General features: G+C 46.9%; 45 protein-coding genes, 1 tRNA gene and 1 riboswitch (1 of these 47 running past the window's edge). Of the genes, 17 read left to right on the forward strand and 29 right to left on the reverse strand.

All coding sequences use genetic code 11. The features are described from left to right. Positions 1-510: 510 nt before the first annotated feature. The 3 genes from H6H02_RS05595 to hisF form a co-directional block, all read right to left on the reverse strand. Positions 511-583, reverse strand: a tRNA-Ala gene (locus H6H02_RS05595). 67 nt (positions 584-650) lie between these two features. Next, positions 651-863: a hypothetical protein gene (locus H6H02_RS05600; protein ID WP_190815479.1), complete on the reverse strand. Its 213-nt coding sequence runs from the start codon at positions 861-863 to the stop codon at positions 651-653. 102 nt (positions 864-965) lie between these two features. Continuing rightward, positions 966-1,736 (reverse strand): imidazole glycerol phosphate synthase subunit HisF, encoded by a 771-nt coding sequence (gene hisF / locus H6H02_RS05605; protein ID WP_190815481.1) that lies wholly within the window; start codon positions 1,734-1,736, stop codon positions 966-968. Between the two features lie 103 nt (positions 1,737-1,839). Between hisF and ruvB the strand changes: the two genes are divergently transcribed. After that, positions 1,840-2,943: a Holliday junction branch migration DNA helicase RuvB gene (gene ruvB / locus H6H02_RS05610; protein ID WP_190815483.1), complete on the forward strand. Its 1,104-nt coding sequence runs from the start codon at positions 1,840-1,842 to the stop codon at positions 2,941-2,943. A 269-nt stretch (positions 2,944-3,212) separates the two neighbouring features. Beyond that, complete coding sequence (locus H6H02_RS05615; protein ID WP_190815963.1) at positions 3,213-4,034, forward strand: tetratricopeptide repeat protein; 822 nt, start codon at positions 3,213-3,215, stop codon at positions 4,032-4,034. A gap of 357 nt (positions 4,035-4,391) precedes the next feature. Here H6H02_RS05615 and cax read toward each other — a convergent pair whose 3' ends face one another. Continuing rightward, complete coding sequence (gene cax, locus H6H02_RS05620; RefSeq protein WP_190815485.1) at positions 4,392-5,513, reverse strand: calcium/proton exchanger; 1,122 nt, start codon at positions 5,511-5,513, stop codon at positions 4,392-4,394. 492 nt (positions 5,514-6,005) lie between these two features. Here cax and H6H02_RS05625 point away from each other — a divergent pair, with 492 nt between their 5' ends. Beyond that, complete coding sequence (locus H6H02_RS05625) at positions 6,006-8,651, forward strand: DUF3536 domain-containing protein (RefSeq protein ID WP_190815487.1); 2,646 nt, start codon at positions 6,006-6,008, stop codon at positions 8,649-8,651. A 162-nt stretch (positions 8,652-8,813) separates the two neighbouring features. Here H6H02_RS05625 and H6H02_RS05630 read toward each other — a convergent pair whose 3' ends face one another. Continuing rightward, a complete protein-coding gene (locus H6H02_RS05630; protein ID WP_190815489.1) occupies positions 8,814-9,791 on the reverse strand; it encodes a DUF2382 domain-containing protein in 978 nt (325 codons plus the stop codon). 497 nt (positions 9,792-10,288) lie between these two features. On the opposite strand from H6H02_RS05630, the gene H6H02_RS05635 reads away from it, so the two are divergent. Beyond that, positions 10,289-11,419: an S-layer homology domain-containing protein gene (locus H6H02_RS05635; RefSeq protein WP_190815491.1), complete on the forward strand. Its 1,131-nt coding sequence runs from the start codon at positions 10,289-10,291 to the stop codon at positions 11,417-11,419. 176 nt (positions 11,420-11,595) lie between these two features. Here H6H02_RS05635 and H6H02_RS05640 read toward each other — a convergent pair whose 3' ends face one another. Then, complete coding sequence (locus tag H6H02_RS05640) at positions 11,596-12,225, reverse strand: fasciclin domain-containing protein (RefSeq protein WP_190815493.1); 630 nt, start codon at positions 12,223-12,225, stop codon at positions 11,596-11,598. 991 nt (positions 12,226-13,216) lie between these two features. On the opposite strand from H6H02_RS05640, the gene H6H02_RS05645 reads away from it, so the two are divergent. Further along, the gene (locus tag H6H02_RS05645) at positions 13,217-14,311 is read left to right on the forward strand and encodes a helix-turn-helix domain-containing protein (RefSeq protein WP_190815495.1); all 1,095 of its coding nucleotides are present in this window, start codon (positions 13,217-13,219) and stop codon (positions 14,309-14,311) included. A 61-nt stretch (positions 14,312-14,372) separates the two neighbouring features. On the opposite strand, the gene proB is transcribed toward H6H02_RS05645, so the two are convergent. The 5 genes from proB to H6H02_RS05670 all read right to left on the reverse strand — a co-directional run bounded on the left by proB (position 14,373) and on the right by H6H02_RS05670 (position 20,141). After that, a complete protein-coding gene (proB, locus tag H6H02_RS05650; RefSeq protein WP_190815497.1) occupies positions 14,373-15,482 on the reverse strand; it encodes a glutamate 5-kinase in 1,110 nt (369 codons plus the stop codon). Between the two features lie 324 nt (positions 15,483-15,806). Next, entirely contained in the window at positions 15,807-16,340 is a 534-nt protein-coding gene (locus tag H6H02_RS05655; RefSeq protein WP_190815498.1) for a YqeG family HAD IIIA-type phosphatase, read from the reverse strand. 167 nt (positions 16,341-16,507) lie between these two features. Beyond that, on the reverse strand, positions 16,508-17,593 hold the full coding sequence (gene mltG, locus H6H02_RS05660) for an endolytic transglycosylase MltG (protein ID WP_190815500.1): 1,086 nt from the start codon (positions 17,591-17,593) through the stop codon (positions 16,508-16,510). Between the two features lie 103 nt (positions 17,594-17,696). Further along, entirely contained in the window at positions 17,697-18,266 is a 570-nt protein-coding gene (locus H6H02_RS05665; protein ID WP_190410787.1) for a DUF3727 domain-containing protein, read from the reverse strand. Positions 18,267-18,470: 204 nt separating this feature from the next. Continuing rightward, entirely contained in the window at positions 18,471-20,141 is a 1,671-nt protein-coding gene (locus H6H02_RS05670; protein WP_190815502.1) for an alpha-amylase family glycosyl hydrolase, read from the reverse strand. 486 nt (positions 20,142-20,627) lie between these two features. Here H6H02_RS05670 and H6H02_RS05675 point away from each other — a divergent pair, with 486 nt between their 5' ends. Beyond that, positions 20,628-20,861, forward strand: coding sequence for a hypothetical protein (locus H6H02_RS05675; protein ID WP_190815504.1), 234 nt, complete (start codon positions 20,628-20,630; stop codon positions 20,859-20,861). A gap of 402 nt (positions 20,862-21,263) precedes the next feature. Here H6H02_RS05675 and H6H02_RS05680 read toward each other — a convergent pair whose 3' ends face one another. The 3 genes from H6H02_RS05680 to H6H02_RS05690 all read right to left on the reverse strand — a co-directional run bounded on the left by H6H02_RS05680 (position 21,264) and on the right by H6H02_RS05690 (position 25,405). Continuing rightward, on the reverse strand, positions 21,264-22,916 hold the full coding sequence (locus tag H6H02_RS05680) for an alpha-amylase family glycosyl hydrolase (protein WP_190815506.1): 1,653 nt from the start codon (positions 22,914-22,916) through the stop codon (positions 21,264-21,266). 315 nt (positions 22,917-23,231) lie between these two features. Continuing rightward, on the reverse strand, positions 23,232-24,275 hold the full coding sequence (locus H6H02_RS05685) for a DUF1611 domain-containing protein (RefSeq protein WP_190815508.1): 1,044 nt from the start codon (positions 24,273-24,275) through the stop codon (positions 23,232-23,234). Positions 24,276-24,313: 38 nt separating this feature from the next. Further along, positions 24,314-25,405: a dipeptide epimerase gene (locus tag H6H02_RS05690; RefSeq protein WP_190815510.1), complete on the reverse strand. Its 1,092-nt coding sequence runs from the start codon at positions 25,403-25,405 to the stop codon at positions 24,314-24,316. Positions 25,406-25,452: 47 nt separating this feature from the next. Here H6H02_RS05690 and H6H02_RS05695 point away from each other — a divergent pair, with 47 nt between their 5' ends. Then, positions 25,453-26,043 (forward strand): NUDIX hydrolase, encoded by a 591-nt coding sequence (locus H6H02_RS05695; RefSeq protein WP_190815512.1) that lies wholly within the window; start codon positions 25,453-25,455, stop codon positions 26,041-26,043. A 92-nt stretch (positions 26,044-26,135) separates the two neighbouring features. Here H6H02_RS05695 and H6H02_RS26995 read toward each other — a convergent pair whose 3' ends face one another. Then, entirely contained in the window at positions 26,136-26,438 is a 303-nt protein-coding gene (locus tag H6H02_RS26995) for a DUF6464 family protein (protein WP_347342566.1), read from the reverse strand. Positions 26,439-26,903: 465 nt separating this feature from the next. Between H6H02_RS26995 and H6H02_RS05700 the strand changes: the two genes are divergently transcribed. The 4 genes from H6H02_RS05700 (at position 26,904) to H6H02_RS05715 (ending at position 29,938) form a co-directional block, all read left to right on the forward strand. Next, positions 26,904-27,617 (forward strand): hypothetical protein, encoded by a 714-nt coding sequence (locus H6H02_RS05700; protein WP_190815515.1) that lies wholly within the window; start codon positions 26,904-26,906, stop codon positions 27,615-27,617. Positions 27,618-27,718: 101 nt separating this feature from the next. Next, the gene (locus H6H02_RS05705; RefSeq protein WP_190815517.1) at positions 27,719-28,804 is read left to right on the forward strand and encodes a CHAD domain-containing protein; all 1,086 of its coding nucleotides are present in this window, start codon (positions 27,719-27,721) and stop codon (positions 28,802-28,804) included. A 68-nt stretch (positions 28,805-28,872) separates the two neighbouring features. Next, positions 28,873-29,298 (forward strand): thioesterase family protein, encoded by a 426-nt coding sequence (locus H6H02_RS05710; protein WP_190815518.1) that lies wholly within the window; start codon positions 28,873-28,875, stop codon positions 29,296-29,298. A gap of 271 nt (positions 29,299-29,569) precedes the next feature. Next, positions 29,570-29,938, forward strand: a complete 369-nt coding sequence (locus H6H02_RS05715) for a hypothetical protein (RefSeq protein WP_190815520.1) — start codon at positions 29,570-29,572, stop codon at positions 29,936-29,938. A 213-nt stretch (positions 29,939-30,151) separates the two neighbouring features. Here H6H02_RS05715 and uvsE read toward each other — a convergent pair whose 3' ends face one another. The 3 genes from uvsE to H6H02_RS05730 form a co-directional block, all read right to left on the reverse strand. Continuing rightward, on the reverse strand, positions 30,152-31,234 hold the full coding sequence (gene uvsE / locus H6H02_RS05720) for a UV DNA damage repair endonuclease UvsE (RefSeq protein WP_242040576.1): 1,083 nt from the start codon (positions 31,232-31,234) through the stop codon (positions 30,152-30,154). Positions 31,235-31,448: 214 nt separating this feature from the next. Next, entirely contained in the window at positions 31,449-32,087 is a 639-nt protein-coding gene (locus tag H6H02_RS05725; protein WP_190815522.1) for a hypothetical protein, read from the reverse strand. A 323-nt stretch (positions 32,088-32,410) separates the two neighbouring features. Beyond that, positions 32,411-33,562 (reverse strand): hypothetical protein, encoded by a 1,152-nt coding sequence (locus tag H6H02_RS05730; protein ID WP_190815524.1) that lies wholly within the window; start codon positions 33,560-33,562, stop codon positions 32,411-32,413. Positions 33,563-33,906: 344 nt separating this feature from the next. Between H6H02_RS05730 and dacB the strand changes: the two genes are divergently transcribed. Continuing rightward, positions 33,907-35,412, forward strand: coding sequence for a D-alanyl-D-alanine carboxypeptidase/D-alanyl-D-alanine-endopeptidase (gene dacB / locus H6H02_RS05735; RefSeq protein WP_242040577.1), 1,506 nt, complete (start codon positions 33,907-33,909; stop codon positions 35,410-35,412). Positions 35,413-35,616: 204 nt separating this feature from the next. Here dacB and H6H02_RS05740 read toward each other — a convergent pair whose 3' ends face one another. The 6 genes from H6H02_RS05740 to H6H02_RS05765 all read right to left on the reverse strand — a co-directional run bounded on the left by H6H02_RS05740 (position 35,617) and on the right by H6H02_RS05765 (position 44,190). Then, a complete protein-coding gene (locus tag H6H02_RS05740) occupies positions 35,617-36,675 on the reverse strand; it encodes an ABC transporter ATP-binding protein (protein WP_190815527.1) in 1,059 nt (352 codons plus the stop codon). A 179-nt stretch (positions 36,676-36,854) separates the two neighbouring features. Continuing rightward, positions 36,855-38,435 carry an iron ABC transporter permease gene (locus H6H02_RS05745; RefSeq protein WP_190815528.1) on the reverse strand — a complete coding sequence of 527 codons (1,581 nt, stop codon included), beginning with the start codon at positions 38,433-38,435 and terminating at the stop codon, positions 36,855-36,857. Positions 38,436-38,478: 43 nt separating this feature from the next. Then, positions 38,479-39,585: an extracellular solute-binding protein gene (locus H6H02_RS05750; protein WP_190815529.1), complete on the reverse strand. Its 1,107-nt coding sequence runs from the start codon at positions 39,583-39,585 to the stop codon at positions 38,479-38,481. Between the two features lie 578 nt (positions 39,586-40,163). Then, on the reverse strand, positions 40,164-40,964 hold the full coding sequence (locus tag H6H02_RS05755; RefSeq protein ID WP_190815530.1) for a superoxide dismutase: 801 nt from the start codon (positions 40,962-40,964) through the stop codon (positions 40,164-40,166). A 180-nt stretch (positions 40,965-41,144) separates the two neighbouring features. Further along, a complete protein-coding gene (locus H6H02_RS05760; protein WP_190815531.1) occupies positions 41,145-43,502 on the reverse strand; it encodes a TonB-dependent receptor in 2,358 nt (785 codons plus the stop codon). Between the two features lie 76 nt (positions 43,503-43,578). After that, positions 43,579-44,190 (reverse strand): tetratricopeptide repeat protein, encoded by a 612-nt coding sequence (locus tag H6H02_RS05765; RefSeq protein WP_190815532.1) that lies wholly within the window; start codon positions 44,188-44,190, stop codon positions 43,579-43,581. Between the two features lie 156 nt (positions 44,191-44,346). On the opposite strand from H6H02_RS05765, the gene H6H02_RS05770 reads away from it, so the two are divergent. Continuing rightward, positions 44,347-44,769, forward strand: coding sequence for a BlaI/MecI/CopY family transcriptional regulator (locus tag H6H02_RS05770; RefSeq protein ID WP_190815533.1), 423 nt, complete (start codon positions 44,347-44,349; stop codon positions 44,767-44,769). Continuing rightward, positions 44,769-45,611: a M56 family metallopeptidase gene (locus tag H6H02_RS05775; protein WP_190815535.1), complete on the forward strand. Its 843-nt coding sequence runs from the start codon at positions 44,769-44,771 to the stop codon at positions 45,609-45,611. The genes H6H02_RS05770 and H6H02_RS05775 overlap by 1 nt, the downstream gene beginning before the upstream one ends. A 124-nt stretch (positions 45,612-45,735) precedes the next feature. Here H6H02_RS05775 and H6H02_RS05780 read toward each other — a convergent pair whose 3' ends face one another. The 5 genes from H6H02_RS05780 to H6H02_RS05800 all read right to left on the reverse strand — a co-directional run bounded on the left by H6H02_RS05780 (position 45,736) and on the right by H6H02_RS05800 (position 52,994). Next, entirely contained in the window at positions 45,736-46,398 is a 663-nt protein-coding gene (locus H6H02_RS05780) for a HupE/UreJ family protein (RefSeq protein ID WP_190815537.1), read from the reverse strand. A 20-nt stretch (positions 46,399-46,418) separates the two neighbouring features. Then, positions 46,419-46,569: riboswitch (cobalamin riboswitch) on the reverse strand. Positions 46,570-46,781: 212 nt separating this feature from the next. Next, positions 46,782-48,530: an ABC transporter ATP-binding protein gene (locus H6H02_RS05785; protein ID WP_190815540.1), complete on the reverse strand. Its 1,749-nt coding sequence runs from the start codon at positions 48,528-48,530 to the stop codon at positions 46,782-46,784. A gap of 128 nt (positions 48,531-48,658) precedes the next feature. After that, the gene (locus H6H02_RS05790; protein ID WP_190815542.1) at positions 48,659-49,705 is read right to left on the reverse strand and encodes a YdcF family protein; all 1,047 of its coding nucleotides are present in this window, start codon (positions 49,703-49,705) and stop codon (positions 48,659-48,661) included. Between the two features lie 75 nt (positions 49,706-49,780). Beyond that, positions 49,781-51,271: a polyphosphate:AMP phosphotransferase gene (pap, locus tag H6H02_RS05795; RefSeq protein WP_190815544.1), complete on the reverse strand. Its 1,491-nt coding sequence runs from the start codon at positions 51,269-51,271 to the stop codon at positions 49,781-49,783. A 232-nt stretch (positions 51,272-51,503) separates the two neighbouring features. Beyond that, positions 51,504-52,994, reverse strand: coding sequence for a choice-of-anchor Q domain-containing protein (locus tag H6H02_RS05800; RefSeq protein ID WP_190815546.1), 1,491 nt, complete (start codon positions 52,992-52,994; stop codon positions 51,504-51,506). A 654-nt stretch (positions 52,995-53,648) separates the two neighbouring features. Between H6H02_RS05800 and H6H02_RS05805 the strand changes: the two genes are divergently transcribed. From H6H02_RS05805 to H6H02_RS05815, 3 genes are all read left to right on the forward strand, one after another. Then, a complete protein-coding gene (locus tag H6H02_RS05805; protein ID WP_190815548.1) occupies positions 53,649-56,315 on the forward strand; it encodes a filamentous hemagglutinin N-terminal domain-containing protein in 2,667 nt (888 codons plus the stop codon). Between the two features lie 249 nt (positions 56,316-56,564). After that, complete coding sequence (gene galE, locus H6H02_RS05810) at positions 56,565-57,563, forward strand: UDP-glucose 4-epimerase GalE (protein WP_190815967.1); 999 nt, start codon at positions 56,565-56,567, stop codon at positions 57,561-57,563. Continuing rightward, a protein-coding gene (locus H6H02_RS05815; RefSeq protein WP_190815549.1) for a hypothetical protein crosses the window boundary here: on the forward strand, positions 57,556-57,671 show its start. It continues 286 nt past the right edge of the window; the window shows 116 of its 402 coding nt (coding positions 1-116); it begins with the start codon at positions 57,556-57,558; its stop codon lies off the right edge, out of view. Before galE ends, H6H02_RS05815 begins: the two co-directional genes overlap by 8 nt.

The raw sequence follows: 57,671 nt of genomic DNA on the forward strand, positions 1-57,671 counted from the left end.
CCACAAATCAGCGAGACAGTCATCTATGCGGCAATGACTCGCTTGATGCTACGACGCTTAACTCACCAAATGCAAACTGCTTAAGATTTGCTTTATAAACAATCTCTCACAGAAGAACAATTTACAGACATTTTCCCGATTTCTGCCGTGCTATTTCTGCCAAGTACGTTGCTTATCAAAAATATGGCTATGCCAAAGCAATTGAAGAATGTTGCGAGGAAGTACGAAGGATTGCTGTTGATTTATATAATCAGGGTAAATATCCCAACGAATCTCTTATTTCAAACCTAGTGTCTAAGCCAGGACACTTCCGAGATAAAAAAGTTAAGCAAGCTCTCAAGGAAGTGCATCGTGAGCTTGGGCTATAAACAGCTTTCTCTTGCCTGCTCCCAATCATCCCCTTGCTGGAACCATAACTTTGCCGTCCTTTATTGGAAGCATAAGTTTGCCATTGCGGCAAACTTATGGGTAAAGTCACACGGAGAAGGTTGGGCGTGAGGTTTATTCTTATGGAGCTAAGCGGATTCGAACCGCTGACCCCCTCAATGCCATTGAGGTGCTCTACCAACTGAGCTATAACCCCTTACGGTGCTTTATGATTATGCCTTAAAAATTCGCAAGTCGTCAAGTAAAATTTCAGCAATTATAAATTAATAAAACGAACAGGGGTGTTGAGCAAGATGGCTGATATAACCCATGTAGCTGTTCATCAGGAAATATACGACTAGCATGGCGGCTGCGGATAGCGCCACCAGGGTGCCAGCAAGCATTAAGGAGAACTCCTGTTGGTCGAAGGCTTCCTGCATCAAGTGCAGCGACCACGCCACCAGAGCCACATCAAAAATTAAAATACTAACTAACATAATTTACGTTTTGTAACACTTCCTTTATTCTAATATATACAACCGAACAGATTGATGCTACAAAGCCAAAGCCGCTTCTTCCAGAAGGAAGAAGTTTCGCCTTTACAAGAGCCGCACCGGCACTTGATGCTCTACAAGATAGTTTTTAATTTCTGATACAGTGAGTTCTCCGTAATGCAGGAGGGAAGCCAGCAGAGCCGCTTCCGCTTTCCCTTCCGTTAAGGCGTCATAAATGTGACCCGTGTTACCAGCCCCACCGGAGGCAATCACTGGAATTTGTACTTGTTCTGCTATGGTACGGGTAAGCTCTAAGTCATAGCCTGCTTTGGTTCCATCAGCGTCCATACTCGTGACGAGCAGTTCGCCCGCGCCGCGTTGCTCGACTTCTTGCGCCCAATTGATCGCATCGATGCCTGTGTTTTCCCGCCCACCACGCACGTAAACATCCCAACCGGGATTGCTGGGATCTTGTCGTTTCCGTGCATCAATTGCTACCACGATGCACTGGTTGCCGAAGCGATCGCTCGCCCGATCGATCAACTCTGGATCGCGTACCGCCGCCGAGTTAATGCTGACTTTGTCTGCGCCAGCCCTTAACAATTGTTTAATATTTTCTAAGGATTGAATTCCCCCGCCCACGGTAAGGGGGATAAATACCTGTTCAGCGGTGCGGTATACCACATCCAGAATGATGCCCCGGTCTTCGTGAGTGGCAGTAATATCCAGAAACACCAACTCATCTGCACCCGCCTGATTATAAGCTTGTGCCAGTTCCACCGGATCGCCAGCATCCTGGAGATTGACAAAGTTAACCCCTTTGACAACTCGCCCCGCTTTCACATCTAAGCAAGGCAGTATTCTTTTTGCAAGCATGACGATCCTCTGGTTCCCCGATGTAATGATAATGAAAGCCTACACACTTTAAACCTTCTGTGTCTTCGGATCTGGGTAGTGTTTTTAAAATAAATTTTTAATCATGGCGATAATTTCTTCTAAACAGCAGCCGCAAGAACCCAACGGGCAACCCCAGGAACGCCGAAAGCCAGGGGGACGCCGGAAATCTCAGCCAGAGGAAACGGTTGAAGAGTTATTACAGCCAACTGTCGCAATGGACGAAACCGAGAAGCAAGAAGAAGGTCTGCGACCCCAACGACTGGCTGAGTATATCGGGCAAAAAGACCTCAAGGGCGTTCTAGAAATTGCGATTCAAGCGGCAAAAGGCAGAGACGAGTCGATGGATCACTTGCTGCTGTATGGCCCGCCGGGTTTGGGCAAAACCACAATGTCGCTGATTTTGGCGACGGAGATGGGAACCACTTGTAAAATCACCTCTGCACCCGCGTTGGAGCGTCCCCGCGATATTGTGGGGATACTCATGAGCCTAAAGCCGGGAGATATTATATTTATTGACGAAATCCACCGCTTGAGCCGAATGACAGAGGAATTGCTTTATCCGGCAATGGAGGATTTTCGGTTAGATATTACGATTGGCAAGGGTCAAAGTGCGAAAACTCGCAGTTTGCCGCTACCGCCATTTACGCTAGTAGGAGCAACGACGCGGGTAGGTTCCCTGTCGTCACCCTTGCGCGATCGCTTTGGCTTAATTCAACGGTTACGCTTTTATGAGTTGGATGAACTGATTTTGATTGTGCAGCGGACTGCTGAGGTGATCCAAGCCCCGGTTACGCCGGATGGTGCTGAAGAAATTGCGCGTCGTTCTCGTGGAACTCCCCGAATTGCCAATCGCCTTTTAAAACGGGTGCGAGATTTTGCTCAGGTAAAAAAATTTGGGGAAATTACTAAACCTGTTGCGGTGGAAGCTTTGGAAGTCTTCGGTGTAGATCCGATGGGTTTGGATTGGGCAGATCGGTTGATGCTGACCGTGATGATAGAACAATTTAATGGGGGGCCTGTAGGCTTGGAAGCGATCGCCGCCGCCACAGGGGAAGATGCCCAAACAATTGAAGATGTCTACGAGCCGTATTTATTGCAGATTGGCTATTTGCACCGCACGCCTCGCGGTCGCATTGCCACTCCAGCAGCCCGAAAGCACTTAGGATATGATTCGTCATTATTCTAAGGATAATAAGCTAAAGACAAATGACGAATACAGCAGTAGTAGGATGGGCATTGCCTACGGATTATCGCAATTCTCGTTTGGATGCAGTACCGTTTAACCCCACCCCTGCCCCTCCCCGCAAGCGAGGAGGGGTTGAAAACTGCTCTTTGCTTGCAAAGAAAAGAGGGGTTGGGGTGAGGTGACGAAGTGTGTATTGCAACAAAGGGAGTACCGCGATAGCTTTCTGCTGGGCAGCGCCTATGCTACCAAAATCTAAAAGCCAAGATAATATGATTCGTTGGATTCTGACTTTACTGAGCATTCTGTTTATTACTGTTTCAACTGGGTTCGTCAATGTAACGCCAGCGATCGCGCAAGAACAACCTTCTACTTACACGGAAGCTGAGTTGCAGGAAGGAGATGAACTCGCAGCTAAAGCGTTTACCGCGACAAATGCCGGTGATTTTGTTACGGCTGAAGGGCTTTGGACACAGCTAATTGAGCGATTTCCCAGTAATCCGGCTATTTGGAGCAATCGGGGAAATTCTAAGGTAAGCCAGAATAAATTGTCAGAGGCGATCGCTGACTTCAATAAATCTATTGAACTCGCCCCAGACGCCACCGATCCCTATCTGAATCGCGGTACAGCATTAGAAGGACAGGGGAAATATTTGGAAGCGATCGCCGATTACAATCGGGTGTTGGAAATCGATCCCAAGGATGCAATGGCTTACAACAACCGGGGGAATGCCAAAGCGGGAATGGGCGAGTGGGAGGAAGCGATCGCCGACTACAAAAAAGCAGCCGATCTCGCTCCTAATTTTGCGTTTGCCAGGGCCAATTACGCGATCGCGCTGTATCAAATGGGCGAACAAAAAGAAGCGATTCGCACTATGAAGAATATTGTTCGCAAATACCCCCAGTTTCCTGATATGCGGGCTGCCCTTACTGCGGCCCTCTGGGAACAGGGAAATCGGGGTGAAGCCGAAAGTAACTGGGTTGCGGTTGTCGGAATCGATCGTCGTTATAAAGATATTGACTGGGTGAAAACTGTCCGCCGTTGGCCTCCAGTTATGGTTGCCGCCTTAGAGAAATTTCTGAGTTTACAATAAAGGCGATTGCAATTAGTCTGAAGCTTTGTGCAACCAAAATGAGAGAACCGCTTTCTTGAAGAAAGCGGTTCTCTCATTGGAGAATTTTCCGTATAGAGCTTCTGTATATAAACGATCGTGTTTAGTGAGAAAGAGCGATCGCGGTTTTGATTCACTTCTAAGGATGACCTGGAAGCGAATCAAAACTTTTCTACAGTTCTAAGGTAATCTGCCTTGCCACGGTTCCCCCTCACCCTACCAGGTAAACAGGAATCACCCATTCAGGTTAGCGATCGCCTTTTTCAACGGTCGATAAACGCCACAGGAGTCATCAAAAAACACAAAAGCTCGAAGAAAGAACTTTTACCTTTTGTGTTTCTACCCGATCCCCCCCATGACTGGGTGGAAGTAAAAAGCCAACGCCAAAATTGCATAAGCAGCCAATAGCAGCGTGCCTTCTAACCAGTTAGACTTGCCATCAGAACTAATCGAATTGGCAATGAGTACCGACACCGCTACTGCTACCAATTCAAAGGGGTTGAAGTCCAAATCCATCGGTTTGTGCAACGCCCAACCTGTCAGAACGAGAACCGGAGCTACAAATAAAGCAATCTGCAAGCTAGAACCCACCGCCACCGAGATAGAAAGATCCATCTTATTTTTCATCGCCACGGTAACAGCAGTGGCGTGTTCGGCAGCATTGCCAATAATCGGAACCAGGATCACCCCTGTAAACAGTGCCGTCAGACCTAGTTGGGAGGTGGCTTCTTCCAAAGAGGAAACCAATAGTTCCGACTCTGCTGCAACCAGGAGCGTTGCGCCTAATAGCACCCCAATCCATAGGGGCAGGTTAACTTTATGTTCGGGATCTTCTGGAGCGAGATTTGACTCAGCTAACTCAGTGAGTATCTCCTGTTCTGCCACACCCGCATCATAGAGATAGCTGTGAGTCTTCATCGAAAATAGCAGCGTCAACCCATAGACTCCGATTAATACTACGGCAACGGCGACCGAAAGTTGCTGGACAATGGCTTCATCAATCCCGGTGGAGGTATAGTCCATTGCGGTTGGTAGCAGCATCGCAATCACTGCTAGGTTCATTGCCGAGGCATTTACCCCTGCCACCATTGGCTGAAATTGCTGCTCTTTATAGCGCAAGCCCCCCAATAGCATGGAAAAGCCCATGACCAGGAGTAAGTTGCTGATAATAGAGCCGGTGATACTCGCTTTGACGACATCCACCAGTCCCGCGTTGAGGGCAACGAGGGAGATAATGAGTTCGGTGGCGTTACCAAAAGTGGCATTCAGCAGTCCTCCCAAGGATGGGCCAAGAACAACCGCGATTTCCTCGGTGGCGGTGCCCATCCAAGCAGCAAGGGGAATGATCCCCAGACAAGCGGTGATGAAGACGACTGACGATCCCCATTCCAGAAAGTGGGCCGTAATGGAAATGGGGATAAACAACAAAAGAATGGAAAAAAGCGTGTTTAGAGACAGCATCCAAATTATTCGTATTTAGCTCGTGTCTAGGATAGCCGCTTGTTGAGTGTTCTGGCTTCTTTCAGTCTTTGAGTATGTAACGGAATATTTCTTTAGATGCAGGATTCCTTAAGCAAAGTTAATTTACTATTCATTTGCATGAAGTTAGTGTTCCAAGCATGGCAGCATTACGCTTGAATCATGTAAGTAACAAGTAACTATCCTGGCTTTTCAATTTTGTTCATTGACCGCTACCGGCATGGGGCACAGGCAGTTGCTCATCGGTACGGGCAAAATAATTGGATGTTAAACCGATTGCTTTGATCCCCCCATTTAAGGAGAGAAGGCTTCGCCCCCAAGAGTCTTTGCCATGTTTGGGTGGTGAGTCTTCGCCTTCTCCAGATGGACTGATTTAACTTGCTGTTTCCCTGGCGTTCAAGTAAACGCGGGGATGCTCAGTCTATCTGGATAAGTTATTGACCCTAATTTTTTACTAATTTTGGATGCGATCCTATGACTTCTGCTGCTGAAAGACCAGCTTCACAGTATTCTGCTGAGGGAACAGCAAACACCAGTGTAGCAACTGATCCCCTGCAAACGGCTACCGGCGTTTATGTTACGGTTCACGGTCATTTTTACCAACCCCCCCGCGAAAACCCTTATCTAGATGCGATTGAACGGCAGCCGAGTGCGTCTCCGTTCCATGACTGGAATGAGCGGATTCACCATGAATGCTATCGCCCGAATGCCTTTGCCAGAGTGCTAAATGACCGGGGCGAAGTCGTGGGGATCGTGAATAACTATGAGTATTTCAGCTTTAATATTGGTCCCACATTGATGTCGTGGCTGGAACGTTACGACGTAGAGGTATATCAGCGAATTCTGGAAGCGGATCGTAAAAGTAGCGATCGCCTGAACGGACACGGCAATGCGATCGCGCAAGTTTACAATCACATCATCATGCCGCTTGCCAACGAGCGGGATAAGTACACCCAAATCCGCTGGGGTAAAGAAGACTTCCGCTCCCGATTTGGGCGCGATCCCGAAGGAATGTGGCTGGCTGAAACGGCCGTAGACTATGCAACCTTAGAAGCATTAGTTGCAGAAGGAATTAAGTTCATTGTTTTAGCACCTTCTCAAGCTGAACGTTGCCGACCAATCCCCACAGACGAACAGCCCGTGACTCAGTGGTTAGAAGTAGGCGGATCTCAGATCGATCCCACCCGTCCCTATCGCTGTTATCTGAAACCCACACTCAGCACGCAAGATTCACCCCTTAACACTGAGTATTCATTCCCCACCAACCAAACCCCAGATACTCCTTACATCGATATCTTTTTCTACGATGGCCCGATCTCGCGGGACATGGGATTTAATGATGTACTGGGCTGGGCTGGGACGCTAGCTGGACGCATCGGTTCCGCTGTACGCGGGGATCACCGGACTTCGCAGCTCATCTCGGTTGGCACAGATGGCGAAACCTTTGGACACCACAAAAGCGGTACAGAGAAAACCTTAGCTTTTGCCTTTGTGGACGAGTTTCCCCGGCGCGGCTGGACTGTCACAAACTATGCTCATTATCTAAGTCTGAATCCTCCTACCTGGGAAGTGGAACTGAAGCCAGTCACGGCTTGGAGTTGCGCTCACGGAGTCAATCGATGGCAGGATGATTGCGGTTGCGGTGGCGAAGGTGGCGTTTGGCACCAAAAGTGGCGGCGTCCCCTGCGGAATGCCCTAGATTGGTTGCGGGATCAGTTAAGCAAAGTTTATGAAGAAACGGGTCACCAGTTCTTCCGCGATCCTTGGGCTACACGGGATGAATATATCCACGTGATTCGCGATCGCTCTCCTGCTAATGTAGAGCGCTTCCTCGCCCGCCATCGCACCCGTAAACTAACAGCATCAGAACAAGTAGACGCCCTGCGCCTATTAGAGATGCAGCGCCATAGTCTGCTGATGTACACCAGTTGCGGCTGGTTCTTTGAAGAACTCTCAAGACCCGAAGGAACGCAGATTCTCCGCTACGCCGCCAGAGCCTTGGAACTTGCCGGTGATGTCTCTGGTGTGCAGTTAGAAAAAGGATTTATCAAACGCCTCTCCCAAGCTCCCAGTAATGTTGATTTATTCAAGCATGGTGCTGAGGTGTACCGGCAACTGGTAGTCAGTGCCCAGATTGGGATCGAGCAAGTGGCAGCACACTATGCCATTAGTTCCCTATTCACCACCTATCCCCAGCAACAGCGGGTCTACTGTTACGATGCCCATCAGTTGGATTATCAGATGCAACGCATGGGGTCGCTGACTCTGGCTGTGGGGCAACTGCGACTAACTTCAGAAATTACCTGGGAAAGCACTCATTTAGTCTTTGCCGTTCTCCATTTGGGCGGCTGGGATTTCCACTGCTGCATTCAACCCTTTGCTGGTCGCCGCAGTTATACCCATCTCAAGGAAAAGCTGTTTGCGGCGCTACAACAGGCGAGTGCGGCTCACGCGATCCTGGCAATGTCCCAGATGTTTGGGGGTTCTTCATTCAATTTGCAGAAATTATTTGCTGAGGAACGGCACCGGATTATGCGGTTACTCAGTCAGAAAACTTTAACCCGCCTAGACCAGCTTTATACGCAGGTTTACCGCGATAACTACGGCATCTTGATGGCGTTCCAGCGCGATGAGCTACCTGTTCCGCAAGAATTGCAAGTAGCCGCAGAAGTAGCAATTTCTAACCGCGCCCGGATGTCTCTACGGGCACTAGAGCAAGAAAACGGCGAACCTCAGCAAGGTTTGAATCAACTGGCAGAACTGGAAGCGATCGCCAAAGAAGCCAATCAGCTGCGCTGTCAGCTGAATATTCCGGATGCTAAGCGAACCTTGGAGCAGTTGATCTTGCGATCGCTCTGGAAGCTTCTGCACGACTCTAACCCAGCCACTCTAGAAGCCGATATCCAACGCTTAGAGCGGATGATTTCTGTAGGCAATCAGCTACACCTGGGCTTATCTTTGCATCGCGCTCAAGAACTCTACTTTAGCTGTCTCCACAGCCAAATCGTGCCTCTGTTGGAATCAGAAACCAACGGCAATTCGTCTCAGCTCCGTCAGTTGCTATTACTCGGTCAAAAGCTAGCTGTAGATGTCAGTCCCCGGTTGAACCAACTGTCATAGTCATAAATGTCACGGGTAATGGGAAATTGTCTGACGAATCCCCGTTACCTGAATAGATTAGTTGCTCTCAAATGTTAAGGGGTAGGTTTTGTAACCTACCCCTTAACATTTGAAGCGTTTCACCCGTTATTTCAGATTTAAAAGGGTGTACTCTTTATCCGGTTAGATGCGATCGCGATCGGTGCGGATATTTTGATCCCGAATTGGCAGATCGTTACTATTCACATCCAGCTCTTCTCGACGAAGCTGTTCTTCGGCATTAACCGTGTCATGATCTACTTCTTTTCTAATTCTGACTTCCTCGCGAACAAAGGCTTCCTTTTGAATGTTAGGAGTCTCTTCGTAGATTTCCATTCGTGCAGCTTCCCCTTCATGGAAAGCAGCCTCGCCAGGAGTAACTGCTCTTCCCGCGTCTGCTGGAGTCACACGCTCAACAATCACTCGCTCTTTGTCAACCGGAACTGAAACTCGTGCTGTTTCCGTTTCAACGTGCTTACCAACCGCTACCTCACCAGTTTTCCGACGAGTTTTGTTAGCAATCAACCGTTCTTCATACAACTTGAGGGTTTGATGATCCCGATCGTTCATGTCGTACAAAGATGGCTCTTGCTGATAATCGTAGCGATCGCGGTCATAAGCCGCATAGCTAGGCTCAGCAGGTACAGCGCCTGTCATCGGAGCCGCGTAAGTAGGTTGCACAGGAGGTGCCCCCAAAGGTGCAGATGCGTCCACAGGTGTCGATGTGTTAATAGGTGCCGATGTTTCTACAGATGGCTCTGCTGCCGAGCTGCGATACACTCCTCTCACCTGCTCTTCGTAATCGTAATCAACCTTCAGATCGTCGCCAAATTCCGGTAAATTTTCTACCTGCTCTTTGGTAAGCCCAACAGCGGATACACGCCGATTATCATAGTCGATCCGAGAACGACCCACTGGTAGCAATACTTGCTTACCGAAAACCCAGAAGCCTGTATCAACAACCAAATAGCGGAAACGCCCTGACTCGTCAACTAAGATATTTTTGACGCTACCAACCTTGTCATCACTTATATCTGAATAGACATCAAATCCCTTAACGTCATCACCCCCAAAACTGTCTTGATAGTCTGTGTCAAAATCTTCAAGCTTGAATAAAACCATACTTTTTTTATCCTCCAAATTCTTTGCATCTTTATACTACCCAGACTAAAAGTCTCTACTTTCGCTCCATCTGGCTAGCGGCTGAGTTAACTCAATCCAATACATAATCCTTAAAGGGGATGCGAAGTAATCAAGCTTTCTCAAAAGTCGTAAATCAATGGAAAGTGTGTGGTAAAAATGAATTATTTATTACTTATAGCCGATGAAATATCCCCTTGTATAGCAAAAACACTGTTTTTTTAAGCTTGAAATTATTCTTGTAGATAGGCATCAATATATACAGTTAGATAGGTGCTGAATTATTCAAAAAATCACTGAAACCTTTAACTAAATCTTAAGTTGAAGACCAAAATAATAGAATTGCTTAGGTTTACAAATTTTGACAAGCTTATCAATCTGCCTATAGATATATAGGTTTCCCTCGGTAGGAGGAGGAATAGGCAAAAATAAGAGAGATAGCCTTAAGGAGTAGGCAGAATTATCGGAGAAAATTTATAATGTCCAACTCCTATCGTCGGTCAGCAGGAAGTGCAGCATTGCTAACTTTAGGAGTGGCAGCAAGTGTAATTGCCTGTTGGGGGACTTCCGCTCCCGTGTCAGCTCAGGTTACTGCTCCATCTCCCACTACAACAGCTAGCTTTCCCGATATTCAGAATCATTGGGCGCGTCCTTTTATTGAAAGACTCGCTGAAAAAAATATTGTTACTGGATATCTTGATGGAACCTATAGACCCAATAAGGCAGTAAACCGCGACGAATTTGCCGCAATCATCCGCCAAGCTTTTAACCAAAACCAAGTTAGGAAAATAGTAACTGGAAGCGTATATAAAGATGTTCCTACGGGTTATTGGGCAGCTCCTGCCATTGAGGAAGCCTACCAAACAGGATTTATGACAGGCTATCCTGGCGGTTTCTTTCGTCCACAAGAAGAAGTTTCCAGAGTTCAGGCATTAGTTGCTTTAACGAAGGTTCTGAATAATTCTTCTAACCCGACGGCCTCATCTACCACTCCAGCAACTGCTACTCCAGCAACTTCTGCTCCAGCAACTACCGCTCCAGCAACTACTCAATCTACCGCCTATCCAGCAACCAAACGTAGAGCAACTAAGAAGCGTTTCTTGATGCCCTTGGCAATGACTTCTTTGATGTATCCCATATTCATGACAAAAGCCAATGCTCAGAGTACGCCTCCTAGCAGTACTCCCTCCTCTGTAGCAAATGACCAGGATACGCCTCCTAGCAATACTCCTTCATCTGTTGCTAAGACTCCGAGTACGCCTCTTAGCAGTGTTCCCTCATCTGTTACCAAGACTCCGATTATGTCTGCGAATCCTCCTGCATCATTTCTTGTTAGCGATTATTATGCAGACGCCAAACAGATTCCTTTGTACGCTGTTGATGATGTAGCAGCAGCCACAAGAGCAAACATTGTGGTCAACTATCCTAATCTGAACGTTCTCAATCCTAACCAAGCTGCTAGCCGTGGGGATGTTGCTGCTTTTATTTATCAAACATTAGTTAATCAGGGGAAAATAGAACCTCTGAGAAGTAATGCCCCAGCTTCTAACTATATTGTTGGTCGCACCAATACCACTAGCAACAATCAAACCACTCAAACAGCGCAATAGACTATCGCCTTAACGCACTTCTAATGAAGTTTTCGACTTCACGGAGTGCGTAAATCTTAATTGGGGCTGAGCCGAACTTTGTAGACTAAATTTGTAGATTAAACAAGAAAGGCTTTCCCCAGGCTGACTAACTATGAAGGTACCCGACTGGTTGCTTTGTATTTTCCAAACCTGACCTAGAAACCGGGCGGCAGCAGAACTTTATTAATCCCGTGAATGACTCCATTACTAGCTGGGATATCTGCCAGAATTACCTTAGCACCATTAACAGTAATTTCTTGGTTTGGACTCACTCTCATCGTTACAGGTTGACCTGCTAACGTTCTCACTCGTCCCGACTTGGCACCCATAGAGGTGATTTCCCCCGGAACTACGTGATAAGTCAAAATTTTAATCAACTTTGCTTTGTTTTCTGGTCTTAAAAGTGCTTGCAAAGTACCCCGTGGCAAAGCGGCAAATGCTTCATCCGTGGGAGCGAAAATTGTGTAAGGTTGTCTTCCAGAGAAAGTGTCATTCAGACCGCTTTTTTTCAAGGCAACACTGAGGGTAGAGAATGCATCGCTAGATGTTTCTAGCTCCAAAGCGATATTCCTGACACCGAGGATTCTTGCCAGGAGGTCGAGATTGCCTGTGGTGCTTAAAGACTGTGGCTGATTCCGGCTGCGAGAACCGAACTGAGCGTTCGACACGCGAAAACTCGTCTTGCTATGAGCTAGAGCAGGTAGCGTGATAAGAACACCCAAACCAAGCAGACTTATCAGAGCGGTAAGTTTTTTGGATACAGGGGAGGAAGAATTGATTGGCATTAGGCAACTTCCTAGTCTTGGCATCGCTGATATTTGCAGATTTGTATATTAATTGAATCTTGGTCTCCTATGCTAGTTCTCTAGGTTTGGTAGGCGTAAAAAAATTTTACTCTCCCTATTAAGGATAAATACCTAAGATTATTAAGCTGCTCCCTGAACTACCTTGAGTGAGACGCTCTCAAGAAAATCGCTTACATAACGCTTACGCTCTAGCCCCAGAGTCCCCTGATAGCGCAGTTTAACAGCGCATCCGTGAAAGTACAGAGTTTGCAAAAACACTTTCTGGAGATTCCGTAATCTAACCCAAGCAAATATGTAGTAATCTTTGGCAAGGTAATATTAACCAAGCAGATGTCACCTTAGATAGATGCACGGTGCCCCTGTTTTGTACTACTGCTATCTGGAATTTTCAAACTATGGCTCCCCAAAACGGCAAAATTCGGTTCCCTCTGTGGCAGTTCCTAAATCAGCCCCTGTTTAGTTCCAAAACTAAATTGGTACTAAATCCCCGCCGCTTCTCGTACTGTTACAGAATCCACCTTTTGGAACGATGCTGGGTTAAAGATTACCAGTCTGAAAACCGCCGTCAGCACTGAACCTCTAAATTGCATTCAGTTGTCGGGAGCCAAATTGAGACTGACCACCCTATGGTGGCTAAAGAATCTGGGAGCCGGAATCTATCCTCAGTCTGACTCCTAGATTCTCAATAAGGCGAAGATTGTTATTTTTATTTATTTAAGTCTAAACGCTGTTCAGCGACTCAGCGATGCCCTGAACAAAGAAAATTGACTTTTCCTCGATCCGGAATTTAGTTCCCGCTTGTCGAATAGGTTACACAGATAGCTCAAGCCGCCTGTGAATTCACCGTCAGTTATGGGTGCCCAAAAACCCCATAACCGACGCGGGAAGTCCTTTTAGGCTCCCAGGAAAGCACGCTCGTGAGCGATCGCCTAAGTTTGGTTTTCCTCAAGCACGCTCGACAAGAAAAGTCATGGCATTACAATCAGCGTATGGTAGCGGTATTACCGAAAGCCCAACCATTGAAATTTCTCAGGAAGTATTACGGTCTATCCTTAGCCGGATAGAATCTGAACTCCATAGCAGCGAAGTCTACAATCGCTCTTTGGCTGGGTTACAGACGATCTTGGGAGAAGCTGCTGGCAGTGCCCAGATTATGGTTAAGGCAGTGGGGAGAGAAGCTATCCGACTAGCGTTCCAACAGTTTGCAAGAACTTATAAGGTTGTCCCAGTCACATCTCCAGAAATTGGGAACAATCAACAAGAGCCGCAAGCCAGCAGTCAGCCTCAAGAGTTGTCAATCGACAACGAGCAGTCATCCGTTAATCACCCAGAATCAACAACGAATGACTTGACTTTAATCAACGATCAAGAACGCAGTATGAATGCCTCACCTGCCGAGTTAGTAGACTTTAAGCCACTGCCGCTCCCAACCAGCCCAGATCCGGTTTTTCTCAAACCATCCAAAAAGCTCTCTAAGGCTGAACTAGCCGCGCAAATGGCAGTTGAACAGCGGCAAGAAAGCCTGCGTCAGATTGGTCAGCAATTAGGGCAGGCACGTCATGCACAGTCAATGACTCTGCGCCAACTTCACAATCAAACACTCGTGCCGCTTCATCACATTCAGGCTTTGGAAGCCGGTTACTTCGAGCAATTGCCGGAGGATATCTATGTCCGAGGTTTTATTCGCCGGATGGGAGTTGCGTTGGGGTTAGATGGTGCTGCTTTAGCGGCTTCTTTACCCGCGCCCGACCCGACAAAATCTGTGATTCCATCCTGGTCCCGACCGAAACCAGGGGTAGGGTTCGGATTTCAGCTCAATACAGTTCACTTGTACGTGGGCTATGCGGCACTGGTGGCAGGGGCAGTGGGAGGACTCGCTTTGATGTCGAACCATTCGCAATCATCAGTGTCTGCTGATTCTCCACCGGATGTTCCGAACAACTCATCTACCTCTGAGTCGCATCCTCCTGTGAAACCTGCTGCGAAACCGGGCTTAAAGGCGGGTCAGAAAGGAGTGGCGGTTGGAGCTGATATTTCTCCACCCGAAGCAATTAGTCGTAATTAGCCGTAATTAGTCGGTGGTCATTCGTGGTTAGTCATTGGCAGAAAAAACAACTGACAGCTGACTAACTAATGACAAGATTATCTCGATGGACGACGGTTTCTGCACCGGCATAGCCCAAAATGGCGGGAATTTCTTCAGAACGGCGTCCGCGAATTTGCTGTAGCTCATCGCTGCTGTAGTTCACCAGCCCTCTAGCGATTTCCCGTCCTTGGGGGTCGCATAACTGCACGGCGTCTGACGCCTGAAAGTCTCCTTCGACGACGCTAATCCCAGCAGCTAAGAGGGATTTGCCAGCCTGACAAATTGCCGCGATCGCTCCGTGATCCAAATACAGCTTCCCGGCAGGGATTAACCCGTGGGCAATCCAACGCTTCCGGGCGTTGCCCATCGTGTCGCGGGGTGAAAACTGAGTGCCGAGGGGTTCCCCTTGCAAGATTTTTTGGATGTTTCGGGGAAATCGCCCTTCGGTGATGACTGTCCGGACTCCGGCACTGGTAGCAATACGGGCAGCAGTAATTTTTGTAACCATGCCACCTGTGCCCCACTGAGAGCCGCGATCGCCTGTTTGTACTTGTAATTCTTCCAACTCATCAATCCGATTCACCAAGGAGATCGGCTGAGCATCAGGCACTTGGCGCGGATCGGCGGAGTAAAGTCGGTCTACATCGGTCATTAAAAATAGCCAATCTGCCTCTATCAAGCTGGCAACCAGGGCTGAAAGCGTATCATTATCCCCGAATTTCAGTTCCTCTACGGCTACGGTGTCATTTTCATTCACCACAGGGATAACACCTAAGCGCAACAGTTCCCGGAAGGTGTTGGAGGCGTTGATATAAGCTGAGCGTTCTTTGAAGCTACTGCGGGTCAGAAGAACCTGGGCGATGGGTTGTTCCAACGTTGTAAAAAGGTCATCGTATACGCGCATCAGGCGTCCCTGACCGACTGCTGCCACTGCTTGTTTCAGCGCTAGCGTCCGAGGGCGTTGCACGAGTCCTAAGCGGGCGCAACCCACTCCAACAGCGCCCGAAGAAACTAGCACCACTCTATGACCTTGCCGCCGCAAATCCGTGAGGGCTTCTACTAAGGCAGCAATGGTGGAAAGAGCCAGATGACCTGTTTCAGGCGATGTCAGACTAGAAGTACCAATTTTGATGACAAGGGTTTGACTCACAAGAGAGAGGGGGCGCAGGGGAGCAGCGGGAGGGGGAAGAGCTTGTAGAGATGCGACTCATCGCATCTGATTTATCTTGTCTGGAGTCTGGGAGCCGGTGATTCCCATTCGCATGACCCCATTACCCATTCCAAATTGTAAAACGCCAGCTCCTCCGTTGGGGGAACTGACGCTTTACACAGGTATTCACGGGGATTAATTTTTAGGGTCTTTATATCGGCTGACCCCATTTGAACCATATGTATAATGCCAGGAAATTTTGACAATCGAGAATCTTATAATTATTTCTTTAGATTTTGTTTTCTCAGGATTTGTCTGGATTTTTTAAGTTTTATTGCTTTGCTTTGCTGTGAGCGAGACGCCTAAGGATTGAGAAACCCAGACTTCAAAGGTGCGGACTGGATAAGAACGCGCAGCAAGCGCTGGGTCAACCATCGGTTCAACGAGAATAGTAAACATACCGAGTCGGTTGCCTGCTAAAACGTCTGTAAATAAGCGATCGCCCACCATCGCCACTTGTTCAACGGGAAGGTTCATCGCGGTGACAGCCTGCCGCAGCTTACGCCGCGACGGCTTGGCAGCGCTGGTAATGTAGGGCAAATTTAATGAGTGAGCGATGCTACTAATTCGGTTTTCGCTCAAGTTGTTACTCACCAACCAAAGCGTTGCCACTTTTCTGATTTGCTTCACCCACTCCACGAGTTCTTCAGACGCCTGGGCTGCTTTCAGGGGTACTAGCGTGTCATCGACATCCAAGACAAGACCTTTGAGATGATATTGCTGGAGAAGATCGGGAGTCAGACTGACAACAGGTCTGCCCAGAATTAAGTCAGGCTGTAACTGTGTTACCCAAGACATAAGCAATTTTCAATTGTAGGGGTGAGTTGTTAGAAGAACCCAGGTAAAAGCTTTTTCAACCCGGCAAAGCAATAAATTGGGGACTGCTAGTGGTGGCAAATTCACCTGCCTCGATCTTAACTAGACTGATTGGTAGCTTGGCGACTAGATTAATCGCCAAGCTGTTTTTAGCGGCTTTGTTGCCGTTGTTGGCGAATCGCGTTTGTAGCGGCTTGATGTTCTTGTAGCGTCCGACTAAAGACGTGGGTGCCATCGTAGCGAGCCACAAAAAAGAGGTAGTCTGTTTTTTCAGGATTGAGAGTGGCTTTGAGACTTCCTAAGCCAGGGCTGGCGATGGGAGTTGGCGGCAATCCTGCGTTGAGATAAGTATTGTAGGGGGAGGCTGTCTTCACCTGAGCCAAAGTTAAGGGCTGATCCGCTGTTTGCCGAATGCCGAGTCCATACTCAACGGTTGGATCGGATTCTAGTCTCATCCCTTTCTGAAGGCGTTGTGTGAAGACGCCAGCAATCTGAGGGCGTTCGACCGGAATCACTGCCTCTTTTTCGACGATGCTAGCCAATGTCACCCATTGAAGAAGGGGCATCTGGGTTTTGTTTGGCGCTTGTTGATGGACGGGGAGTGCCACCTGCTCAAAGCGATCGAGCATCTGTTTGATGATGGCTTGGGGGGTAATGCGATCGCTATTTAGCTTGTAGGTATCCGGGTACAAAAAACCTTCCAAATAAGGCACGTCCTCAGGTAGCCAAGGATACTGGTCTTTGGGAATCTGAGTTGCAGCGGTGAGAAATTCTTCGGCTGTAAAAAATCCCTGAGATTCAAAGTAAGCCGCCATTTGCTGAAGCGACCATCCTTCAGGAATGGTAAAAGACAGCTGCACTACATCGCCTGTCCAAATTTTATCGGCGATCGCTGGTAGCGGCTGGGCGGGTGACAACTGGTAAGTCCCAGCTTTAAACCCACCCGGTCGCTTTTGCAAGTCCAACCAAAAAGCCCATAGTTTCCAAGCATCAGCGGAGCGAATCAACCCTGCTGCTTCTAAATCGCGCCCTATCTGCTGCGCCGAAGTTCCTTGCGGAATCCGGATTAGCACCGATGCATCTTTTCCAGCATTCGCTGACGGTTGAGTTTCTGCAACGGGGGGCGCACTCGCCCAGTTCCACCACGCCCAACCCTGCCATGCACAGAGTCCAAGCGTTGCAGGAATTAAGGCGAGATAAAACGTCCATTTGGAGATGCGTTGGATTGCTTTCATCTTGAATGCGGGTAATAACCGCTGTCATGGAATCAAAAAGGCAGAATTAAAAATTAAAAAAAGAAAATTATTCATTTTTAATTTCTAATTTTTAATTATTTGCCTATTCCATTTCATCAAATAGCTGATCTTCCAGCAGCGGTTGCACTTTTTTAAATTCCTCTGGGGAAAGTAGCACTGGTTCACCCGCACTATTAATCCGCGCAAATAATAACAGCGGATCAAGAGGCGTGTATATTGTGTATTCTTGTTCTTTGTGGTAAAAGCTGGCTAGAAACTGAAATTCCTCTGGTTCAAGCTGAGTATCGTCATCTTCGATTTCCAGGGTGAGAATTTCTTCCTCTTCAACCGCAGGCAGTTCACCGGCAACAGTCAAAGCAAATGCGGTTCGCTTTAGAGCCAGATTTCGCTCTGCCAGGACTGCTTGAGCCGTGGGAAAAACTTCGTCAATTTCGGCATCGTCTTCGACTAAAGTGGCTTCTTCCTCCTCCTTCTCCTCGTCCCACGCCACAATTTCTACAGGTGAATCTACCGGCAGGAGGATGACGTATTCTTCACCATCTACTTCTATTGAATGCTCAATGTAACAACTAAGCGATCGCCCGGATTCATCCGTCAGTGAGACGGTTTGGACGGAAGACCCATTCTCTTCAGGGGGTTGGGATGAGAACATTGCAGATATGCTGCTATCAACGTGAGATTGTGGACTAAGAAACTCCAACCCCAAAGTTTACACACAATGGGGAAGTAGCTTGCAAAAATCAGGATATCACGGCACAAGAGTTGTAGAGACGCCATAACTCAAGTAGGGACATATCAATTGCCCCTACTTGAGCAAGTAGGGAGATGAGAAGACTCTTCAAAGCGATGGCTTCGGTTACTGGCAGACAAACACCTTCGCTTCGTACTCTGGCAAGTCAACCATTAAGGCATCCTCTCCAGCTTCAACTGGGGAGTTATTTATCCAATCCTGCCACGTCCCAGAGGATGGGACGTTAGGAATGCCATACCCTGACAGAGACTTATCCGAGAAATTCGCCACAACGACAACATGGGAACCTTGTTCGTTCCAGCGGTAGTATGCCAACACTTTTGCCTCTGGATTTTCGTGGAAAAACTCAATGTTGTCGCTAGAAAGCGCTGGATTTTCTTTCCGTAGAGTGATTAACTTTTTGTAATACTCAAACAAATCTTGATTTAAGTCTCTTGAAAACAAAGGCCAAGCGATTTTCTTTGGCTGAGTCACGGTTTCGCTTTTGCGCTTGTGTTCTCCAAACTCTTCTCCCATCCAGAGCATTGGTACACCCATCGCCGTCATTAACAGAACAGCTGCTAACTTGGCTCTCCTAAATGCGGCTTCGTCAAAAATCCCGCGATCGCCTAATTCTCTCATCAACCGTTGACGATCGTGAGTTGCCAAATAATTCACTACATTCGTAGCAGCCGTATAACCCTGCCTTCTCGGATCTAAAACTTCCTTCAGTTTTTCTAATTCAAACATTTCGCCACAAATATGTGGAAGCACAAAGTAGCGAAAACTTTCATGCCAACAACCATCCAGTGGGCCTTCTGGATAAACGACGGTTTTGGTATCGGGAATATGTTCGGCAATGTTGTAGAACGGCTTAGGCGCAGTATTTTTCTTGGCTTGCCAAGCCAGCCAAGAAAAAAATTCATAATTTGCCAATTGGCGCACGGCATCAAAACGAATCCCATCAATGTGATATTCCTGAACCCAGAAACGCACCACATCTCCCACGTATTTCCAAGCAGGCTTAACATCTAACTTTTCGTCGTAGTTGTCGTAGTTAAATTCTGGTCCCCAGTAATTCGCCGGATCTTCTGGATAATGCATATGCTCGTAGTACCAGTAATTCCGGTCAATCAGCATTAATGGACATTCTTCATCTGTGTGGTTATAAATCCCATCCATGAAAACGCGGATACCTCGACTATGACACTCGTCAATCAACCGCTTCAAATCTTCTGTGGAGCCGTAACTGGATTCTGTAGCGAAGTAGTGACGGACTGTATAGCCCCAATTGTAATCACCGGGATACTCATTCACTGGCATCAATTCGATGGCATTAATTCCGAGTTCGCTCAAATGATCTAACTTAGCGATCGCGTCTTGGTATTTTCCTCGCTTGTGCGGATCATCCTCACCGCCAGAAAAGTCCGCAACGTGCATTTCATAAATGACTAATTCGTGATTATTTGGCAAAGGTGTGTTGTCATGCTGCCAAACGTAAGCATCAACAATTCGCTTCCCATCTTTAATCCGCACTACACCGTTGTCTCTTGCTTCATCAATGTCTGTGGCGTAAGGATCAATTACATCCACCCATTGATTGGGTTCAAAATCTGGGCTTTTCGATTGAATGCGAAATTTATATTGATAGATGCCATCCTCCAACTCAACCTGAGTTCGGAAATAGCCATCCTCACCTTTTTCCATTGGAATCTCTTTCCAGTCAGAAAAAGAACCTATCAATGACGCTCCTTGGTTGCGAGGAGCAAATAAATCGAATTTGATTGAACTTGCCATAAAACCTTTTGATGAAGTAGATTCGCTTGTGAAAGCAAGGATTGTTTGCGAAAATTCCTTAAGTTTGTGTTTCTAATTCTAAAGTTTAGTTATGGATTATACAGAGTTATCCATTTTGAGAAATAGTTAATCATAAATATTTTTGTATACTCAGGAACAAAATTGATAATTTTTATAATCTTTCTACCTCTAGGAATAGACACGAACTATTTTTTTTTGACTTTAGAGATACTTTTAAAAAGGGTGTAAATAAGGCTATGGAGAGATGGCAGTTGAGGGATGAACAGAGAGGATCGGGGCATAACGAACAGCTCAAAGGAGCTGAAAATGGGCACATTACAATGGATTCCCCTCATTTCTACTCTTAGTCTCGGTCTTGCATTTATCATGCTTGCTTATTGTTTTGCAGCAGTTATTATCTAGTTTCCTATATGGGAGCTTGTCTGATTAATCCATTATTTTCTAATTTGAATTAAGGAGTTTCAGATGTTGAAACAAATGTGTTGGTTGCCAACGATGGGAGTCAGTGGAGAAAAGTTATTGCATTTACGAACGGCACCCAATCAACCGTGGCGACCTTATACAGCTTTTCCCGAATATGCTGTACCAGACTACCCGATTCCTGGAGGTTCTAAGGGTTGGGCAACCTACCAGAAATTAAGATGTGAAGGCTGGGCTTTAGCACCCAGTACGCAGGGTCAGCAGCTGAAAAGCGCTTAAAATTATCCAGTGATTTTAAGGCAATGTCTTTAATAGAGTTGTTGCTTAATCAGCCTTCTGTGTTTTGGCTCCAGAACCTAGAAAGCGACAACTCCAATTCATGCTTATTTCTGAAAATAATTATTTCCCCTCGTTCTCTACCACTTAATACTATTTAGGTTGTGAGGCGTTACATTAACGAGACCTAATCCCTATGTTAACGAATCGCTATAGCGCGATCGCGCATCGCTGAGGGCATCCGTGCCGCTACGCGATCGCGCTAGAAAAAGGGGGATAAGAAGTCTATCTGTTGCAAAAAGAAACAGAATGGTGCAACTTCTGTGAGGCACCCATTAGATTCTCTTCGCCATCTTGTAAAAGAGGCAAAGAGAATCTAAGGTTCAAGCCTTTAGGAAATTTCGATTAATGCCAAACTAATACTTTGGCTTCGTAACCGCCTAAGTCGAGATGGATGCCATCCTCCCCAGCTTCGACATCATAATCGCCAGTCCATTCGTGCCAGGTTCCGGCTTCAGGGAAGTTAGGGACGTGATAGCCACCCAAGAAGTTGTCGGAGAAGTTCGCGACAACGACGACACGAGAACCCTCGCCATTCCAACGACTGTAAGCTAATATCTTCGCTTCTGGATCTTCGTGGATAAAGTCGATATTTTCCGTGTAGAGGGCATGATTATTTTTACGGAGATGAATCAAGCCTTTGATAAACTCAAACATACCGCGATTCAGGTCATGACCCAATAGTGTCCAATCGATTTTTGCTTGTTCAGTTGTTTTGTATTTATACTCTCCGAACTCTTCACCCATCCACAGTAGAGGTACGCCGACAGCGGTCATATTGATAACAGAACCTAACTTTCTCCGCTTAAATGCTTCTTCATCCAAAATGCCGCGATCGCCTAACTCAGCTAAAACATGATTGTGGTCGTGATTCGTTAGGTAATTCACAACATTCGTGGCACCCATGAAGCCTTGTCGCTTGCAGTCAATGGCATCCTTGAGGCGCTCTAAATCAAAGGTGTCACCACAAATATGTTCTAGAATGCAGTGATAGAAACTGTCGTGCCAGCAACCATCCATCGGACCGTCTACATTCGTAATGCTGGGGTTTTCAGGAATGTGTTCAGCAATGTTGTAAAACGGCTTTGGCCCAGCTGTATTTTTTGCTTCCTGAACAATCCAGTGCATGAAATCATAGTTGGCAATTTGCCTAGCCGCATCATAGCGAATGCCATCAATGTGAAATTCCTTAATCCAGAAGCGCACAGTATCACCAACAAACTTCCATGCAGGCTTAACATCTAGATTTTCATCATAGTGTTCGTAGTTAAACTCTGGCCCCCAGTTATTATCAGGGTCGCGGGGAGAATGATGGTACCAATAATCGTGGTCTATTTGTGTCAGAGGGCTTTCTGCTTCTGAGTGGTTAAAAATCCCGTCCATAATGACGCGGATTCCACGACCATGACACTCATCAATTAGATTTTTTAACCCTTCAGTTGTGCCATAGCTGGATTCTGTGGCAAAGAAGTGGCGAGGATTATAGCCCCAGCTATGGTCGCCTGGATACTCCTTCACTGGCATCAACTCGATGGCATTAACTCCCAGTTCGCAGAGGTAATCTAATTTTTCTACAACGTGTTCGTATTTACCGCGTGCGTAGGGATCATCCTCACCGCCGGAGAAGTCGCCAACGTGCAATTCGTAAATGACTAATTCGCGATCGCTTGGCAGTGGCTTATCGTCATTTTTCCAAACGTATGTATCGACAATCCGTTCGCCATCTTTAATCCGGACAACACCGTTTTGGGTGGGGTTATCAATATCGGTGGCGTAGGGGTCAACCACCTCTACCCATTGATCTGGTTCAAAGAACCAAGATTTGGATTGGATGCGGAATTTATACTGATAAACTCCATCTTCCAGTTCAACTTTGGTACGGAAATAACCATCCTTACCTTTTTCCATTGGGATGTCTTCCCAGTTAGAAAAATCCCCAATTAAAGCAGCTCCATTGTTATAGGGAGCAAATAAATTAAATTCAATCGGAGTTGCCATAGAAGTGTTTGGAGTTTGATGAAAAAAATGCTTAGAGCAGTATTTTCTCCTTTTCATCCGGCTAAGGTATCGTTCTTGAGAAATAAAGTTGCCTACCGTGCCCTAATTCCTAGGAGATAAGCGGTAATGAAAGATAAAGGCAATTTAGGCGGAATTTAAGCGATTAATGCAGAATTTGGGGCTATTCTGGGCAATTGCTTTTACAGAAAATCTACCTGTTTTTAGTTGACTGAAATATGGCAGAAGAATCTAACCGCTAGTCCCCTTTTATCAAGAAGGGGACTAGCGGTTAAGTTTTTAATTTAGTTAATAGTATTAAGTCATTACTGCATCTAACAGTGCGTCCACACCGAAGCGGACTGGATCGGTGCAGGGACGCTTTGTTTCTGCCTGTATCTGCTCGATTGCTCGTTGTGCTGTGTAGGCGTCGAGATGGGCGGTGTTGAGTGCGATCGCGACCACGGGCACTGGCGCAAATGCACCGGCTGCGGCTGCCACTGTCTCGTAAAGCTGAATGACCTCTGACAGAGGCGGAATCCGAACGTGGGGATGATTGCGAACGGTTGCTTGTTGCGCTCGATGTACCAGCACTAGATGCGTTGGCTGAGTCCCGCGAATCAGTGGCAGCGTTGCGGTTGAGCCGGGATGCAACAGGGAGCCTTGTCCCTCCACAAACAGAATCTCATGCTCCTCGCCAAAAAGCATCACCATTTGCTCAATAGCACCGGCAGCAAAGTCAACCCGCACAGCATCCAGCGGTATGCCATCCCCCGCTATCATTAAACCGGCTTGACCTGTAGCCAGGAACTTAGAACGCAAACCGCGCTGCAATGCGGCTTTATTGAGTTCCAAACAGGTTGACATTTTGCCAATTGCCATATCCGTGCCGACGGCGAGAACCCGTTTGCAAGCGAGCGATCGCGCCTGTCCACTTCCTATCTTTAATCCTGCGGGTTCCTGACGCACATCCCAAATCCACTGCCCATCTTTCAATAATGCTTGGATTTCCGGATGGGACGCCATTGGAGTATGCAGTCCATTGACGACGGACAACCCCCCTGCTACCCCTTGTTTCACTTCCTGCCACCATTCGTCTGGCAAGGCACCCCCTGGGGGTGCAATCCCAATCGCCAGGATATCGGGTGTATAAGCTAGCGCCTCTTCCACGGAAGCAACAATCGGAACCTCACGGGGGATACCTGTCAATTCCCGCAATGACTCTCCCGCACACTGGCGATCGATGACTGCCACCACTAGCGCTTCAGTGTAGCGTAATAGCGCCAGCCCGGTTTTGCCGTGGATACCGCGAATCCCTTCATGTAGCAGAATTGCCACTCGATGTTTAGATGTCAAATGCACAGCTTTTTAGAAAATAGGGAACAGAAATTTATTCGGCACTAAGGCGCTGCTTCGCTAATATTCTTCGCCCTGCGGGTAACTCCCAATCCGGGTAGATCGTTGGGTAGCAATCGCCCATCTTGGATGGATGCGCCGCTAAAAGGATCGTCGATTAGATTCAGATGACTATCTAAATCTAGATAATCCGCTAGGGGTGAGAGTTGTGCCGCTGCCGTATTTGAGATGGCGCTGTCAGAATAGCAACCGAACATTACCTGCAATCCGCAAGCTTTCGCTGTATGTATCATGCGAATCGCTTCCGTTAAACCGCCACACTTCATTAGTTTGATATTAACGCCATGAACGCGGTCTGCCAGTTGCGGGATATCCTTGCTAGTAAAGCAACTTTCATCTACAAAAATGGGTAGAGGCGATCGCTTGTACAATTCTTGAAACGACGATTCCCCCATTATCCCGGCTTCTGCTTCTCGTCCCAGTGGCTGTTCCACATACTTGACGCCCATCTTGGCTAGCCAACTGCACATCATCACAGCGTCTTCCAGATTCCAACCCCCATTGGCATCGACGCTTAGCTGAGCATGGGGTGCTGCCTCCTGAATCGCCATCAGCATCGCTTGATCCGCTTCAATCCCCTCAGAACTACCCAATTTCACCTTCAAAACATTTGCCCCTGTCACCGGCTGCCAGTCGCGCAATCGCTGTACAGCCCCAGAGGGGGAATTAATCCCAATCGTCACGGAGATAGGAACAATCCGATTTCGATCCAATCCCCACAGACGCCATAACGGTAATCCTAGCCGCTTTCCTTGCCAATCGTGCAACGCCATATCAATGGCTGCCCACGCCGCAGAAGGCATTTGTGCCGCTTGCAACACCTCCTCAATTTTCTGCTTCTCCCAAGGGCTAAATGCCTCCAACAGCGGCGCGATGCCTTGCAATGCCTCCAAGAGAATCTCTGTGGTTTGTCGCGGTTGTCCCACTCCAATGGAAAAAGGCGAAGCTTCCCCCCAGCCTTCAATCCCGTCTGCGATCGCGCGTACCCACACATTCATGGTTTGCGCTGTCGTCCCGCGACTAATGGTTAAAGGAAATCGCTTGTTTACTGTGAAGGTTTCTACGCTAATCTGCATTGTTGTATGCTTTATGATTTTTGGCTCTACTTTGGCGACTTAAGTTTATGAAAAACCTTAGCAAGTGGAAAATCTTAAACTCTAAAATGGTGATTAACAATCAATGGTGTAAAGTCAGGCAAGATGAAGTCGAATTACCCAACGGGCAAATTGTTGATGATTTTTTTGTAAATATTCGACCTGACATTGCTGTTATCTTACCAATCACTCAGCAAAAAGAAATTGTTTTTGTCCGCCAATATCGTCATGCCGTTGGAGAAGTTTTATTAGAACTTCCTGCGGGTGCTTTTTATCCAGCCCAAGAGGATAGTGTTGTAGCAGCCGCCAGAGAATTAGAAGAAGAAACGGGATATATTGCAGAGGAATTTATTAAGCTAACCACCTTGTATGACAATCCACCAAAATACACAAATAAGATTCATTTATTTTTGGCTGAAAATGTTCATCAAAGTAGCCAGCAAATGCTAGATATTACCGAAGAGATTGAGGTTGTATTGATTCCGATTTCTGAGGTGATGGAATCAATTGCTCAGGGTAAAATTTCCGTTTCCGGAACGATTGCTGCTATTTTCTTAAGCTTAGATTTTTTATCTCGTCGCGCTGCCAAGCAAATGGATGAAAGTCAGTTTAATTCCTAAAATTTGATAAGGGTGAATCGGTTAGATTTTTTCTGGAAATTACCCATTAACCAGCTAATGCTTAAACATATTAATGTTTTTAGGGAGCCAACTTAATTGTATTCCCTGGATTGATAATGGGAGCAGTCTTGGCAAGGCCCAAAAGGGTTAACCGCACAACGGATATAAGCAGAATGAGCATTGAACTGGCAAGTAATATCCCCAACCAAATAACCCACACCTTCAATGTAATGTTGATCTAAAGGTCTGTGCATTCTTTGCATTTGCCTAGCTTCTACCCTTCGCATCGCTGCTTGTAAACCTTCTCTGTTTCGTGCTTCTATCCTGCGAACGTGCCACACTGAAAGCAGCCCTGGTATTAGACTGACAACAAAAATGAGGAGAATTTCTAACACACGCTGATCCCTTCATCTTATCCTTATAAAATTCTACCCGATTCATATTAGTAGGTAGCGGTAAGCATTTGTAGAGTCACTTAAGCTTATGCACTACCCATTGAACCTTTGCAAATTTTAAGTTTTTCTATTGTTCAACTCAATGCTAAATTTGCTGTACCGTTTAAACATCTTGATTATGACTTTTCAGGCATTCTCTCAGACATTCTCTAGATTGAGTGACCTGAAACAACACATCCCTAATTGATGGAAGTTATTAATGTCATTCCTTCGTCTTCAGTCTGCAAGTAGCGTACCGCGACACTAACTATTCTATTTTTAAGGTTAGCGTAATTTTCATTTATCTCCAAGGAGAGCCAATAAAGCTTAAACTTATTCAACCAAAGGTATACAAATCTCTAGATCCAAGAGCCTATTCTAGGATCTAGAATGGAACACTGCATTAGGTGTAGTGAGAGAATATCCGTGTTGAACCTCGACTCCTTCTTCCCCCAAGAAATGACGACCGCGCCCGAACATCCCTTAGCAGCAAATCGAGATTTGCCGATTCCGGGACAAAGCGCATCTAAGGAAAAAATTCGTCAGATCCAACAACGCGATCGCATTCCGGGAGTCGTCAAGCGGATAGTTTCGTTAGATGCGAATACTTTCTGGGAATATTGGTGGTGTGTTCCGGGGCGCATCTTGCTACCGGAAGATATAGAACTTTTAAGAAGCGATCGCCTCCGCGTAGAATCAATTCTGTCAAAATTGGTTTGGCTGTTTGGTGGTTACTGCTTTGGAGACGATACTCCCCAACAGGGAGAGCAAAAACCCGTCTATGATTGGCAGCAAATTATAGAATTTGCCCGACAGCACGGGTTTGAATCTTATGTGCTGGATATTGATTTTCTACCCAGCGCCATTCAGCTCGATAACCGAAATTCCCAGCTAACGGAAAATACTCCCTCTACTACTCATGTTGCCGTTGAACCCGCTCATTGGCATATTGAGTTTTTTCGGCTGCAACCCGATGAAGCTGGGTTTTTTGAGCTTCAGGAAGTAAAAAACCTCTGTAGTTGCCAAATCTGGACTGGCAAGCCATTCCTCAAAAACCTACAAACCGGCGAAGCCGTTACCCGGTATGACCTCTGGGTTTCCTATCCGGGACATATCACAAATACTCCCTGGATTCAATAGACTCCAATACCAAAAGCTGGGTAGCAATGTGGTATTTTTACCATTCAACTCAACTCTGCCCTGCCATTAGTTAATCCATCGCGTTTAGAGCCAATATTGTCATGAAAAAGCATACCCAAGAAAAAGCCAAGACTCTAGGAGATTGGGCATACCTAGCGATTGAAAAACACTTTCAGAAAACAATTAAGCACGAATCTGATGTTATCAAAGACAAAGATCCAGAAGCTTTACACCAGATGCGCGTGGGAATTCGTCGCCTGCGTTCGGCGGTAAAGGGTTTTGCACCCGCGCTGGATCTTCCTAAATCAGCCCAAGAAAACAAGATTGGGAAAATTGGTCATCGTCTTGGCGGTTTGCGGGATTTAGACGTGCTTCAGGATGCTCTGAAAAACCGTTACCATCCGAATCTACCTTCCAAAGAACAGAAATCCTTAAAGGAGGCGATGAATGCTCTAGATAAGCAGCGCCGACACGCACTAGAACAAGTCCGGGAAACTTTGGATCATCAGGAATACAACAAACTCAAGCAATCATTGCAAGGGTGGCTGAAGCATCCAACTTATCAAGAAGTTGCTCAGATGCCAGTAGATCCGGTTCTGCCAGATTTATTATTGCCAGAAATTAGCCAGCTGTTGCTGCATCCAGGTTGGTTGCTAGGGGTTGAATTTAAAGGGGGACAGATTGAAACGGGTAACGATCTAGAACCCTCAGCCGTAGCGAAACTCTTAACAAAGGATGGGGAAGTTCTCCACAGTTTGCGGAAAGAAGCTAAGCGGGTGCGCTACCAAATGGAACTATTTTCTGACTTCTATGGCCCAGCTTATGCTGGTTATCTGCAAGATGTAAGGTCAGTTCAGGAAACTTTGGGGAAAATTCAAGACTGCGTTGTTTTAGCAGATGTGCTGAGTGATGTCTTGCACTCCAAGCTCAAACACCAACTACCAACACTGACTGAACAGCTAGATCAAACTGTTTACGAAGCTTGGCAAGAGTGGCAACCCATACAAGAGCGTTACTTAAATTCCCAAACACGGCAAGCCTTTCACCTGGCGTTGTTGCAGCCGCGTGATGGAAGTGATATCAACAATGAACCGAAAAATGAACACAAGAACGAGCATAAGAACGAACACAAGAACGAGCAAAGTGGCATAAAAGAGGGGACTAGCGGTATCGGTTTTGGCACATAGCTTTAGAAATGCAAAAGTGGCTTTTCCATCGGCTAGTCTGAAAGTTGGAAAAACATTTTGATTAACGGATGCAAAAGTTCATAAGCCGACTGCGAGTGCGATACCACGAGATGGACTCCTTGGGGCACGTTAACAACGCAGTCTATCAGCATTACCTAGAACACGCAGCAGTCGAACACGATGAACATCTCGGCTTTAACCAGAAGGTCTACGGGGAACTCGGCGGCGGCTTTGTGATGCGGCGGATCGAGATAGACTATCTGCGTTCTGCTGTTGCAGGCGATCGCTTAGAAATTACCACCTGGGTACATCAAATTCAAGGAACCCGTGCCATCCGCCGCTATGAAATCCGCAAACAGGGAGAAGCTCCGCTGTTAGTGACAGCAGAGGCGTTGTGGGTGTGGGTGGATCTTGCCGCAATGCGTCCACGAGCCATCCCTAAGCAGATCCTGGATGCCTTTGGGCAATTGTTTGAGTCTGCGGTAACAGAGTAAAAAATACTTTGTCTAAGGCTAATCAGTCATTAGTCCATCGTCATGGGTCATTTGTTTTTTGTTTCTGACCCATGACCGATAGCTTGTAACAATCTTTAATTATTTTGACGCCTTGAATGTATCTTGCGGCAGAAGGGTGCGCTATCGCCATACCCGTAGAATCTCTCTGGTCTAATCAATTGACATCTGGTTTTTATGAATGACCTTAACGGTCAGCGGTTCGCAAATATTGCCAGATTCTACGAAATACAACAACAGGGAGATTTAAATAATGCAGCGTATTTTTTCAGCATTAGGGCAAGCATTTCGCAACGGCATTTTGATTCTGGTTACGGTGAGTTTGCTTAGCCTTTCCAATTTATTCATTTTTGCAAATCAGCCTGCTTATGCAGCCAGCAATTCTAGTCCAAAGCAGGCTCTAGCAGACAAAATCGAACGCGCCGATAACAATGGTGAAGACTCTGGTTTGCGGGAACAAGCTTACGAAGAAGCCGCAGAACAGGCTCGGAACCCAGAAAAACAGGCTGAAATTTATAACGAAAGTGTAAAAGCCAATAAAGGGCCACAGGCAGAGAATGGCTTAATTGAAGGAGCGAAAGAACTGGTTGAGAAAGTAACAGGTCAAGGCGATAGCAACTAGCTAGATAGATAATTGGTAATTTTTTTAATTACCAATTATCTAAGCAAAAAAGGAAAAATAGACATAGCTCAGTATCGTCAATTTTCCAAATGAATACTGGCAACGCACCCAACATTCCTTTGCGAATCATTGCGATTCCCATTGCGACCCTTTGCGTTAAAAAAGATAGTAATATTCAACGCAAAGGATAGCGCCAATGTTCGCCAAGAAATATTACTCGCCTTCTAAATTTGAACTCAAAATTTTGTCCTTGGATTGTTCGGTTTTCTTGCCGGTTCGTTTCTTTTGCTTAGCTTTCGGTTGAGTAATCTTGTCTAATGGCTTTTCTTCGAGTGGTTTGGGTGGGGGTGCGGTGCCAAAGACAGGCGACCATTCTTCTCGCAATTTAGCGATCGCTTCTTCCTTCAGTTTTGCTTCTATCTCAATCCAGGGAACGTTGCAGTAGGCACTGGGCATCACAGTAATGAAATCGCTATGATGCGGATCGCCAAAGGATTCCCGCCCGTTAGAGATATGAACTAGCTGCCATTCTGGCACGGGCCAAGTCGTTCGCGCTGCTGCCTTCATCTGGGCGATGCTGGGGTGTTCGTAACTGTCCAGCTTCTCGTGAATAATGTGGTGATGGGCGTCAAAGACCATTGGCACGCCAGCTTCGCGGCAAACAGCGATAATTTCTGCTGCACTGTAGGCGTATTCGTCGTTTTCTAGCGCTAATCTTGAGCGAATTTCATCGGGTAAATCGCGGATAACTTGGATCAGTCGCTCAGCGCGATCGCCTTTCCCACCATGTATCTCTATCATCGCCCAAGGCGATCGCGGTTGCCCCAATAAATCCATATTCCGGGCGTGCATCTGGAGAATCTTGATACTGTTCTCAATGACAGAGGGTGTATCGGAACTCAGGACAACGAACTGATCTGGGTGTACCACGATTCGGATGCCAAGAACCGTTGCGCGATCGCCTGTTGCTTTCACCTGTTCCGTAAACTCCTCCAGCACCGCCTCACCCAAATCGGTATCAGCAAAGGGAAACAACCCAGACGGAACTCGGTAAAGCCTGAGATTATTTTCTACACAAAAATCCAGCGCCTTATTCAGGCGTTGCAAGTTGTCGGTATATAATTCCCGCAGCACTTGCTGCTGTTCCGCAGTTTCTAGCTGCAATAGTCGTTTGCGCGTGAGGGCGCGATAACGCACTTTGTCAGACGTTGTGATACACACCAACCCTAATTCGGGTGGTGATTTTGTGGAAGTGGAATGCACGTTTGTCCGGCTAGGCAGATTGCTTATCATCATTGTTTTATCCTTAGTTTTCGTGTGGGTTTCACAAATTTAGATCGCCAAGGCGGTTTGTTAAAAAAATATCTGACAAATTCAGTAGGACTCAATCCAGTTTTTTTCGTAAAAGACGCAAGAATTTTCACTGCGTAGAGACGCGATGAATTGCGTCTCTACAATCTCACTGTTTAACGAGCCATGTTATCCAAACCTTGCATTTACGCTCACCAAATTAATTAGAAACCGGCACGCCTTTAAATGGCTGGGTATTGGGAATATAAATGTCTAACGTATTGATTCCCTGAGGAACTTGTAGCCAAACATAGGCATCGGCTGAGGCACCTTGTCCAATACTGCCAAAATCCACCGAAGGAGTCGCACGTTTCGGAGAAACCGCCTTGTAAGTCTCGTTCGTATTCGGATTGCGGGCAGTGATTGCAGACGGATTTAAAACGTCTATATCTGGATCGGTCGGACTTGCAACCCGTCGCATCCGAAATTGCATATTTACGACATTCCGCGATCCCGTTTCTGGATCGGCAACTCGCCTTACCGAAAGTAATTCTACTTGCGCCTTGCTGTTAAAAGCCGGTTGCACAAATTGCCCTGGTTGAATTTTGGCGTTGGTGTTGGTGGCGTTAGTCGGAGTAGGCACTGGAGAGGCGACGCTAGTGGGGCTGACAGTGGGAGTGCTGTCTGAATCTGGTGTCGGGCTAGATGTTGGCTCTCCGATAGGCGTCGAACCGCTTTTTAAATTAGCGATCGCGTTGAGTTCCTCCCGCAGTTCAAAAACTTGATAGGCACTGAAGCCACTGCCAATCATCGCCAAAATTGAAAGTACAACTGCGATGCCAGATAAAAAATTGCTCATACCGTTTTGGTCAGGGGTAATGGATCGTGAGTCAGCAATTCACATCTTGCACCGGGCGGTTGAAACCGTAAACCGCAGCGATACAACCGAAACCTGCGGAAGTAGATTGCAAACACCCTGATTTGCTCTCTTAGTCCGCGTAGGCGGACTAGGAATGCAATAGCTTCAGAATTCCTTTCTGGTGGCTTGGTGAAAGATGTGAATAGCAACGAACTAAGAACGAATGTCTAATGACGTTGGACTCACGATTATGGACGAATAACAACTGACAATTCCCAATTTTCCATCACCCGTTACCGATTCCGGCCCTATTTATTCTGCCCTTATTTAGAGATGGGCACATTCTTAAATGCCTGTACCTCCGGCACGTAAAGGTCAATAGAATTGACGTTTTCTGGCACCCTCAACCAGACATAGGCATCTGCCGAGGCTTGTGGGCGCAGCTGGAACAAAGAAACGGTTCCCGTCGAGCGATTAATCAAGTCAACGGCTTTGTAGGTTTCGCTCGTCTCTGGATTCCGTCCAGTGGTTCCGCCCACAGTAATGATGTCACCTCCAACCACTCGATCCGCTGACAGACGCCGGACGCGCATCTGCACGTTTACCACGTCGCGGTTTCTTGAGTCGGGATCTTGAATTCGCTTCACAGACAGCAACTCTACTTGTCCTTTGGTGCCCAAGGCAGGCTGTACAAATTGACCGGGTTGAATGTCAGCGCTGGATGCTGGCGCAGCTGGCACAGTGGTTGCAGGTGCTTGAGCTTGGGGCGATGGCGCGATGGTAGGTACTGGGGAAGCGGGGGCGGTTCCACTCACTGGGCTGGCGTTCGCATCCGCAATCGGCACATTTTTAAATGCCTGCGTTTGATCGACATAGATGTCAAGGGCGTTGACACCTGCGGGTACTTTTAGCACGACATAGGCTTCTTGCGGTTGCCCCCGGCGCATCTGATATAAAGAAACCGTTGCTGATGAACGCTTCAAGGGATCGAGTGCTTGATAAGTTTCGCTGGTGATTGGATTCCGGGCAGTTGTCCCACCGACATTAATCAGGTCTCCTCCCACCACATCGTCTGCAAGACGATTAATTCGCATATCCACGCTGACTTCATCAGGCGCACCGAGAATTCTGCGGACGGCGATTAATTCTACCTGCGCTTTGTTGCTTAAAGCAGGCTGAACAAATTGACCGGGTTGAATGCCAAGGCTGGGCGCTGGCGCGACTGCGGCAGATGGAGCGACGGTGGGACTAATGGTTGGGCTGACAGTGGGGCTAGCAGTCGTCACAGGAATTTCTGCGGGAGCGATCGCATTTTCTTGTTGCATTCGCTGATACAGCCACCAACCAGCAGCAACTAAACCTAACGTCGAAAGTACGCTCAATAGAGCAACCAAAAAATATTTACTCCCGTTGTTCCGCCGAGGTGCCTCTATACGACGATTGCTTTTCTCAAAATCGCGCTCTTGAAGTGCCATGATTATAAGTACCTATTTTTTTCGGTTGTAAATACAAAAAAAGCTATGATTATTCCGTATTTTATTCACTTTTTAAGACTCAATAAGCTCTACCATTAGAAATATTTTTATTGGTAAACCAAGTTGCAGTTTCGCACCTATCCAAGGTAATATTTTTATTACCCAAATCAGTTTTATTTGGAAAAATCTGAATGGTGAGTAGGTTGTTAAAAGAAAGTATCAGCTCATTCCAGCCTCAAAAAACCTGTAGTTTCAAAAAAACAAGGTTATCTATTTTTAGGTTTTTCCCGCGCCCCTACTTATTCTTAGAAATTACTAAAATTAGTAAATGCCTGAGCTTCCTGTTGCTCCTAAACACACAATTGCTATCCTGGCAGGAAGCAGCGAGGGCAAATAATCCCGCTGTTTCTCCGAATCGGTCGATAAATTCAAGGCAGGTTTCTCAAGCAGAAAAACCCCAATCCCCTGCGTTGGTTTGTCCTGCCCAACTAGGAAACGCGATTAATGCTATCACCACCCGTCCGGAATTTTCCCGCACTCGTTGGGGAATTTTAATAGAACCATTATCAACAAATTCAAACCTGCCAAAACGCACCCTCTACAGCCGCGAACCAGAGCGTTACTTTATCCCCGCATCAAGTACGAAGCTACTGACAACGGCAGCTGCTTTAAACAAGTTAGGCTCTCAGTTTCGGATTCGCACCTCTGTTTATGGCACAAATAAAGGAGAATTGCGCGTTGTCGGACGAGGCGATCCTAGTTTCAGCGATACCCAGATGAGAGGCTTGGCACAACAGCTAAAGCGCCAGGGAATTCGTCAGGTGCAGCAGCTAATTGTTGAGGATGATTACTTTCAAGGACAGGCAGTAAATCCCAGTTGGGAATGGGGAGACCTTCAAGCACCTTATGGGGCACCCGTTAATAGTTTAATTTTGAATCAAAATGCCACCGTGCTGACCCTATCACCGCGCTCGCCTGGGCAACCGCTACAAACCGCTTGGGTCGATCCAATTGCGATCGCGCAATGGCGACTGGAAAATAATACGGTGACAGGGGAAGCGAAAGCACCCGCAGCGATCGCCGTTAGCGCTGTATTGGGGAAACCCGTGTTGCAGATTAAAGGTCAGCTGCCTGCGGGTGCCGAACCTGCATCTTTGGGTGTAGCAGTTCTCGACCCCGCCCAGTATTTTTTGCAGCACTTCCGGCGGGCTTTAGTAATTGCGGGGATTCCTGTCGCACAATCGCAGGTGGGATCTGGCAAGGAAAGCGGGAACGAACGGGAATTAGCTGCTGTGGAGTCGCCGCCGTTGGAGACTCTGTTGGTGGAAACGAACCAGAACAGCAATAATCTCTACGCAGAAGCTTTATTGCGAACTCTGGGTGCCACCAGCAAAGGCGAGGAAACCCCACCTTCAGAGAATTCTGCGGCAATGGGATTGGCTGCTGTTAAACAAGCTTTAACGGAATTAGGCGTCGATCCTAATAGTTATGTGATGGCTGATGGTTCCGGGTTGTCTCGTCATAACTTAGTGAGTCCAAAAGCACTGGTGCAGACTCTCGAAGCGATCGCGCAAACGAAAGAAGCCGCAATTTACCGCGCCTCTCTCCCAATTGCCGGTGTCAGCGGCACCCTAAAAAGTCGCTTTCAAAACACCCCAGCCCAAGGCATTGTGCAAGCGAAGACAGGAACGATGAGTGGAACGGTTTCCTTATCTGGGTATATGAGCCACCCAGAGTATCAAACGATTGTTTTTAGCATTCTCGTCAATCAATCCGACCAATCCGCCTCCACGGTACGGCAGGCGACGGACGAAATTGTGCTGCTACTGACTCGCTTGCGTCGCTGTTGAGACTATCTACTGTGTACACACAAGTGACTTTTTTTGCTCCCCCACGCTCTCAGACCTAACCCCCAACCCCTTCCCTACGAGGGAAGGGGAGCCATATTCAAAGCCCCTCTCCGACACGGAGAGGGGTTTGGGGAGAGGTCTGCCGACTTGTGTATACACAGTCGGTTGAGACTATAGCGAACCGGATTGGAGCAATGCCCACTTCTAGCTGGGGAAAACTCGAACGCTATCACCCGCAATAGATAGCTGCACTCGGGTTCCCACGGGCAAAGCGGTGTCAGTCATCGTGCGAGCGTGCAATTCGTTGCCAGAGGGAGTTTGGAGACAATATCGATATTCCCGCCCTAAAAACCGTCGGGTTCGGATGACAACGGGTGCATCCGGAGATGGCTGTAGGAGCAAGTCTTCCTGGCGTATCATTAGTTCCCCGGTGAGGCTAGAAATGGGATCTTGTCGTCGGTTCATTGCGACATCAAAACAACCGACTTCTGTTTCCCACAGATGACCTTGGCGTCGGGCGGGAAGGAAGTTCGCTTGGGTGACAAATTCAGCCACAAACCGCGAGGCGGGGTACGTGTAAATTTCTTCCGGCGTGCCCAATTGCTCTAAATGTCCTTGACGCATCACACCAACCCAGTCAGAGATGGCAAGCGCTTCTTCCTGGTCGTGGGTGACAAAAATTGCCGAAGTGCCGATTGCCTTGAGAATGTCTCGTACTTCTTCGCGCAACCTCAAACGCACTTGAATATCGAGATTGCTGAGGGGTTCATCTAAAAGAACCAGCTTGGGTCGCGGCGCTAAGGCACGGGCGAGAGCAACCCGTTGCTGCTGACCGCCAGAGAGTTCGTGAGGGTAGCGCTTTTCTAATCCTTGAAGACCGACGAGAGCGATCGCATCTTCCGTGCGCTCCTTTCCTTGCTGTTTAGTCAACTGTTGCAACCCAAAAGCAACATTCTCCGCCACACTCAGATGAGGAAACAGAGCATAGTCTTGAAAGACAATTCCCACGTCCCGATGCTCTGGCGGCACCCAACAACGGGAATCCGCAACCATTCGTCCCGCAATCTCCACACTTCCGCTATAAGGTCGTTCAAAACCCGCAATCAGCCGCAACAGGGTAGTTTTACCGCAACCAGATGGCCCTAGCAATCCCAACAAATCCCCTTGTTGCAAGGTTAACGTTACATCTTCAACAGCGGGAATTGTATTTTGACTAAACTGCTTCGTTACATTCTGTAAGCGTAAAATTGCCGGTGATTGCATAACTAAAAATTTAAAATTAAAAACTTAAAATTGGAGGCTTTGATTAAATATCTTTTTAGGGTGAAAAATAATTTGCTAAAACTAAATCATCAATAAAATCTTTCCTCATTCCTTCTTTCTCTTCCTTCGCGCTCTTTGCGTCTTCGCGGTTCACAAAAAAACCCTTACTTCAGATTCCTCTAGCTCCTAACCCGCTCTTGAGATAACAATAATAAAGTCGAACCAATCGAAACTAACAACATAAATAAAGAGCCAGTTGCTGCCTCAGCAAACTCAACATTTTCCGTAGCTTTCCAAATCTTTACCGCCAGGGTTTCAAATCCAATCGGTGCTAGCAGCAGAGTAGCCGGTAATTCTTTAATTGCTGTGAGAAACACCAACATTGCTCCAGCAATCACACCCGGACGCACCAGCGGAAGCGTAACTTCTCTGAGAGTTTGCCAGGAACTTCTACCCAAACTCCGCGCTGATTCTTCCAGCTGCGGATTCACCTGCAAAAGCGAACCCCGCACAGTTCCCACGGACTGGGGTAGAAACAAGACAAGATAGGCAAACACCAACATCGGCAAAGTTTGATACAACTGGGGCAAGTAGTTCGCCCCAAAAAATACCAACGACAGCGCCACCACAATTCCAGGCAAACCAAATCCAATGTAAGAACAGCGTTCAATTATTGAAGTGATTCGGCCAGGAAACCGCACCGATAAAATTGCCACAGGTAAGGCAAAAAGAGTAGCGACACCCGCTGTAATTCCTGACGCCAAGATGGAATTGAGGGCAGCCGGTACTAGATTCGGAAGGCTGTAGCCATTATGGAGTCCGCGAATCAGCCAGAACACGGTAATGCCAACAGGAAGCACTAAAGCGATCGCTGTCACGACCGCGCAAAAAGCCACCGCAGGCCACTTCCAACGCCCTAGCAGCAAGACTTTAGGCGGTCGCTGGGAGGTGGAGCCGCGACTATAGTATGCTGCACGCGATCGCGCTCGATACTCTAACCACAAAATCAACAGCACCAGCCCCACCAATACCAATGCCAAAGCCGCTGCTGAATTACGGTTAAAGCTTGCCTTGTACTGCAAGAAAATCGCTCGCGTAAAGGCATCGAACCGCATCAGCGACGGCGTTCCAAAATCCCGCAGCGAGTACAAAGCGACCAATAAACCCCCGGCAACCAATGAAGGGCGTAACTGGGGCAAGATGACGCGAAAGAACGTAGATTGACCGCTTTGACCTAAACTCCGGGCGGCTTCCTCCAGGGTTGGGTCAATTCCTTGCAATCCAGAACGCACGCTCAATAGCAGATAAGGATAGGTAAATAAGGTGAGTGCCAAAATCACCCCAGGCCAACCGTAGATGGAGGGTAATTCCTGCACTCCCAAAGGTTCCAGCAACAACTGCAACAAACTACCCCGTGGCCCAAAGGTGGCAATCAGCGTAAAACTCCCTACATAGCTAGGAACTGCCAAGGGTAAGGTCGTGACAATTAGCCAAAATCGGCGTCCCGGTAAATCGGTTCGCACCGTTAAAAATGCCAGTGGAACGGCAATCAATGCCGAACACAGGGTCACGATTGCCGCCATCGCCGCACTGTTGAACAAAATGGTAAGAGTTCGCGCACGGGAAACTAACTCCCAGAGCGCCTCCCCACCGACACCAGCCGTCCGGATGACCAAATAAGTCAGAGGCAGAGCGATCGCGATCGCTACTGCCGCTGCTGTTAAAGTCAGAAATAAAGGGGGTCGAGCTGCTTTCTCCAATCAGTTAATCGACATTGGGATTAACAACCAATAATTCAACCAATTAAATTACCTGTGTTTCCTGCAAAAGCTTCAACGTTGCATCCAAGTCGTTCAGATTGCTCAAGTCAATGGCAGTCGCTTGGCTGGGAATTCCATTGAGTGCTTTTAAGTTCCCCTCCGGAGCGATTCCCGAAACTAGTGGATACTCATAAGTCTTGGTTGCAAAGTATTTCTGAGCATCCTGAGCCAACATGAAGTCCACAAACTTCTGAGCAATATTGGGATGTTTTGTACCATCTAGAATTGCCACCCCTGCCACGTTGACTAGGGAACCCACATCATTGGTGAAGTGATGATCCACGGGAGCTTGAGGATTTTCTTGCTTGAACTTTTCCAAGTAATAGTGATTGACAAATCCGACGGCAATTTCCCCACGGGATAAGGCTTCTACAATTGCCGTATTTTTGGGATAAGTTTTGGGGTTATTGGCCTTAATGCCTTCGAGCCATTGCTTGGCTTTCTCATCCCCTTGCGAGACGCGCAGAGCGGTGACAAAGGACTGGAAAGAGCCATTTGTAGGTGCCCAACCAATTTTTCCTTTCCACTTTGGATCGGTAAAGCCAGAGATTGATTCTGGTAAATCTGCTGGTTTGACTAGCTTGGTGTTGTAGTCTACTGTCCGCACTCGACCCGTAATTCCTACCCACTTCCCATCGGGTGAGCGGTAGCGGCTTTCTACCCGATCGAGCAGTGACGGTGGCAACTGAGATGCCCTCCCTGCCTTTTGCATTGCTCCGAGTGCCCCGGCATCTTGAGCAAAGAAAACGTCAGCCGGACTATTTTTGCCTTCTTCCAGAATGGCGGCTGCTAACTCAGCGGTGTCGCCATAGCGGACTTGTACTTTCGCCCCAGTTTCCTGTTCAAACTGTTTAATCAGGTCGCCAACCAGTTTCTCGTCCCGTCCTGAGTAGATCACCAGTTCTTTTTCCAATGGGCCGGTGGCGGCAACTGGGCTGGCAGATGGACTGGCGGCAGTCGTACTGGCAGGGCTGCTGGTTGGGGAGGTTGCATTGGGAGTTGTGGCACTCTGGTTGTCAGCGCAGGCGATCGCTAACCCGCCGCTGGCAGTTGCCAGTCCCATTAAAAACACAAACTTTCGACGCTTCACAAGATTACTCCTAATAAAATTTTCTATTGACAATATTTGTTAACTAGGTAACTCAGAAGTGTTGGTTAAATTACTACAAGCAACTTCTCAACCTGCTACCTGTATAAAAGATTGCTTTTTTTTTAAAACCATCTTTTATAGCCTGTGTTATTAACACTATTTTGAGTGGCGTATTGACAACCTTTGAATATAGCTGCAAAAAAACTTATTGTCAATAATTATCATTAAGCTGCACAAATTTTGAAGGTGACAGCGATGCAGCGGCGTTAAGTTCCTAGGTTCGGGAGCATCTCGATGAGAGCAAATTGTCCAGAGACGGGAATTGGGCTAGACCAGCGAAGTCCGTCTACCGCTTCGAGAGCCGCTTTGCGCTTTGCCGACTCAATCTAGCCTACCAACCCTGGCTTTAGATAAACTAAGGCGGAATGAGCCTAACGCAAGGAGCCTAGCAATAAATTTCTAGATTAGACCTAAAGCTTCCTTTAGCTTACTGGTAAGCCTTTAAACCCGTTTAAACGGGTTTAAGTTTTTAGCCCAAACTTTAGCTTCGGGCTTCAGTTTAGGGCTGAAATCAGCGACTAAGCCGATGCTTTCTCAAATCGCTGGTTCACTGCATTCCAATTAATGACATTCCACCAGGCATCTAAGTAATCAGCACGCTTATTTTGGTATTTCAAATAGTAGGCGTGTTCCCAGACATCATTACCCATAATCGGATACATTCCTTCCATCAACGGGCTATCTTGATTCGCCGTACTCATCACTTGCAACTTACCATCCTTGCCGCGAACCAACCAAGCCCAACCACTGCCAAAACGCTTGCTACCGGCTTCATTGAATTGCTTCTTGAAGGCGTCAAAGCTGCCAAAGCTTTGATTAATCGCTGTGGCAATTTCCCCCGTCGGCGCTCCACCGGCATTGGGTGCCATAATTTCCCAGAACATCGTATGATTTACGTGACCGCCGCCGTTATTGCGTACTGTAGTACGAATATCTTCTGGCACGCTATTGATGTCGCGAAGCAATTCTTCAGCACTCTTGCCTTTGAGTTGCGAGTATTTATTCACGGCTTCATTCAGGTTTTTGACATAAGCGGCATGGTGTTTATCATGGTGAAACCGCATCGTCGCCTCATCAATATGGGGTTCCAGAGCATTGTAGGCATAAGGTAAAGGCGGCAGTGTAAAAGTATTTGCCGTTTGCCCTTGCTGTGGTGCTTGCGGTGTCTGCTGTGGTACTTGCGGTGTCTGCTGCTGTGCTTGCTGGGTTTCACTTTTTGGGGTTGTTTGAGCTGCACAAGCTGCGGGGAAAGCCCCAATCACGGCTGCTCCGGCAGTGCCACCTAGCAGAAACAGGAAATTTCGACGATAAAGAGCCATAATTCAATCAATTTCGGTAAAAATCTGCGCTTTTATCAAAAATTACACCTGTCTACCGACATAAATACCTCTATCTCAAGGAGGTAATTTCGGGATGGCGACCGGATTGCGTTAAACGATCGCATCCTCGAAAAACAGTAAATTCCACTCTTACTCCATCCAATATTTCAAAAAATTGGATTAAAAATTGGACTGTAAACCAATTCGTAAACTTAAACCGGGGTGATAGATTCGATTAGCTTTTTCGTACTTTACATCAGCCAAATTTTCTAAATTTACGGTAATACCAAAATTTTTAGTAATCGGAATCCGACCGCTCAAATCTAAATTTAAGTAGGACGGTGAAAAATCTTTGTTGCTTTCACCAGGATTATTAAAGAAAGCTCTTCGTGCCCCACTGTGGTAACTTGCAAATAAATTCAACTGCCATCCTCCCCTGGTATAGCCGATACCAAATTGCCCTACGGAATAAGGAATTAAGCCTAGTTGAAATCCCCTTTCCAAGCCAGTTTCAATTCGCGCATCCGTATAGGTATAGTTGAGGAAAGTTGACCATTGCGGAGTCATTTGCCAGCGCAGTGCCGCCTCTAACCCATTTGTATTAACAAGCCCAATATTCGCCCAGCGTCCTGATAGAACTCCGAGGCGGTCGTTTAAACGACTGCCGAAATAGGTAAACTGTCCTGTCAAATTTTCTAAAAATTGGATATCGACTCCAGCCGTCCAAGAAGAGCCAGTTTCCGGATTTAAATCTGGATTAGGCAACCAGTTATGAACTGCATCAAAAACATACAATTGATCTAATCCAGGATTGCGCTGCACTGAAGCCCAACTGCCCCGCACAGCTACCGTTGGGGTAACAGCCCATCGTGCCCCGACGCTAGGATTTAAATAACTCCCAAAGTCACTATTAAAGTTTTGTCTCAGACCAAAATCTGCCTGAAAGGAGTCGCTTATCTTCCAACTATTTAAGGCAAATATTGCTGTATGTAACCTATCTCTATTTTCACTTTCATTAAGGGCAAGCTGATTAGGAGCCGTACTTAAAACATCCCCATTCAAGTAGCTATTCTGTAAATCTAAGCCCCAAGTCAACTTGTTATCAGAGGATGTTTGCCACTGATGCTCTACCCTAGCATTGAGAGCTTGAGAATTCAGGGTGCCAGTCCGGTAGAAGATATTTTGAGTTGGGCCATAAGTGTTAAAGTAATCTTGATTGTATGAAAGTGTCGTTTTCAGAACCGAATCTTCACCTTCTCCTAGCAAAGTCTTCCAAGATAACCCAATATTAAAAGCATCGTGATCTAATCTGTCTCTTTGTAGAGGAAACCCAAAATAAAGTAACCCACGACGACTGCTAATTTTAGAAGCATCTAAACTAAGAGTATTTCTAGAATTCAAATCTAGTGAGATCCCACCAAAGTAGTTACTAGTTGCGGTATCTCCGTTAAATAGAAGACCTTCGGAATCCCGATTAGCTGCACCTTTAGGGACAGCATAACGATTATCTGCCTCGTAATCTTCATAGCCAAGATTAAATCTTAGATTGTCAACAGAACCGCCATAGCTAATCCGATAGTTAGACTGATTAAAAGAGCCATATTCAACTAAAGCATTGAGTCTAGGAACTTCTTGCCCTTGTTTGGTGATGATATTAACAACTCCTCCAAAAGCTTCCGAACCATATAAAGTAGAACTGGTGCCGCTGGATAATTCTACTTCTTCGATTGCTTCTACTGGAATACTATTAAGGTCGGTAGCGCCATGATAAGTATTAATATTCGTGTTAATCGGTCTGCCATTGAGGAGAAAAACAGACTGATTAGTCGAATGTCCCCGGTAGTAAGTACCCGTATGAATATCTGCGCCAAAACCAGCATCGTTAATAGCAAATCCAGGAAGTCCTCTCAATACTTCCGCTGCACTATTAGCGCCTTGCTTTTGAATTTCTTCTTGATTAATTGTATAGAGGGGCGTAGACGTTTCCGTGAAAACTTCTCTTTTTGCTGTTACAACTAATTCAATTTCTTCATTTGTTCCTACTTGAACTTCTGGCTCAGATGCCAACTCACTTGATTCAACTGCTTCTGGCGTTTCATCAGCCTCGATAGCAGGCTCAGATGATAGGGAATCAGTATTATTATCTAAGTTGAAAATAAGCGCGGAATCACTTTGATTAACTTCTCCGCTTGGAATTCCAGCCTTTCCAATTATGACTACCTGAATACTATTAGAATCTAAAGGAGTAACAGATACAGCAGTAATTGCATCAGTAGGGTTATTTTGATAGAAACGATTTCCTTCAGGTAAGCTCAACTGAGCATTGATGATGTTAGCGGAAAAGATATTGTTATTGCTGGATGTCAAAATTTGAGAAAGCGTACCACCCGTAGTTTCTAAAACTACCTGAATACCGCTACTTGTTGGAATTAAACGAATGCTAGTGACTTGTGTGACTTCTGCCCGAACTAGAGGGGCAATGAATACTGCTACAGCGTTCGCAATCAAAAAGCTATTGAACAATAATTGTTTATTCATATATTTTTTCCAATAAAGTTTTAGTTAATTGCTTCGAGCTTTAGCGATCGCTTTGATGATTGAAGGCAACAAATGATTAAGAAATCAAAAAATAGCTTGACGAATGAAGCTCTTTGATTTCTTGGAGTAAACTTTGATATTGTTGTTGCTTGCCTTGTTGTAGATAGAGATCGGTGGCTTTCTCGAAATCTGCTTTCACTCCCTGTTTGTGTCCCAACGTGTAGTGGACGAGACATCGGCAGTGATAGGCGTCGCCATCCTGAGGATTGAGTTGAATCGCTTGGGTAAAGTCTTCGATTGCTCCCTGATAATCCTGTAACTGGGAGCGGACAAAACCCCGGTTATAGTAAGCTAATGCGAGGCTGGGATCGATCTCAATTGCTTGGCTAAAGTCAGCGATCGCTCCTGGCGTATCTCCGAGGGCAGCGCGGGCAAGACCTTGATTCGTGTAAGCTTGAGCATTATCGGGATTGAGGCGAATTGCTTGGGTTAAATCAGCGATCGCTTGACTGTAATCTCCGCTCAATACCTTGTAGACTCCGCGCTTGAAGAAGTCCTCAGCACCCATTTGAGCTATATCGGTACTCGCCGTTATCGTGATTTGTAATGGCTGAGCTTGAGCTATCAGCGGCAAATTCAGCAGTACCACTGCAATGCTGAAGATGATAATAATGCGGGAGCGACTCATAAGATAGACGTTTAGAAAGCACGGATACGCCAACATTTTGAGTTGAGTTGCTGTCGCCGTCAAAAGACAAGCTGTCAAACTTGTTTCGTGCAGTTTGGAGTGTAAGCTTATTCAGAGATTGCACAGAACACAAAGAAAGCACAAAGTTTTAGATGCATGGTTCCTCTACCTAACTATCGTCCCAAACAACTCTCCCTTGGCCCTTTAGAAGCAGAGATTTTAAATATCGTCTGGGAACTTGGTTCTGCCACGGTTAAGGATGTACACGATCGCATTCTGGCTGACCCAGACCGGGAGTTAGCTTATACTTCAGTAACAACGGTGCTGCGTCGCTTGACCCAAAAAGGTTGGCTAGCTTGCGATAAACAAGAACGTAGCTTCTCCTGGCAACCCTTGATTTCGCGGGAAGAAGCGCAAGCCATTAAAGCTCACGAACAGTTACACCAGTTTCTGGCAGTGGGGAACCCAGATGTCGTCGCCGCCTTTGCAGATAGCCTCGACAGCGCTAGCGTAGAGCAAATAGAAGCGATCGCGCTTCGTCTTCAATCCGCACGCAAAGCGAGAGAGGAGGGAAAATAATGCATCTAGCAATGATTCTGACAGCGTTAGGATTAGCGTGGTGTCTGAGATGCACAGGGTCAAATCCTTCTGGAAATTGGACGCAACGCTGGCAACGAGCCTTTGGGTTATTTTTGTTTCCGCCGATGCTATTAATCGTGACAGCGATCGCGGTTATTTGTATGGGTACAGACGGAAAAATGGGAGGACTGCAAGCCGGATGGTTCAGCTACTCCCTCGCATGGGGATTTTTAGGTGTTGCCGGAATTTTATGTCTAAAGTTGGCAAGGGAGGGATGGCTTGCGGTACAACAGACACGCACCTATCCCCAAATTGAGATTGAAGGTAAATTGGGTCGCCTTCTTGAGGCTAGCGTTCTATTTAGTGCCCAAATTGGGTTCTGGCAGCCTGAATTAGTCGTGAGTCAGGGATTGTTAGAAACCCTCGATCGAGATCATCTAAAAGCAGTTCTCGCCCACGAACAAGCGCATTCCTATTATCGGGATACGTTTTGGTTTTTTTGGCTTGGCTGGGTGCGTCGGATAACCGCTTGGCTGCCAAATACAGAAGCTTTGTGGCAAGAACTTTTACTATTGCGAGAACTTCGTGCGGATCGATGGGCGGCGCAACAGGTAGATCCTTTGTTGTTGGCGGAATCTCTGCTATTGGTGGTGAGTGTCTCGCCAGTACAGTCTGAAAGTTTCTGTGCGGCGTTCAGCGCTGTTGCCACCCGGAACCGTTTAGAGGAAAGAATCGAAGCACTTTTAGCACCACCAGAAGAGTCAAATTCACCCAGCTTATGGCTTTGGCATTGGATACTGCTAGGCTTTCTTCCGCTAATAACCGTGCCGTTTCACAGTTAAATTTTGGTGCTGCACAATCGGGATGATTTTCTGTTAAATTTTGCCCAAAGAGGCAAAGTTTTTCTTACCGTCTTTGCGCGAGATGATCATCCGTTCCCTGTGCAACGCCTCAATTTCTGACAAATTAACCGAGGACGGAATTACTCAAGAAAACCACTCCAATCGAGCAGATAGCCAACCCGGCGAATCGCTGCCAGGGTAGCGGTTGAGTGGCAGATTTCCGGCTCACTGCATTGCCAATCAGCATGGCAACCAAGGCAACGCCATACTGAATAAATGTGAAACCCAGAAGGTAAGCAACAAGCGGCGTCATGCCAGCACCGACGATTGCCTCGCCATAAGCGTAGCCGTGAAATAAACCAGCGATCGCTCCCAGCGCCAGAATAACCAGCCAGTTTGGTTTATTTGGCGTCACTAACAGCGCCCCAAAGATAATCACGGAACCCGCGATCGCTATCTCAGACCCCGGTAAATCTAGCTTCAGTAAATGAATCCCAGTTCCCGCCAGTGCTGCCGACACAAACCCGGCTGGGATGAATGCGCCCCACACTTGCCCAACCGCCAGTAACCCAATCGCCACCACAAACGCAAAATGATCCAGTCCAATCAAGGGGTGGGCTAGCCCTGAAAAGAACCCTTCAAAGAAATTAGACGGCGTCTTGCCACCCATTGGATGGTGAGCGATCGCCTGCTGGGCGCATAGCAAAGTGCTAATTAAAACCAAAAATACAATTACCGTTCGGCTTTGCATCAGATTCAAGAAAGCAAAGCGTCTATCTTTAGACATATTCTGTACCTCGCAGATTTCGCAAATCAATTTCTTTCGGCGGGTATTCTGGCTGAGAGATCAAAACGACGGATCTCATTACAGCTGCGGGACAGCGACGGCTTTACACCGAACTTTCCCCGTTACCTCTGGTGGCTGCTCCCCACCAGAACCGATTGAGTAGGGCAATCATATCACTTCAGTGCTGGCATTTTAAAAAGTATGGGTAAAATGAACCTCAAACAGATGACTCCAAGAGCCGCTTTATTTGAGGAGGAATCGAAAAAATGTGCGTTAATTGTCTGCTGGTTTCGGCTTTAATCTTCTTTACAATCCAACCCGGCGAATCAAATTGCATTGGCTCAAAAACTCAAGAAGCGATCGCTTCTTGACTGCCACTATAATTAGCTCAGGATTTCCTTTAGCTCGTGCTGGTTCCAAAGCGAACGGTAAAGCCCAGGTTCTCGCAAAAGCTCGGCATGAGTCCCAGACTGCACGATCTCACCTCGATCCATCACAAAAATGCGATCGGCAGTTGCAGCCGCAGACAGTTGGTGAGAGATAAAAATCACCGTTTTGCGCTGAACGCCTTCCGATAGATTATTCAAAATCGCTGTGGCAGTCTGATTATCGACGCTAGAGAGAGCATCATCCAAAATCAGAATCGGGGAATCCATCAGCAAAGCACGGGCGAGAGCAGTTCGCTGTCGCTGTCCGCCTGAGAGGGTGATGCCGCGTTCTCCGACAATGGTTTCGTATTGCTGCGGAAAATTAAGAATTTCTGGGTGAATTTGTGCTTGCTTGGCAGCATTCATAATCTCTGACTGTTCGCTCAGAGGATTGCCGTAGCGAATGTTGTTTTTGATGGTAGTGCTGAACAGAAAACTGTCTTGAGGGACATAAGCGATCGCTCCCCGCAAATCGGGCAATTTTATCTGCGTAATATCATTGCCATCTAGGAACAAACTCTCGCTTGGAATATCCACTAATCGCGGCAAGGCATTGGCAAGCGTCGATTTTCCGGAGCCAATTGGCCCGACAATTGCCACGGTTTCTCCTGGTTCAATGGTAAAGCTAACATTCTTAAGCGCCGGAGTTGCGGCTCCGGGAAACGTATAACTCAGCTGACGAGCTGTTAATTTACCGCTTACTTTTTCAACTGGTAAATTCAGTGCATTCGGAGTATCTTTAATTTTGGCTTCTGCCATGAGAATCGACTCAATGCGGTCAATACTCACCTCACCTCGTTGGTAAGCAGTTATCGTAAAACCCAGTAAAGCAGTGGGGAAAACTAATCGCTCGGTGTAGAGAATCAACGCTAGAAAATCGCCAATCGTAATCGCACCTGCCACAATTGACCGCGCTCCTACCCATAGCAATATCAGTAAGCTGATAAAAGCCATCCCTTGAATGATGGGAAACAAGGTATTTCTCGTCTTTGCCAATTTGATATTGGCTTGCAACAAGCGGTTGTTTAATCGGGAGAAGGCGCGGCGCTCGTTCTCCTCCTGAGCGTAGATTTTGATTAGAGCAATCCCGCTCATATCTTCTTGAATCAATTCGCTGACGCTGGAGAGTTCCTCTTGTAACTCTAGCTGTTCATTCCGCAAGCGATCGCTAAATAGTTGCACAGCAATCAGCATAAACGGATAGACTGCGATCGCCAGCAGACTCAGCTGCAAATTAATCGACAGCATCACTGGCAATGTCAATCCGTAGGCAAAAACTGTATTCGCCAAACTCAACACAGCAAATCCCAGCAGACGCCGGATATTATCCACATCGCTAGTCGCCCGGTTAATCAAATCTCCCGCTGTATTGCTAGCAAAATAAGACGGTTCCAGGGTGAGTAGATGCTGAAAAATCTTTTGTTTCAGGTCAAATTCTACTTGTCGCCCGACTCCAAACAGCAAGATGCGCGAAGCCATCCGCACCACCCACATCGCCGAAGCCAGAATCAGGATTAGCGCTACATACTTCCAGATTTGAGCGAAGTCAAACGCTTGGCGGAGGTCGTCAACGCTATCTCGAATCAGCAAAGGGATATAAACGCCCACTGCATTCACAACAAACAGCGCGATGACGCCTAAGGTAGCCTGCCGCCAGTGGGGACGCAGATAAGCACCCAATTTTTGCAGCCGAGAGTGAGCCATTCTGTGAGGACTGAGGATTAAAAACTGAGAAAAGGCAACAGGCAAAAAACTTCCTTGCAACCTGCAAGAGGCTTTCGCCTAACACCCAACCCCAAACCATCGTAGACGAATTGGCACTCATACTGCTTCTATAAAACGAGGGGTGTCAACCAGCCACGCAGAAAGTAGTAGATGAAGGTGAGATATTCTTCTACCACTCGCGTTGTTGTGACCAACGCTTCCACAGTCGGAACAAAATCCGTGACGGCGATCCGTCGGGCGGGCGTCGCCCCGCCTTGAAAGGTGAAGAAATCTGTCGCTCTGGGGATGACCGTGACGCCCAAATTGGCAAAAGTGAGGTTAGCACGGCGAATATTTAAGCCAGAAGAAACAAGGATAATGCGGCGCGATCGAATCCCACGTTGTCTCAAGATTTCCTCAACCCTGACCGCACTGGTACGGAGATCAACCCCACGAGGTTCAAGCACAATTCGGTTTCGGGGCACACCCATCCTGACCAGCAGCGCCGCGACATCGTTAGCCTCATTGACACTATCTTGATTCCCGATCAGCTCCGATCTGGGTCCGGCGCTGACAATGACTAAGGGGTCATTGCCGCTCCGTATCTGTTCTTGATAAAGCTGAGCAGCGTATAGAATGCGATCGCCTGTATCAGTTAATTGAATCTGCGTCCGATAGGGAAGATTTGCTTGTGTCGTCCCTCGCCCCAGCACCACAATCGCCCCCACAATTTGAGATCCGGTCGGCGTAATATCAGCCGGACATTGAGTTTGGCAAATAAGTTGGCGTCGTTGCTCCAGTTGAATCGCCTCCACTTCTGCTTGCTGAGCCAGCCAGTAGGCAACAATGGGCAAACTAGACAGCAGCAAAACGAGGAAGGCTATCCTAAGTTGGTTCCAGGCTACGCCTGTTATGCCTCCCTTTTTCACCCCGCCAATGGCGAACAGCAAAAGCATAATTGACAACCCCAACGGTTTGAGCGGAAACGAAAGGATATTCCAGGCATTCGATACCAACCTTTCATTGGGATTGTAAAACGCCATCACCATGATCACAAACAACAGTAGCCCGCCCAACCAAGCGAGATATTGTTTGGGAATCCATCGCACTAACAAAAAGTAGACTAAGGTGCCAATCAGCAGCCACAACAGAACTCGCGTTAAGAGTAAAAACATAGTAGGTAATTGGTAATGGGTAATTGGTAATGGGTAATTGGTAATGACTATTTACCGGCGATTACTGATTACCTCTTATCGACGTTTCAATTTTGTCCGAATCGCCTCGGTTACGGTTTGAATTACCTTAACACGGGCATAGTATTTATCATTCGCGGCAACAATTGTCCAGGGAGCGTTAGGAGTGTTCGTCCGCTGAATTGCTTGATTGACTGCCACCTCATAGAAAGCCCAATTGTCCCGATTTCGCCAATCTTCGGCGGTGAGTTTGTATTGTTTAAAGGGGTCATTCTGACGCGATATGAATCGCTGATACTGTTCTTCAGGACTAATATGCAGCCAGAACTTGACCAAAACGTAGCCTGCATTCGTCAGTTGGCTTTCAAACTCATTGATTTCCTGGTAGGCTCTGCGCCATTCCAGTTCTGTGGCAAAACCTTCAACACGCTCTACTAACACTCGTCCGTACCAGCTGCGGTCATCAATGCCAATTGTCCCTGCTGTTGGCAACCACCGCCAGAACCGCCAGAGGTAGTGATGCGCTTTCTCTTCATCCGTAGGTGCTGCGAAAGGATGAACGGCATAACTGCGGGGGTCGAGAACATCGGTTAAGCGTTTGATGGCTCCTCCTTTCCCAGCCGCATCCCAACCTTCAAACAGCACCAGGACGGGCACTTGATGTTTGTGAATCTTCATTTGAAGTTTCAGCAGTTCTACTTGTGCCTCGCGTAACTGCTTTTTGTACTCATCTTTAGAGAGGGCGAGATTGAGATCGACTTGCGCTAAGAGATCCGGTTCGGCGGGGTTGAGGTGTTCTTGAAAGGGTGTAGGGGGAAGAATGGGCGTCCGAATGTGCAGTCGGTCGAGGGCTTCTGTAAGAGTGGCTGCGAATTGGGTGAGGACTTTCACCTGCGCCCAGCGTTGGCAGTTGCCTTCAACTAATGTCCAGGGGGCGGAGCCAGTGCTGGTTTGGACGAGCATTTCCTCGGCATAATCTACATATTTGCCGTAGTGTTTCTCTTGTTTCCAGTCTTCCGGACGCACTCGCCAAGAGTCTAAGGGATCTTTGGCATATTCTTTTAGCCGGTGCTTTAATTCTTTGCGGCTTAGATGAATCCAGAATTTAGCGATCGCATTTCCATCATCCACCAGTTGGCGCTCAAAGGCGTTTATCTCCGCCATCACGCATGGAATTTTTGACTCCTCGATTCTTGCAAACAGCCGGTCTTCTAAAACATGGGTGTACCAGCTGTGATAAAAAATCCCAATACTGCCCTTTACTGGCAGTCTCCGCCAGAAGCGCCACAAAAAGGGGTATTGTTGCTCTTCCTCGTTGGGAGGCCAAATCGGGTGAACCGTAAACCCTCGCGGGTCCATGTAATTGACCATTTTCTTGACTAAAGCACCTTTCCCCGCCGCTGCCCAACCTTCCAGCACGACAATCATGGGTAGCTTTTTGTCCCAGCAAGCCTTTTGGAGCGATCGCACTTGACGCATTAGCGTCTCAATCTGAGACTCATAGGTATTTTTATCGAGGGAAAGATCCAAGTCCAGGGTATCTAGCATAATGTTGACTAGAAAAGAGCAGTATCTTTAACTATCTCCTAGTCTTGCACTTGTTGAGCTGACAATTCAGTAACTACCCCTAAATGTCAAAGCTTAGACATAAAAATACCGGAGCTAAAAACAAGAAGAAGAAAAAAGCGCTTTTTCCTCTTCTTGTTTGCTCCGGGCAACAAATAGTTTGAAAAAAATCGGCAATTGGTAAATTACATCTCCTTACCAATTACCCATCTGATTACTTTGCTTCAAACGCTCCGATATCACAAACACCGCCTTGCGGTCTTGCAACACCCCGTTGATCGGTTGCCAAGCAAGTCGCATTGTTACCTGTATTAATCGCTGGACTACCGGCTAATAACGGTAGAGTTTGAGTCAAACCACCAGTGGCAGAAAGTGCGCCTAGCATTGGTTCAACAATAGTGATGCTAACCGCGCAGTTTTTGTCTGTGGGATCGTTTGGATTTTTGGCGGGAAATTGGATATTGTTGCCGCCGTTGGTCATTTCGTCAGAACAATTCTGTTTAATATTCCAGGTATTCCCCCCATTATCTGCCTTATTATTAGCGATAATTGTATTCTTCAGCGTTATATCTGGACTACTGCCAAAAATACCAGCTCCCATAAACCCAGCATAATTGTTAGCAATCGTGGCATTATTGATGGTCATCTTGCCACTGGTTCTCATAATGGCACCGCCCAAACCCCCCTTCGCATCTGGAGTCACGGCTCGATTGCCTGAAAAAGTAGTATTAGAAACTTCTGCCTTTACATCATTTCCAGTCCACAGTCCCCCGCCCTGATTCGCAGAAAGGTTGCCAGAAAAGGTAGTGTTTCTCACTACAAAAATAGTGCTATTTGTTCCGGCTGTGTAATTAGGAGCAGTCGTAGTGCCACCGACCACGAAAATAGCACCGCCAAAGCCTTTGTCGTCAGTGCCTGTAACGCTATTTCCAGAGAAGGTATTATTTTCGATTGCCGTTGTATTACTATTATAAAGTTGGTTAAAGAAAGCGCCGCCTTGATTGGTAGCAGTATTGTTTGTGAAGGTGTTATTCCGCAGGATGATTTTGCCAAGATTGCCATTAGCACCATCATTATAAATGGCACCACCCGCCCCACCCGGAGCCACAATTCCAGCGCTATTTCCCGTGAAGGTGCTGTTAGTTACGGTTAGATCGCTGAGCAAGTCATAGATTGCACCACCGAGGCTGGCTTGGTTTCCGGTAAAAGTGCTTTTATCTATAATAATTGTACTTTCACTCTTACTATAGATGGCACCGCCTCCAGCCTCTCCCGGTTTCGTTGATTTGTTGTTGCTGAAGGTAGAGTTCAGCACTACTAACTTACCTCGATAACCGCTATAAACACCGCCGCCATTTTCGGCGCTAAAGCCATTAGCAATGGTGAGGTTCTTAAGTGTCAGTTGAACAAGACTATCAGTGGAGAAGATCCGATTAGTTCCATTTCCGCTGAGAGTTACTACACCTCGTCCGTCGATTACCGTATTAGCGGAAAGTACCTTTTCTTTCACTACAATCGTATGCGGACTGGAACCACAATTAAAGGTTACAGTCCCCCCACCTACTAAAGCAGTATCTAAAGCAGCTTCAGTACAGCTTGCAGCAGTTCCATTGCCGACAGTTCCAGCCGCCTTAGCTTTTTGATGCGAGGAAATCGTTAAGGCGACGCAGAAAGCGAGAGTTAAAAAATAGAGTGGTTGTTTCATACCAAAAACCTCATTATTCAATACTAGAAGAGATATTACTGTTTGCAATTGCTCGACCAAATGAGCTTACTTATTTTTGGGGTTAGAATACTGTGCAATTGCAAAAAAAGCCTGGGAGTGAGAAAGGTTAGAAGCTGAACTAACAAACCAGATATTTGACAAGTTCAACATTTATTGGGTTCCAAACAAATGCAGCATTCTCGGCTCAAGGAATAATTTGTAACCCGGAATAGAGTCTCTAACAAAACTAGAAAGTTTAATCATCCGCGAATATACGTAATTTTCACTTTACAGAATTGTCTTACAAGAAGCCTTGTTAAATAGTTCGTGATTTTGGCTATCAATCCGGAAATTTTTTCGATTTTCAGTAAATTTACACACGTTTTATAGTATTAGACTATTGCCAAATTACAAATAAATTTTTATTTAAAAATAGAAATTATGATTAACCGTAAAATCATTTATAAATTCTTGCTTGTGTGTACAGCGTAAAAGCATTTTTATCCATATATTTACATAAATAGAATTCAATCAAATTCGCTCCTAGAAATATTTTATTTATCTATTCATAAGGTCTCTTTGAAATCCTGATAGTTCTATTAATCCTGGTAATGAGGAGCAGGATACATCATAAATCTGATGGGTTAACACCAGATGAAATCAGCTTTTGAAAGTTCTGGCGTATTGCTTGGGTTACTTGCTGTTGCACCAGCGATCGCTGTGAAACCGGCACAGGCAGAAACGATTGTTCCAGCTCAAGATGGTACGGGCACAATTGCCGCTCCTGAAGGGAATACAATCGATATCAGTGGGGGAAAACTCTCTGGGGATGGAGCAAACCTTTTCCACAGTTTTGAGCAATTTAACCTCAATGCAGACCAAATCGCTAACTTTATTTCTAATCCCAAAATTGAAAATATTTTAGGCAGGGTAGTGGGTGGTAATCCCTCTACAATTGATGGTTTAATTAAAGTCACCGGAGGAAATTATAATTTATACCTGATGAATCCATCCGGGATTATATTTGGTGCCAATGCCAGATTGGATGTGCCGGGAAGCTTTACCGCAACCACTGCCACAGGTATTGGTTTTGGCTCTAATTCTTTTAATGCTAGCGGCGATAATAATTACGCAACATTAACGGGAACCCCCAGTAGTTTTTCATTTAATACTGCTCAACCGAGTGCCATTGTCAACTCTGGAGAACTAGCTGTTAAAGAAGGACAAAATCTCACCTTGCTGGGTGGCACTGTGGTTAGCCAGGGAACTCTGTCAGCACCAGGAGGTAAACTGATTGTGGCAGCAGTACCAGGACAGAATACAGTACGGATTAGTCAACCCGGACAATTGCTAAGTTTAGAAATTCAACCAATTTCTTCTGATGCCAGTCAGTCTTCAACTGCAACAGTTTCCTCTCTACCCCAGTTATTAACGGGCAGCAAAGCGGGAAATGCCACTGGACTGACTACAAATAGCAAAGGAGAGGTAGAGCTAACAGGTTCTGGTATCAAAGTAGAAGCGGGAGATGTGGTAGTCCGTCAGCTCAATGCGGGAACAGCGACTCTTTCAGCCAACCATAATTTGACCCTAGTTGAAAGCCAGATGCAGACATCTGGAGATATGAATCTGCTGGCAAAAGATACCGTGCGAGTGCGGGATAGCGTCGCGACGCCTTTTGTGGCGAAGGCGGGGGGGAATCTCACTGTTCAAGGCAATCAAGCGGTTGATATTTTGGCACTGAATCACCCAGAAACCCCCTTTCAAAGTGGCGGAAATCTCAGTTTAATCAGTGATGGCATTATTTCTGGAGATGCTCACTATTCAGCGGGTGGTAATTTTTCAATTCTCAACTTATCGGGAGCAGGTGGCAAGTTTCAAAGTATCTATGACCCCATCATTACTTCCGATGGCGATGTCATGCTTGATTCTTATACAGGTGCTTCCCTTAAGATAATCGCAGCCGGAAAAATTACGATTAGTGGGGATATCGTCATTAATGCGATAGATCCAGAGGTAGACCCTGATAGCCGTGCCTTGATTTTACAGGCGGGTGCGGTTGGAACAACTGATAATGTACCTTTCAGCGAACCCTTTCCGGGTGCATCTCCAGAATATTTTGACGACGCAGGCGCAAATCCCTCTTACACAACCTTTGTGAAATCTCCTGCCTCAGCGGGAACAATTACAGTTGCAGGAACCATCAAATCTGATGATTTACTGGGGCCAGCCGAACCATTAGATGTTACCTTGTCGGCACCGGGTGATATTAATGTTCAAACCATTCAGTCGTCTGGGGGAAACATTAGTATTAGCAGCACCAGCGGTTCTATTAATGCCGCCGACCCAGTCAATCAAGTTTACAATTTAGACTCGCGGAATCGCCCTGGTAACGCGGGTACGATTACCCTCAGCGCCCCATCTGGAAATATCACAACTGGAGATATTTTTTCCTCTTCTGATAACTTTGGCACTACCGCTTCTGGGACTGGTGGCGCGATCGCAATTAGCGCCGGAGGCAATATTAAGACTGAAACCATAGATTCCAGTTCTAAGTGCAATTCTTGCTCTTCCTCTGGCAATGGCGGTGAAATCACGCTGATTGCTGGCAATGATATCGCCGCTAAAATCATCGATGCTCAGAGTCTTGGCAGTGGCATAGGCGGTAATGTAACTATCGCGGCAGGACAGAATCTCACCGTTGATAATAAGTTCGTTACTTTTACTTACAATAACCCCAGCATTAACACGACAGGAACGGGCGGGGGTGGAGCCATTAATATCAACCATCACGGGGGAGTCCCAGTCCCCACGACTCCATTTGTCGTTGGCGATCCCACAACGAATGGAACTGCCCAAGCCATCACCACGGGCACTTCGACAATTTCGCCCCCCGAATCTTTCCCCGGTGGAACTGTTCAGGGCAATATTACGATCAATACCACTCCTCCACCGCCGATTCCTGCACCAATTCCTGCACCAATTCCTGCACCAATTCCTGCACCAATTCCTACGCCAACTCCCGCGCCAACTCCTACCCCTGTCCCTAGTTCAAATCCCCAGCCGGAACCTGGGAACCAACCCAAGGCAGAAATTGTGGCAGACTTTCAAGGAAATACACTCTCACCCGTACCAGTAGAAGGTGCAGAAAATCAAAGACCGATTTTGTGTACGGTAGAGAGTCTCGAAGATGAAAAGCTGCCGATTTTACACAGGTTGCCTCGCTGTCAAGAACGCCCCGATCGCCGCAATCAGCCACCGGCAAGCTCTAAAACGCTGTTTGTTCCGCAACAACAAAGCGATCGCGCGATCCCTCAAAAGTAATCAATGTCACGAAAGCGCTGGTTTGTAAGCTCAGCCGCAAAAATCTCTAAGATATAATTTTGAATCGCCCAGAAATGCGGATACTTCCGCGTTTCTGTGCGATTTTCAGACGAAAGAGGTATGCGATCGCTAGTTTGGTGAAGGAAAGTATTTATAAGGAACACAAGCTCTCTTACTGAGGACAACGCATTGCCCTCAGTTAGCTATCCTTATAAAGCATTGATTCAAAGTTTTGAGAAGGGATTGAACGTGTCGCAAGTCAAACCAACCATTCTGGTGACGGGTGGAGCTGGATATATTGGAACCCATGCTGTACTGGCGCTGCTCAAGGCAGGCTATGGGGTAGTGGTATTAGATAACCTGGTGTACGGACATCGGGAATTGGTGGAAAATGTACTCAAAGTAGAGCTGGTAGTGGGAGATATGAGCGATCGCGCTCTCCTCGCCCAACTCTTTGCCACTCGCAATATTGCGGCAGTTATGCACTTTGCCGCTTATATTGCTGTGGGAGAGTCCGTCACCGATCCCGCGAAATACTACCACAACAACGTCGCTGGCACCCTGACACTGCTAGAAGCAATGGTGGCGGCAAACGTGAAGAAATTTGTCTTTTCTTCTACGTGCGCCATCTACGGGATGCCTCAGGAAGTTCCCATGACCGAACACCATCCCCAGAATCCCCTCAGTCCTTACGCAACCAGTAAGTGGATGGTAGAGAAAATTCTGGCGGATTTTGATCTTGCCTACGATTTCAGGTCTGTGGCATTCCGCTATTTCAATGCGTCTGGTGCGAATCCCGATGGCTTACTGGGTGAGGATCACGAACCAGAAACCCACCTGATTCCCTTGGTACTCCAGACAGCTTTGGGCAAACGGGAATCGATCTTCATTCTTGGTACCGATTACCCGACACCTGATGGAACCGGAATTCGGGACTACATCCACGTCAGCGACTTGGCAGATGCTCACGTTTTAGGGTTAGAGTATCTCCTGCAAGGCGGAAGCAGCGATGTCTTTAACTTAGGGAATGGCAACGGTTTCTCAGTCCGAGAAGTGATTGAGACAGCAAAGGCGGTAACGGGTCGGGAAATTCCCGCAGTAGAACGCGATCGCCGTGCCGGTGACGCCCCAATTTTAGTCGGCAGCAGCGACAAAGCAAAAAAAATCCTCGGTTGGCGTCCACAATACGCAGACCTGAGTAAAATCGTTGCTGACGCTTGGCAATGGCATCAGCATCGTCATGGATAATTCTGGAGTGGAAGTTAGATTAAGTCGTTTAGAATCGATTGTTGAACAAATTGCAGAGGCAGTACTTGCCAGCGCTGACACAATTGACCGTCTTGGCGAGCGAGTAGA

Source organism: Coleofasciculus sp. FACHB-1120 (assembly GCF_014698845.1).
Classification (GTDB): Bacteria; Cyanobacteriota; Cyanobacteriia; order Cyanobacteriales; family FACHB-T130; genus FACHB-T130.

Bases quoted from the DNA above. Each gene is read 5' to 3' on its own strand.
- H6H02_RS05600 (WP_190815479.1), bottom strand. From the start codon at position 863: ATGTTAGTTAGTATTTTAATTTTTGATGTGGCTCTGGTGGCGTGGTCG.
- hisF (WP_190815481.1), bottom strand. From the start codon at position 1,736: ATGCTTGCAAAAAGAATACTGCCTTGCTTAGATGTGAAAGCGGGGCGA.
- ruvB (WP_190815483.1), top strand. From the start codon at position 1,840: ATGGCGATAATTTCTTCTAAACAGCAGCCGCAAGAACCCAACGGGCAA.
- H6H02_RS05615 (WP_190815963.1), top strand. From the start codon at position 3,213: ATGATTCGTTGGATTCTGACTTTACTGAGCATTCTGTTTATTACTGTT.
- cax (WP_190815485.1), bottom strand. From the start codon at position 5,513: ATGCTGTCTCTAAACACGCTTTTTTCCATTCTTTTGTTGTTTATCCCC.
- H6H02_RS05625 (WP_190815487.1), top strand. From the start codon at position 6,006: ATGACTTCTGCTGCTGAAAGACCAGCTTCACAGTATTCTGCTGAGGGA.
- H6H02_RS05630 (WP_190815489.1), bottom strand. From the start codon at position 9,791: ATGGTTTTATTCAAGCTTGAAGATTTTGACACAGACTATCAAGACAGT.
- H6H02_RS05635 (WP_190815491.1), top strand. From the start codon at position 10,289: ATGTCCAACTCCTATCGTCGGTCAGCAGGAAGTGCAGCATTGCTAACT.
- H6H02_RS05640 (WP_190815493.1), bottom strand. From the start codon at position 12,225: ATGCCAATCAATTCTTCCTCCCCTGTATCCAAAAAACTTACCGCTCTG.
- H6H02_RS05645 (WP_190815495.1), top strand. From the start codon at position 13,217: ATGGCATTACAATCAGCGTATGGTAGCGGTATTACCGAAAGCCCAACC.
- H6H02_RS05655 (WP_190815498.1), bottom strand. From the start codon at position 16,340: ATGTCTTGGGTAACACAGTTACAGCCTGACTTAATTCTGGGCAGACCT.
- mltG (WP_190815500.1), bottom strand. From the start codon at position 17,593: ATGAAAGCAATCCAACGCATCTCCAAATGGACGTTTTATCTCGCCTTA.
- H6H02_RS05665 (WP_190410787.1), bottom strand. From the start codon at position 18,266: ATGTTCTCATCCCAACCCCCTGAAGAGAATGGGTCTTCCGTCCAAACC.
- H6H02_RS05670 (WP_190815502.1), bottom strand. From the start codon at position 20,141: ATGGCAAGTTCAATCAAATTCGATTTATTTGCTCCTCGCAACCAAGGA.
- H6H02_RS05675 (WP_190815504.1), top strand. From the start codon at position 20,628: ATGTTGAAACAAATGTGTTGGTTGCCAACGATGGGAGTCAGTGGAGAA.
- H6H02_RS05680 (WP_190815506.1), bottom strand. From the start codon at position 22,916: ATGGCAACTCCGATTGAATTTAATTTATTTGCTCCCTATAACAATGGA.
- H6H02_RS05690 (WP_190815510.1), bottom strand. From the start codon at position 25,405: ATGCAGATTAGCGTAGAAACCTTCACAGTAAACAAGCGATTTCCTTTA.
- H6H02_RS05695 (WP_190815512.1), top strand. From the start codon at position 25,453: ATGAAAAACCTTAGCAAGTGGAAAATCTTAAACTCTAAAATGGTGATT.
- H6H02_RS05705 (WP_190815517.1), top strand. From the start codon at position 27,719: ATGAAAAAGCATACCCAAGAAAAAGCCAAGACTCTAGGAGATTGGGCA.
- H6H02_RS05710 (WP_190815518.1), top strand. From the start codon at position 28,873: ATGCAAAAGTTCATAAGCCGACTGCGAGTGCGATACCACGAGATGGAC.
- H6H02_RS05715 (WP_190815520.1), top strand. From the start codon at position 29,570: ATGCAGCGTATTTTTTCAGCATTAGGGCAAGCATTTCGCAACGGCATT.
- uvsE (WP_242040576.1), bottom strand. From the start codon at position 31,234: ATGATGATAAGCAATCTGCCTAGCCGGACAAACGTGCATTCCACTTCC.
- H6H02_RS05725 (WP_190815522.1), bottom strand. From the start codon at position 32,087: ATGAGCAATTTTTTATCTGGCATCGCAGTTGTACTTTCAATTTTGGCG.
- H6H02_RS05730 (WP_190815524.1), bottom strand. From the start codon at position 33,562: ATGGCACTTCAAGAGCGCGATTTTGAGAAAAGCAATCGTCGTATAGAG.
- H6H02_RS05740 (WP_190815527.1), bottom strand. From the start codon at position 36,675: ATGCAATCACCGGCAATTTTACGCTTACAGAATGTAACGAAGCAGTTT.
- H6H02_RS05755 (WP_190815530.1), bottom strand. From the start codon at position 40,964: ATGGCTCTTTATCGTCGAAATTTCCTGTTTCTGCTAGGTGGCACTGCC.
- H6H02_RS05760 (WP_190815531.1), bottom strand. From the start codon at position 43,502: ATGAATAAACAATTATTGTTCAATAGCTTTTTGATTGCGAACGCTGTA.
- H6H02_RS05765 (WP_190815532.1), bottom strand. From the start codon at position 44,190: ATGAGTCGCTCCCGCATTATTATCATCTTCAGCATTGCAGTGGTACTG.
- H6H02_RS05770 (WP_190815533.1), top strand. From the start codon at position 44,347: ATGGTTCCTCTACCTAACTATCGTCCCAAACAACTCTCCCTTGGCCCT.
- H6H02_RS05775 (WP_190815535.1), top strand. From the start codon at position 44,769: ATGCATCTAGCAATGATTCTGACAGCGTTAGGATTAGCGTGGTGTCTG.
- H6H02_RS05780 (WP_190815537.1), bottom strand. From the start codon at position 46,398: ATGTCTAAAGATAGACGCTTTGCTTTCTTGAATCTGATGCAAAGCCGA.
- H6H02_RS05785 (WP_190815540.1), bottom strand. From the start codon at position 48,530: ATGGCTCACTCTCGGCTGCAAAAATTGGGTGCTTATCTGCGTCCCCAC.
- H6H02_RS05790 (WP_190815542.1), bottom strand. From the start codon at position 49,705: ATGTTTTTACTCTTAACGCGAGTTCTGTTGTGGCTGCTGATTGGCACC.
- pap (WP_190815544.1), bottom strand. From the start codon at position 51,271: ATGCTAGATACCCTGGACTTGGATCTTTCCCTCGATAAAAATACCTAT.
- H6H02_RS05800 (WP_190815546.1), bottom strand. From the start codon at position 52,994: ATGAAACAACCACTCTATTTTTTAACTCTCGCTTTCTGCGTCGCCTTA.
- H6H02_RS05805 (WP_190815548.1), top strand. From the start codon at position 53,649: ATGAAATCAGCTTTTGAAAGTTCTGGCGTATTGCTTGGGTTACTTGCT.